This window comes from Lentzea sp., assembly GCF_035525475.1.
GTDB lineage: Bacteria > Actinomycetota > Actinomycetes > Mycobacteriales > Pseudonocardiaceae > Lentzea.
The window spans coordinates 1-57,671 of the sequence record NZ_DATLEC010000023.1; the positions used below are offsets into that span (position 1 = coordinate 1).

A 57,671-nucleotide genomic window follows, 5' to 3' on the forward strand; every position below is an offset into this window, starting at 1 on the left:
GACGAGGGCCGTGAGGCGCGCCTGTGGTGATCACCTTCAGGACGACGCCACCGTGCTCTGCTTCGACTGGCATGGGTTCGGCCGCACCGAACGCCATGCGGACACCGGTGCCGACACCGAGTCCGCCTCGCCCGCCTCGCGACCGAGTGGTCCATCTGCTCAAACGGGTGAACACCGCGGTGCGGACCAGCACGTGACGCGGGAGTGAGACCTTCCGACGCTCGCCGTGCGGGTCTGGATGAGGCTCGCCATCGTTCCGGGCGACGTCATCGGGTGATCTGAGAAAGCGGGAGACGGGGGCGGCGTGGCGGCCAATGCCTCTGGTGCCCCCGGCAGGGCTACGCGCAGACGGTCCCAGCCACCTGCGGGGGTCCGGGGGCTCGGCCCCGGAAAATGCCCGAAGGCGACCCGGTTCGCGCTTTCCGCGAACACGAATCGCCTTCGACTTCGGTGCCCCCGGCAGGATTCGAACCTGCGCTCCCGCCTCCGGAGGGCGGTGCTCTATCCCCTGAGCTACGGGGGCCGTAGCTACGTGGAAGATCCTAGCGCATCCGCGCCACGCAACCGCACACCCACCCCTGGAACGGCATTCGTGCTGGCAGCGGAGCTTTGTCCCCCGTGAGAGCTACCGGAGACTGTCCACTGCGCGGTGATGATCGAGGTCTGCGGAATCCATAGCGTTTGCGGTGTCCAGGAAACACCACAGCCCCGCTGGGAGACCCCGATGTTCCGCCACCTCAAGACGTCCGCCGTGATCGCCCTGTTCGCCACCGTCGCCTCCGGCGGGGCCGCGATGGCCGGCCAAAGTTCGCCCGACACCACGGTCAACGTCGGCGGCAAGTCGGTCCACGTCTCCTGCTCCGGTGTGCAGCAGAAGCACAGGCCGGTCGTCGTCCTGATGGCGGGCCTCGGGGACGGGACGGACCGGATCGCGGGGTTGCAGGAGGCGTTGGGCAAGGAGAACCGGGTGTGCTCCTACGACCGCCTCGGTGAGGGGCGCAGCGACCAGCCCGACGGGCCCCAGACCATGGACAGCACCGGCGTGGTGCTGACCAGGGTGATCAGGGAGGTGTCCGGCGGCAGGCCTGTCGTGCTGGCCGGTCACTCGCTGGGCGGGCTGATCGCCGCTCGCTACGCGCCGAAGCACCGGGACCTGGTCAAGGGGGTCGTGCTGATGGACGCCACCTCGCCGACGATGAGCGCCGATCTCCAGCGGGCGATTCCCGAGAGCGCCACCGGGTTCGGGGCCGAGTTGCGGGCTCAGTCGCTGGCCGTGTTCCGCGGGGAGAACCCGGAGCGGCTCGTGATCGGGGACGGGCCGGTGCGGTCCGCGGGGGACGTTCCCGTCGAGGTCGTCCAGCACGGGCAGCCCTACCTCGCGGAGGTGCCGGAGTACGGGGCCGCCCTGGAGCAGGCGTGGGGGCAGGGGCAGCGTGCGTGGCTCGGGTTGTCCTGCCGTGCGGCGCTGCGCACTGCTGCCGGTAGCGGCCACTACATCTACCTCGACGAGCCCCAGGTCGCCGTGCAGGCGGTGCGGCGGGTGGTTGCCCAGGCGTCACGCAGGTAGTCCAGGGCGTGGCCTCCGTCACGAGAACGGCTGATCGGGAATACATCGGATTGCACTCATGCGCATGTCGCTATATGTTCCGAAGCATGGGTCACGGCCATGGACACGGATCGGCGTCGGCGAGCGGGCGGCACGCCGGCAAGTTGTGGGTCGCGTTCGGCATCGGCGCGGTCTTCATGGTGGTCGAGTTCGTAGTCGGGTTCGCTACGTCGTCGCTCGCGTTGATCTCGGACGCGGCGCACATGCTCACCGACGTGCTGGGCGTGGGGATGGCTCTCGCCGCGATCTTCATCGCGACAAGGGCCAAGGCCGGGAAGAACCGCACGTTCGGCTTCTACCGGGCCGAGGTGCTCGCCGCGCTGGCCAACGCGGTGCTGTTGTTCGGTGTGGCGGGGTACGTCATCTACGAGGCCGTGGGCCGGTTCCAGGACCCGCCCGGCGTGGCGGGGTGGCCCGTGCTGATCGCGGCGGGGCTGGGACTCGCGGCCAACCTCGTCAGCTTCAGCGTCCTCAGGGAGGGCGCGAAGGACAGCATCAACGTCCGGGGCGCCTACCTCGAGGTGCTGGCCGACCTCATCGGGTCCGTCGGCGTGCTCGTCTCGGCTCTGGTGACCATCACGACGGGCTGGAAGTACGCCGACCCGATCATGGGTGTGCTGATCGGCATCTGGGTGCTGCCGCGGACGTACGGCCTGGCGAAGAACGCGCTGCACATCCTGTTCCAGCACGCGCCGGAGCGGTTGGACGTCACCGAGATGCAGAAGAGCCTGACCCAGATCCCCGGTGTCACCGAGGCGCACGACCTGCACGTGTGGACGCTCACCAGCGGCATGGAGGTGGCTTCCGCTCACCTCACGACCGCCGGCGACGCCGACCACGAGGGCGTGCTCAAGGCCGCGCAGGCGTTGCTGGCGACCAAGTACCACATCGAGCACGCCACCCTGCAGGTCGAGGGCGGCTCGTCAGCGCAGCGGTGCCGGGAGCTTTCCTGGTGATGCGGGGAGGTCCCGGAGGTCGTCCTTCGTGGACGGGGTCCCTGTTCGTGACGGAACGGCCTCGGGGCGAGGGTGGGGAACCGCTACCCAGACACGGCCTCGTTCGAACGGCACCACAACAGCCTCCCCGTCACCGCAGCATGAACCGCCAAGATCTCATCGGAGTATGTCCGACGGGGATAGATCCTTTCAGGTGAATGAGAAAAGCCGCGCTCCGTGACGGAACGCGGCTTCTCAGATCATGCGGGTGTGGCTAGAGCCCCGAGCACTGTCCTGCCTTCGGGCCCTTCACGTCGTTCGCGAAGCCGTTGTTGACCGGCGCCGGGTCGTTGCCGGTGCAGGACAACGGGCCGCCGACCGCGGAGAACGCCACGACCGACCTGGTCCTGTTCGACGTCAGCGACACCGGGCCGCCGACCGCGGTGTTCTCCACCGCGACCTCCGAAGAGGCGCCGTGCACCGTCACCGGGCCGTTCACCCGAGTGCCCACGAGCACCACGGACGCCGCGTCCGCCGCCGACAGCGGGCCCTTGATCTCGCCGCCGAAGACGTACAGCGTGGCGCCGCGTGCGACGGTCACCGGACCGCTGATCGTCGCACCGTCCACATAGGTCACGCCCTTGACCTGCAGCGGGCCGTTGACCGTGCCCGTCACCGTGGTGGTGGGGGCCGGCAGCGGCTTCGACAGCAGCTCGAACTCCGCGAGCGCGACGTCGCCGGAGAACTCCAGGCGGTAGAAGTTGTAGCGGCCCGGCGAGGCGATCTTGAACGACCGCGTGTACTGCTGCCACTGGAAGTTCTCGCCGGAGCGCTTGTCGACGGTCGCCCACGTCTTGCCGTCGTAGGAGCCCTTCAGCTCCCACGCCGAGGGCGAGGTGCCCGTGCGGGCGTTCGTCAGCGGGTAGAACTCCGCCTTCTCCTTGGCGTCCGCCGCCTTGAAGTCGAACGACTTCACCACCGCGGAGGTCGACGAGTCGTTGTCGACCAGCGCGGCGTCGGCGACACCGGCCGAGACGTCGCGCAGCGGCGTCGGGACCGCGTCGCCCTTGGTGATCGACTCCGGCACGTCGTCGGCGCCGGTGCCCCACTTCGACGGCTTCGGGCCCATGTCGAAGTCGATCGTGCCACCGGCCGCGAGCACGTCGTGCGGCAGCGACGTCTTGTTCCACGCCTTGCCGTTGACCTTCACGCCCTGCACGTAGATGTTCTTCGCGCTGTTCTTGGGCGCGTTGACGACGAGCTTCTTGCCGTTCTCCAGCTTGACGGTCGCCTTGGTGAACAGCGGTGAGCCGATCGCGTAGGCCGGCTTGCCCATCTGCAGCGGGTAGAAGCCCAGCGCCGAGAACAGGTACCACGCGGACATCTCGCCGTTGTCCTCGTCACCGGCGTAGCCCTGGCCCTGCTCGGAGCCCACGTACAGGCGCGACAGGATCTCGCGCACCTTCTCCTGGGTGCCGGAGGGCTTGCCCGCGTAGTTGTACATGTAGGCGATGTGGTGCGACGGCTGGTTGGAGTGGCCGTACTGGCCCATCCGCACGTCCCGCGCCTCGACCATCTCGTGGATCACGCCGCCGTAGCCGCCGGGGAACTTCGCGGTCTCCGGCAGGGTGAAGAACGAGTCGAGCTTCTGGGCGAGCTTGTCCCGTCCGCCGTACAGGTTCGCGAGACCCTGCCCGTCGTGCGGCACCGTGAACGCCATGTTCCAGCCGTTGGTCTCGGTGTAGTCGTAACGCCATTCCTGCGGGTTGTACTTCGCCGGGTCCTCGACGCGCCACGAGCCGTCGATGTTGCGTCCCTGGAAGAAGTCGATCCGCTTGTCGAACGTCAGCACGTAGTTCTGGGCGCGGTTGAGGTAGTACTCGTACTCCTCGGCGTACCGCTTCTCGCCCGTCTTCTCGTGCAGCGCCTTCGCCATCGACGCGATGCCGAAGTCGTTGAGGTAACCCTCGATCGCCCACGACCAGGCCTCGTCGAACTGGTCGTTGGCGGTGTAGCCGAGGAAGATCGACCGGTCCATGCCCTTGCGGCCGACCGCGCTGTTCGGCGGCACCACCGCGGCGTTCTTCACCGCGGCGTCGTAGGCGGCCTTGATGTCGAAGTTGCTGACACCCTTCAGGTACGCGTCCGCGAACGCCACGTCGGAGCTCGTGCCGGTCATCAGGTCCGCGTAGCCGGGCGAGGACCACCGCGAGATCCAGCCGCCGTCCTTGTACTGCTGGACGAAGCCCTCCGCCATCTCGCCCGCCTGGGACGGGGTGAAGAAGCTGTAGGCGGGCCAGGTCGTGCGGTAGGTGTCCCAGAACCCGTTGTTGACGTAGATCTTGCCGTCGACGATCTTCGCGCCGGTCTGCGTCGGCGTGTTCTGGCCGGTCGCGGGCGACACGGGGGACGCGTACTTCTCCTTGCCGCCGACCTTCTCGAAGCCGGAGTTCGGGTACAGGTAGAGCCGGTACATGTTGGAGTACATGGTGATCAGCTGGTCCTCGGACGCGCCCTCGACCGAGATGATGCCGAGCACCTCGTCCCACGCCGCCTGCGCGCGGTCGCGCACCGAGTCGAACGTGTCGGAGGCGCTGACCTCCTGCTCCAGGTTCGACTTCGCCTGGTCGACCGAGATGAACGAGGTGGCGAGCCGCAGCTGGACGGTCTTGTCCGCGAACGAGAAGTAGCCACCGACGTTGTCGCGGCCGGCACCGGTGAGCTTGCCGCTCGCGGTCACCGGCTTGTCGACCTTGCCGTAGACGAACATGCGCGTCGTGCCTGCCGACCCGGCCCGCACGTCGGAGTAGCCGCTGACGACACCATTGGCCGCGTCCAGCGTCAGGCCGCCGGCGTTGCTCACGTTGTCGAACACGACGTTCTTCTGCGCCTCGTCGTTGAACGTGAACCGGAACACCGCCGCGTGGTCCGTCGGCGCGATCTCGGTCTTGATGCCGTTCTCGAACGTCACGCCGTAGTAGTGCGCCTTCGCGACCTCGTTGTCGTGCTTGAACGGCAACGCCCGCAGCGCGCGGTCCTGGGTGGGCGCCTTGTCGGACGGCATCACCTGGAACGTCTGCCGGTCACCCATCCACGGGCTCGGCTCGTGCGACGCCGTGAAGGCCTGCAGCGTCGGCAGGTTGTCGTCGTTGTTGCGCTGCTGGTACTCGTAGAGCCAGCTGGTGGAACCCGCGTTCGTCATCGGGGTCCAGAAGTTGAAGCCGTGCGGCACCGCGGTCGCCGGGAAGTTGTTGCCCCGCGAGAACGAGCCGTTCGAGTTCGTGCCACGCGTGGTCAGCACGTAGTCCGACGGCTTGGCGTACTGCTTGGTGACGACGTCGCCGATCCGGACGTCGTCGAGCCAGCCACCGAACTCCGTCGGCCCCTTCGGACCGTCGTAGGCGACCAGGACCCGCTTGATCGTCTTGCCGGCCGCGACGGCGCCGATCGTGGACGCCACCTTGTTCCACTGGTTGGTGTAGAGGAACTTGCCCGCGCCCTGACCCTGCGGTGACACCACCGCTCCGTGCTGGTCGACGGCCTTGAGGTCGCTCAGGTACGTGCCGTCGGAGAACGCCAGGTCGACCGACGCGTACGTGCTCGGGTAGTCGAGGTTGTCGGTGACGAAGTTCGGGAAGATCATGTACGACAGCTCGGTCGACGACTTGACCGGGATGTCGGCGTCGAAGACCTTGTTGTAGCTGTAGCCGCGGCCCTCGGCGGTGTGCCTGCCCTGGTAGCGGAACGCCCGCACACCGGTCCAGCCGACGCGCGCCTTCGCCGCGTAGCCGCCCGTGGGGCCGTTGCCGACGACGCTGCGCATGTTCGCCGGCGCCGGCGCGTTGCTGCCGTCGGAGAGCTGCACCTCCGCGAGCTGGATGATGTTCGGCGAGCCGTTGTTGCGGGTGATGTCGATCTTGTAGAACGGGTAGGCGCCGGGGTTCGCCACGTCGAACACCAGCGTCTGGAAAGGCTCGGCGGTGAACGACACGTCGGTGCGGGTGTCGAGCACGGTCCAGTCGGTGCCGTTGGCGGAACCCTGGAGCGTCCAGTCCTTCGGGTTGCGCTCGGGCGCGTCGTTGGCGGACGTGAGGGCGTACTTCCTGACCGCCTGCTCCCCGCCGAACTGGAACGACGCCCATCCGGTGTTCGCGAACACCAGCCACTTCGTGGTGATGGTGCCGTCGACGAGGTTCTCCTTCACCTCGTTCGAGTCCGCGTTCTCACCGTTGGCCTTGACCGCCAGCACCTTGTCGGAGACGTTGCCGGGGATGCCGGAGCCGTCGGACCCGACCACGCCGGAGGACTTCGGGTTGCCGGCCGCGTCGGTCTCGACGGTGTTCGACCACGACGGTTGCGGTTGACCGTCCTCAAAGGACGACGAAAAGCCCACGCCTTGCTCCTCTGGTGCGGCGGCCGCGTAGCCGTTGGTGACGCCGCACACCAGTGTCGCAGTGATCGCGACGCTCAACAGAGTTCTGGTCCGTCTCTTCCCCAGTTGCCTCATCGCAACCCTTCCGCCGCCAAGCCTGCCCCTTTTGGGAGGGAGCGTTTCTGCACGTGACATCGTTGTCAAGGGACAGGACGGGAATTGTCGCGCAACCTGTCCTTTCAACAGTTGCGCGCTGACCCGGTCGATCAAGATCTAGACTTGGCAGGTGACCGACCGCAAGCCGCCAGAGGTGGGCACACCAGCGGGCATGCGCGTGCTGAACCAACGCGCTGTGCTGGACCGGTTGCGCCGTCTGGGTGCCGCCACCCGCCCTCAGGTCGCCAAGGACACCGGCTTGTCCAAGCCGACGGTCGGACAGGCTCTGGCCGACCTCGAACGCCACGGCCTGGTGCGCCCGACGGGCCGCACGACCACGGGTCCCGGCCGGTCGGCGGTGGTCTACGAGCCGAACCCGGCCGCCGGCCACGTGCTGGGCGTCGACATCGGGCGTGAGCGGATCCGCGTCGCCCTGGCCGACCTGGGCGGTGCCGTGGTGGCCCGCGTGGACGAGCGCAACCGCTGCCGGTCGGCCGTCACCCTCGTGCGCACGGTGACGGACCTGGCGTCGCGCACCGTGGCGGACGCGGGGATCGCGCTGACCGACGTCGTGGTGAAGGTGATCGGCAGCCCCGGCGTGATCGACCAGCGGTCACGGGTCGTGCGGCACGCGCCGAACCTGCCGGGCTGGGAGTCCGCCGGCGTGCTCGACGGGCTGGAGTCGTCGCTCGGGCCGGTGGTGGTCGTGGAGAACGACGCGAACCTGGCCGCGCTCGGGGAGCACGTGTACGGCGCGGCCAGGGACGTCCGCGTGTTCGTGTGCGCGACGGTCGGCACCGGCGTCGGCATGGGCATCGTGGTGGACGGCAAGCTGTTCCGCGGCGCGCACGGGGCCGCGGGCGAGGTCGGCTTCCTGCCGTTCGGCAGGTCCGGTTCGGACGTCCACCGTGGACAGTTCGAGGAGGCGGCAGCGGCGGAATCCGTTGTGGCGCTGGCACGGGAGCACGGACTGGCGGCGCGCTCGGCTCGTGACGTCTTCCGTCTCGCGCGTGCGGGCGATGCGGCGGCGGTCGAGGTCGTGGAGCTGGAAGCGGAACGGCTCGCGTTCCTCGTCGCCTCGGTCGCCGCGGTGATCGACCCCGGGCTCGTCGTGCTGGGCGGGGGGATCGGGTCGAACGTCGACCTGCTGCTCGAACCGCTGGAGACCGCGCTGCGCACGATGACCCCGCTGGCGCCCCGCGTCGTGGCGGGCTCGCTCGGCGACGGCGCGGTGCTCTCCGGAGCCATCGCGATGGGCTTGGAGGCGGCCCGTGAATTGGTCTTCGAAGTTACTCTCTGAAGGTAGTCAAGTGATCTCTGCCTGGTAGTTCACTCAATTGTCGTAACTGTTAACAGTGTTTTGTGGCTTAGCGTTACCACACCTCCTCCTGGAGGGTTGTGTCCTTCCGTTGCAAGGGGAGTCGGTAGAGGGGTGCGGGGGACGTAGCCCTCTACCGGCCACATGCACTGGGCAGGTGCCGCGCACGCACACCATCAGCCTGCCCAGTGCAGCAACGCAAGCGGCGCTAGCGCGGAGTGGGGCGGTGGACGTTGGTCGCCGCCGACGCGCGGTGGGCCGAGTCCGCGATCCAGGGACCGGGAGTGGACGAGTCGACGACGCCGTCCTCCAGCCAGGTGAAGCCGCCGTCCAGGACCTGCTTGGCCAGCAGCTGGTCGCTGTCGTCGGTGTTCTTCCAGAGCTTGTCGAACAGCTCGTCGACCCGGATGCGCGCCTGCTTGGCGAACGCGTCGGCCAGCAGTCGGGAGTTCGGGTTGTCGTCCTGCGCGGCCCGCACGCACGCGGCGCTGATCGCGAACAGCTCGGCGCCGATGTCCACGATCCGGCTCAGGAACCGCTGCTTGCGCTCCATCTTCCCCTGCCACCGCGACATCGCGTAGAACGTCTGCCGCGCCAGCTTGCGCGCTGACCGCTCGACGAACCGCAGGTGCCTGGCCAGCGGCCCGAACTCCGCGTAGCCGGCCGGGCTCTGGCCCTTGCCGACGACGAGGGTCGGGAACCACTTCGCGTAGAACCCGCCCGCCCTGGCCGCGGCCTTCACCTTGGCCTGGCGGTCGGCGTCGGGGTCGATGATGTCGCCGGCGACGCTGAGGTGGGCGTCGACGGCCTCGCGGGCGATCAGCAGGTGCATGATCTCGGTGGAGCCCTCGAAGATGCGGTTGATGCGGAGGTCGCGCAGGACCTGCTCGGCCGCGATGCCGCGTTCGCCGCGCGCCGCCTGGCTCTCCGCCGTCTCGTAGCCGCGCCCGCCGCGGATCTGGACCAGCTCGTCGGCGACCAGCCAGGCCTTCTCGCTCGCGTAGAGCTTGGCCAGCGCGGCCTCGATGCGGATGTCGTGGCTGCCGGCGTCCGCGAGCTCGGAGCTCAGGTCCAGCACGGCCTCCAGCGCGTAGGCGGTCGCCGCGATGTAGGCGATCTTGCCCGCGACGGCCTCGTGCCTGCCCACCGGCAGACCCCACTGGACGCGCGCGCCCGACCACTCGCGGGCGATCTTGAGGCACCACTTGGCGCTGCCCGCGCAGAGGGCGGGGAGGCTCAGGCGGCCGGTGTTCAGGGTCGCCAGGGCGATCTTGAGGCCGGCGCCCTCCCTGCCGATGACGTTCTTCTTCGGGACGCGGACGTCGTGGAACCTCGTCACGCCGTTCTCCAGGCCGCGCAGGCCCATGAACGCGTTGCGGTTCTCGACCGTGATGCCCTCGGCGCCCGCCTCCACGACGAACGCGGTGATGCCCCGGTCCGGGACCTGCGCCATGACCACCAGCAGGTCGGCCACCACCCCGTTGGTGGTCCAGAGCTTCACGCCGTTGAGCACGTAGTCGTCGCCGTCGGGGACGGCGGTGGTGCCGAGGCGGGCGGGGTCCGAGCCGACGTCCGGCTCGGTCAGGAGGAACGCGGTGATCTCACCCTTGGCGCAGCGGGGGAGGAACTCCTTCTTCTGCTCCTCGTTGCCGAACATCGCCACCGGCTGGGGGACGCCGATGGACTGGTGGGCGGAGAGCATCGCGCCGATGGCGGGGCTGGCGCTGCCGACCAGCATCAGGGCCTTGTTGTAGTAGACCTGGGTCAGGCCGATGCCGCCGTACTCGGGCTTGATCTTCATGCCGAACGCGCCGAGGTCCTTGAGGCCCTTCAGGACGTCGTCCGGGATCTGCGCGTCCCTCTCGATCGTCGCGTTGTCGATCCGGGACTCGGTGAACTCGCGCAGCTTCGCGAGGAACTCCTCGCCGCGCCGGTGGTCCTCCGCGCTGCCCGTGGGGTGGGGGTGGATGAGGTCGAGGCGGAAGTGACCGAGGAAGAGCTCCTTGCCGAAGCTCGGTCGCTGCCACCGTGTTTCCCGTGCCTGTTCGGCGACCTGCCGGGCCGCGCGCTCGTCGACGGTCATGGTTACCTCCGAGTAGGGGTGTGACCCACGTTACTCAGGGGTAGGCGGATGTCCACCGGTTCGCGGCGCAGGAAGCGAAAGGGCCGCCCCCACGTGGGGACGGCCCTCGGCGTCGGGCGGACACCGGCTACGGCAGCGGGGCGGCTCCGCGCTTCGCCAGGTAGTCCTTCATCAGCTCTGTCTCGGAGGCCTGCGACTTCAGCATGTTCTGGGCCAGCGTTCGCACGAACGCCTGGCCCGCCCGCGTCGAGGCGTACTCGGCCATCGGCGCACCGCCCATGTGGTGGCGGAGCATCAGCTGCAGGAAGTAGACGTCGAAGTCACGGCCCTGCGGCATCGTGCGGAGCTTGGTGAGCTCGTCGGTCACGGCCATGCCGGGCATCAGGGGCTTGCCGGCCTCGGGGGTCGTGGCGCCGTGGCCGTGGAGGCCCGAGTCGTTCATCCAGGACATGTAGATGCCCGAGACGTTCTGCTCGTGCTCGTTCCACATCATCAGCCAGCCCTTCATGCGGCCGACCTGCTCCAGCTGGGTGGAGGCGATGTCGAACGCGAGCTGGCGGACCTCGGCGTCGGTCGAGCGGTCCCTGGCGAGGTTGGCCATCTGGATGCCCTGCAGGTGGTGCTGGGACATGTCCTGGCAGAAGCCCACGTCCACCGGACCGGAGGCCGGAACGGCGGACGACGAGGTCGAACCGGGGAGCTTGACCAGCAGGCCCACCGCCGCGCCGAGCAGGAGCACCGCCAGCACGGCGGCGCCGATGACGAGGACGCGGGCGACCCCGGAGGGCCGCCCGGTCTCGTCGGAAGGAGACGACATCAGCTCGACGGGGGCGTCGAGACCGAGCCCGACGACGGCGGCGTGCTGGTGTTCGGCTGGCCCTCGGTCACGGAGTCGTCCTTGCCGCCGTCCATCGGCACGGCGTCGGCGCCCGGCTTCTCGGCCACGAACGGCGCCGGGTTCGACAGGAACTGCGCGTTCTCGCAGGACGCGCCGACCTCGGGGTAGGAGTTCGGGTTGCGCAGCAGCGAGGAGATGAACTGGTCGACGCGCTCGTCGTCGGCGTTGTCGACCTTCAGCTGGTGGCCCCAGGACTGCAGGGAGACCGGCTTGTCGAGGCCGGGGAACGGCGACAGCATCATGTACGGGATGCCCTCGACCTTGGCCTTGAGCTTCGCGAGAGCGTCGTCCTTGACCTGGTCGGGGTTGTAGGCGATCCAGACCGCGCCGTGCTCCAGGCCGTGGACCATGTTCTCGGTGCGGACGGCCTTGTCGTAGACGACGCCGGTGCAGTCGGCCCACTGGGCGTCGTGCGGGCCGCCGAACGCGGGGGTCTGGTCGTAGGCGACGCGCTGGGTCGGCTCGACGTGGCGGGAGCCCTTGTACTCCTTGATCACGATACCCGCGAGCTGTGTCGACGGGTCCTTGTTCGTGTCGGAGGGCTTCCACTTGGCCAGGGCGGCCTCTTTGACGTTGTTCGCGTGGATCTGCGAGTACGCATACCCGAAAACGCCGCCCGCTAGGCCGAGCACTGCGATCACCGCGATGATCGTGCCCCACGGCTTCGGCTTGCTCGCCACCACCGAGGAACGGGCTGCGGCCACGCTGTTGCGTGTGGCCTTCGTCTTCTTGCCGCTGGTCATGTCCGCCTCAGATGTCGTCCTGGTCAACCGGCGCCAGTGTAGGGACATCGTGTCTGGTCGCTGTCAGCGCAGGGCGATACCACGTGCGCGTTAACACTTGCCGTCTCACCCTCCGAGACCCGGCAACCCGGTCGAGACCTGCGACAACGCTTCTCTAAACTCATGCGTCGTGACCCCTGAAGCGCTCGCCGATCTCGTCCGGACCACGGTTGCGCGGTTGCTCGCCGACCGTCGTCTGGACACCGCCGCTCTCCCCGAGCAGGTGACGGTCGAGCGACCCAGGAACCCCGAGCACGGCGACTACGCCACGACCGTCGCGCTCCAGCTCGCCAAGAAGGTCGGCGTCCAGCCCCGCGAGTTCGCCACGTGGCTCGCCGAGGCCCTGCTGACCGAGGACGCCATCGCGAAGGCCGACGTCGCGGGACCGGGCTTCCTGAACCTCACCATCGCCACCGAGGCCCAGGGAGCGATCGTTCGCGCGGCCCTGGAGGACGGCTACGGCACCGGCTCCGAGCTGGCAGGGAAGCGGATCAACCTGGAGTTCGTCTCCGCGAACCCGACCGGCCCGATCCACCTCGGTGGCGCCCGCTGGGCGGCGGTCGGCGACGCGCTCGGCAGGGTCCTGCGTGCCCGTGGCGCCGAGGTCACCCGCGAGTACTACTTCAACGACGCGGGCGCGCAGATCGACAGGTTCGTCCGGTCCCTCATCGCCGCCGCGAAGGGCGAGCCCGCCCCCGAGGACGGCTACTCGGGCACGTACGTGAGCGACATCGCCGCCGAGGTGCTGCGCCGCGAGCCGGGAGCGCTGAGCGACCCCGAGACCGTGCGCAGGGTCGGCGTCGGCCTGATGTTCGACGAGATCAAGCGGACCCTGCACGACTTCGGCACCGACTTCGACGTCTACTTCCACGAGGACTCGCTGCACCGGAGCGGCCGCGTGGACGAGGCCGTCGCGAAGCTCAAGGCCAACGGCTCGCTGTACCCCAAGGACGGCGCCTGGTGGCTGCGGTCCACCGACTTCGGCGACGACAAGGACCGCGTCGTCATCAAGAGCGACGGCGACCCCGCCTACATCGCGGGCGACATCGCCTACCTCGTCGACAAGCGCGGCCGCGGCTTCGACCTGTGCATCTACATGCTCGGGGCGGACCACCACGGCTACGTCGCGAGGCTCAAGGCCGCGGCGGCCGCGCTGGGCGACGACCCGGCCGTCGTCGAGGTGCTGATCGGCCAGCTCGTCAACCTCGTGAGCGACGGCCAGCCGGTGCGGATGAGCAAACGCGCGGGCACCGTCATCACGATGGAGGACCTGGTCGACGCGGTCGGCGTGGACGCCGCCCGGTTCGCGATGATCCGCTCGTCGGTCGACTCCAGCCTCGACATCGACCTCGACCTGCTGCGCAAGCACAACAGCGAGAACCCCGTCTACTACGTGCAGTACGCGCACGCGCGCACGTCGTCGATCCAGCGCAACGCCGCGGACTTCGGCATGACGCCCGGTGAGGACTACGCGCTGCTCACCCACGAGCGCGAAGGCGACCTCATCCGCACCATCGGTGAGTTCCCGCGAGTGGTGGCCACCGCCGCCGAGCTGCGGGAACCGCACCGCGTCGCCCGCTACCTAGAGGAGCTGGCGGGCACGTACCACCGCTTTCAGGACAACAAGGAGTGCCGCGTGCTCCCACGCGGCGACGAGGAGACGACTCCGTTGCACCAGGTCAGGCTTCAGCTCGTCAACGCCACCAGGCGCGTCTTCGCCGCGGGCCTCGGCCTGCTCGGCGTGACCGCCCCGGAGCGCATGTGATGCGCGCGCACCCGGCCGGACCCCGGCACGCCGACGTCGTGGTCCCCGGCACCACCGCCGGCGACCGCCCCTCCACCGCGGAGCAGCTCGACCACCTCCACTCGAACGTGTGGCCGCGCAACGCTTCCCGGAACGCCTCCGGTGTCGTGGAACTGGCCGGTGTGGACGTTCGCGCGCTGGCAGAGCAGTACGGCACCCCGCTGTTCGTCATGGACGAGCAGGACTTCCGCGCGCGCTGCCGCGAGCACGCCGAGGCGTTCGGCGACCCGACGCTCGTGCACTACGCGTCCAAGGCCTTCCTGAGCGTGCAGGTGGCGAAGTGGGTGGCCGAGGAAGGCCTCTCGATCGACGTCTGCAGCGGCGGCGAGCTGGCGATCGCGCTGCGGGCGGACTTCCCCGCCGAGCGGATCGCGTTGCACGGCAATAACAAGAGCGTCCCCGAACTGATCGCGGCCGTCGAGGCCGGCGTGGGTGGGATCGTCGTCGACTCGTTCCACGAGATCGTCCGGCTCGACCAGATCGCGCGCGAACGCGGTGTGGTGCAGCAGGTGCTGATCCGCGTGACGGTCGGCGTCGAGGCGCACACGCACGAGTTCATCGCGACCGCGCACGAGGACCAGAAGTTCGGCTTCTCGCTGTCCTCCGGCGACGCCGCGGAAGCCGTGCGCCGCGTGGTCAAGGCGACCGGGCTCGAGCTCGTCGGCCTGCACAGCCACATCGGCTCGCAGATCTTCGACGCGTCCGGCTTCGAGGTCGCGGCCCGCCGCGTGATCGGCCTCCTCGCGGACATCCGCGAGGAGCACGGCGAGGTGCCGTCGCTGAACGTCGTCGACCTCGGCGGCGGTCTCGGCATCGCGTACTCGCCGGACGACGACCCGCCCCCGCCCGCCGAGCTGGCGCGGCAGCTGCACAACATCGTGCAGAAGGAGTGCGAGCACAACGGCCTGCGCATGCCTCGCATCGCGGTCGAGCCCGGCCGCGCGATCGTCGGCCCCGGCACGGTCACCGTGTACGAGGTCGGCACCATCAAGGACATCGAGCTGGACGGCGGCGCGCGCCGCCGTTACGTCAGCGTCGACGGCGGCATGAGCGACAACATCCGCACGGCGCTCTACGACGCCGTCTACGACTGCAAGCTCGTCTCGCGGGCCGCCGAGCCGGAGTCGCGGGCCGTGCTGTGCCGCGTCGTCGGCAAGCACTGCGAGTCCGGCGACATCGTGGTGCGCGACTGCTGGCTCCCGGACGACCTCGCGCCGGGCGACCTGGTGGCGGTCGCTGCGACCGGGGCCTACTGCTACTCGATGGCGAGCGGGTACAACCGACTTCCGAGGCCCGCGCTCGCCGCGGTGACCGACGGAGAGGCGCGGCTCCTGCTGCGTCGCGAGACCGAGGACGATCTGTTCCGTCTGGAGGTATAGGCAGTGTCAGTCAAAGAGACGGGCCCCGTGGAGCCCATTCGCGTCGCGTTGCTCGGGTGCGGCACGGTGGGCACGGAGGTAGTCCGGCTGCTGACGGACCAGGCCGAGGACCTCACCCAGCGCATCGGCGCGCCGGTTGAGCTCGCGGGCATCGCCGTGCGCAGGCCGAACAAGCACCGCGAGGTGCCGGAACACCTGTTGACCACGGACGCCGAGGCGCTCGTGAAGTCCGGCGACGTCGACGTGATCGTCGAGGTCATCGGCGGCATCGACCCCGCGCGCGGTCTGCTGCTCGAAGGGCTGCGCAACGGCAAGTCCGTCGTGACGGCCAACAAGGCGCTGCTCGCCGAGCACGGTCCCGACCTCTTCGAGGCCGCGGACGCGTCCGGCGCCGACCTGTACTTCGAGGCCGCCGTCGCCGGCGCGATCCCGTTGCTGCGCCCGCTGCGGGAGTCCCTCGCGGGCGACCGGATCACGCGCGTCATGGGCATCGTGAACGGCACGACGAACTTCATCCTGTCCGCGATGGACGCCACGGGCGCCGGCTACGCCGAGACGCTCGAGGAGGCCTCGCGCCTGGGGTACGCCGAGGCCGACCCGACCGCGGACGTCGACGGGTTCGACGCCGCGTCGAAGGCCGCGATCCTCGCCTCCCTCGCGTTCCACACGCGCGTGACGGCGTCGGACGTGTACCGCGAGGGCATCCGCGCGGTGTCCGCGGCGGACATCGCGGCGGCGAAGGGCCTGGGCCGCACGGTGAAGCTGCTCGCGATCTGCGAGCGCGTCGTCAGCCCGTCCGGCCAGGAGTCAGTCGCCGTTCGAGTCCACCCGGCCATGATCCCCCGGACGCATCCGCTGGCGAGCGTCAACGGTGCGTTCAACGCGGTGTTCGTCGAGGCAGACGCGGCGGGGGAGATGATGTTCTACGGGCAGGGCGCCGGTGGCGCCCCCACGGCGAGCGCGGTGCTCGGCGACCTGGTCGCCGTGGCGCGCAACAAGGTCGCGGGCGGACGTGGTCCGCGCGAGTCGGCCTACGCCGCGCTTCCCGCGCAGCCCATGGGCTACACGCCCACCCGCTACCACATCAGCCTCGACGTGGCGGACAAGGCCGGTGTCCTCTCGCAGGTCGCCGCGGTGTTCGCCGAGCACGACGTGAGCATCGCCGCCGTGCGCCAGGAAGGCCGGGTCGAGGACGCCAGCCTGGTGATCGTCACGCACGCGGCGACCGACGCCGCGCTGCGGTCCACTGTGGACAAGATCGGTGGCCTCCCCGTGGTGCGGGACGTCGTCAGCGTCATGAGGGTGGAGGGCGAAGAGTGAGCGCATCTGGAGCAGGCTGGCCCGGTCTCATCAACGCTTACCGGGACCGCATCGAGATCCCGGAGGGCGCCGAGGTCGTGACGCTGCACGAGGGCGGCACGCCGCTGGTGCACGCGAAGCGCCTCTCGGCCGCCACCGGATCCGACGTCTGGGTCAAGGTCGAGGGCGCGAACCCGACCGGCTCGTTCAAGGACCGCGGCATGACCGTGGCGATGACGTACGCGCTCGCGTCCGGTCTCAAGGCGGTCATCTGCGCCTCCACCGGCAACACGTCGGCCTCCGCCGCGGCCTACGCGGCCAAGGCGGGCCTGACGGCGGCCGTGCTGGTGCCCAGCGGCAAGATCGCGATGGGCAAGCTCGCGCAGGCCGTCATGCACGGCGCGAAGATCCTGCAGATCGACGGCAACTTCGACGACTGCCTGGAACTCGCCTCGAAGACCGCCGCCGAGTACCCGGTCACGCTGGTGAACTCGGTCAACCCGGTGCGGCTCGTCGGCCAGCAGACCGCCGCGTGGGAGGTCTGCGACGTGCTCGGGCAGGCGCCGGACGTGCACTGCCTGCCGGTCGGCAACGCGGGCAACATCACCGCGTACTGGAAGGGCTACACGTCGTACGACCAGGGCCTGCCCCGCATGTTCGGGTTCCAGGCCGCGGGCGCCGCGCCGCTCGTCAGCGGTGAGCCGGTGCCGAACCCGGAGACCATCGCGACCGCGATCCGGATCGGGTCGCCCGCGTCGTGGAGGGGCGCCGTCACCGCGCGCGACTCCTCCGGCGGCCTGATCGACGCCGTCACCGACGAGCAGATCCTGGCCGCGTACCGGCTGCTGGCGTCGTCCGAGGGCATCTTCGTGGAGCCCGCGTCGGCCGCGTCCATCGCCGGTCTGCTGATGACCGCCGAGGACGGCAGGCTGCCCAAGGGCTCGACGGTCGTCTGCACGGTCACCGGTCACGGTTTGAAGGACCCCGACACCGCGTTGCTCGGCACGACCGAGGTCGAGCCGGTCCCGGTCGACCCCGGCGCCGTCGCCCACGCGCTGGAGCTGGCGTGAGGTTCCTCGTCTCCGTCCCCGCGTCGACCGCGAACCTCGGTTCGGGGTTCGACGCGCTGGGCATGGCCCTCGGGATGTACGACGACGTCGAGGTGGCCTCCGCCGACCGGGGCCACCTCTCGATCACCGTCGACGGTGCCGGAGCCGGCGACGTCCCGCTCGACGAGACCCATCTCGTCGTGCGGGCCGTCCGCGCCGCCGGTTACGCGGGCGGACTGGCGCTGAGGTGCCGCAACACCATTCCGCACGCACGAGGGCTGGGCTCGTCGGCCGCCGCGATCGTGGCGGGTGTCGCAGCGGGATTCACCCTGACGGGTCGCGAGTGGGACACGGACGCGTTGCAAATCGCCGCCGAGTTCGAAGGTCACGCGGACAACGTCGCCGCTTCCCTCTTCGGCGGCGTGGTCGTCGCGTGGTCCGAAGGGGAGCGCTACCGGTCTGTCCGGATGGACGCCGACGCACGCGTGCGACCGGTCGTGCTGATCCCGTCGCAGGAGTCGTCCACCAAGACGACGCGCGGCCTGCTTCCGGCCGAGGTACCGCACGCCGACGCCGCGCACGCCGCGGGACGGGCCGCCCTGGCCGTGCACGCGCTGACGTCCGATCCGTCCGTTCTCCTTGCCGCTACTGAGGACCGCCTCCACCAGGACTACCGCGAGCCCGCGTGGCCCGACACCGTCCGGGTGATCAACGATCTCCGCAAGCTCGGGGTTCCCGCCTGCGTGTCCGGAGCGGGACCCACCGTGATCGCGTTCGGCGATCTTCCTCCCGAGGTCGACGTGCACGGCTTCGACGTGCGGAGACTCGACGTCGACAAGGCCGGCGTGCGTGTTCGGCCATTGGACTGACACGCCCGACCCCGGTTGTTGCATGGTGGAGGAGCGGCGTCTACCCTCGGGGGCGATCAGTCACCGCGCGCACGGGCGCCGGTGTCGCGCCCGGACATTCGTTCCGGGTCGCAATCCTTTTGTGCTCCGGCTCTGTGCCGTGCGGGCGGGGCGGACGCAAAAGAGGCACCCGATCGCCGTGTGACCTGACAAAAGTCCCGTGCTTGCCGGAAGCGGTGTGTGCTTCCGTCTTCATCGGACTGACCGCCGTTCCCCAGTTGAAGCGGGAAGGCGGGTCCGCTGGGCCGCGTAGGAGGCGGGGCCTGGTCAGGAAGGACATGTGTGAGCAACACCGATTTGCTGAGCAGCGACGTCGCAGCTGCATCTGGTTCTGGAGCCGAGGAGAACGCTCTGTCCACCCCTTCGAACGGCACGACGCCGCGCCGACGCGCGGGTCTGTCCGGCATGGTCCTCGCTGAGCTCCGTGAGCTCGCCGGCACGCTGGGCATCACCGGAACCGCAGGCCTGCGCAAGGGCGACCTGATCGCGGCCATCAAGGAGAAGCAGGGCTCCGGCGCCCCCGCGAAAGCGGAGAAGCCCGCGAAGGCCGAGAAGGCCGCCGCGAAGGCCGAGGCCCCTGCCGAGCCCCCTGTGGCGAAAGTGGTCGAGAAGACTGCCGAAAAGCCTGTTCAGCAGCAGCTCGACGTAGCGGAGAAGCCCGCTGCCGCTGCTCCCGCCGACACCGGCTCCGCTGGTGAGGAGGGCGGCCGCCGGGGCAACCGCCGCCGCCGTTCCGGCCGTGGTGGCGGCAACGCCGAGGCGGGCGAGGCCCAGCAGCCCGAGCAGCGCACCGAACAGCGTCCCGAGCAGCGGTCCGAGCGGCCTGAGCGGGGCGAACGCCCCGAGCGCGCCGAACGTCCTGACCGCGGTGAGCGTCCTGACCGCGGTGAGCGTGCTGACCGCGGTGAGCGTTCCGAGCGCGGTGAGCGTTCCGACCGGGGCGACCGTTCCGACCGGGGCGAGCGCTCCGACCGGGGTGACCGTTCCGACCGGGGTGAGCGGGGCGGCCGTGACCGCAACCGCGATCGCGGCGAGCGCTCCGACCGCGGTGACCGCAACGACCGCCAGGGCGGCAACCAGCAGGGCGACGAGGACGGAGACGGCCGTCGCGGCCGCTTCCGCGACCGCCGCCGCCGCGGTGGCCGCAACGAGGGCATCGAGCGCCAGGACCGCGAGACCGAGGTGCGCGACGACGACGTCCTGCTCCCCGTCGCGGGCATCCTGGACGTGCTGGAGAACTACGCGTTCGTCCGCACGTCCGGCTACCTGGCGGGCTCGAACGACGTCTACGTGTCGTTGTCGCTGGTCCGCAAGTACGGCCTGCGCCGCGGTGACGCCATCACCGGCGCCGTCCGCCAGCCGCGCGAGGGCGAGCAGCAGCGCCAGAAGTTCAACCCGCTGGTCCGCGTCGACAAGATCAACGGCCTGGACCCGGACGAGGCGCGCAACCGCCCGGACTTCACGAAGCTGACGCCGCTCTACCCGAACGAGCGTCTGCGCCTCGAGACCGAGCCGCACATCCTCACCACCCGCGTCATCGACCTGGTGATGCCGATCGGCAAGGGCCAGCGCGCCCTGGTCGTGTCGCCACCCAAGGCCGGCAAGACCTCGGTTCTGCAGTCGATCGCCAACGCGATCACGAAGAACAACCCCGAGTGCCACCTGATGGTCGTGCTCGTGGACGAGCGTCCGGAAGAGGTCACCGACATGCAGCGCTCGGTGAAGGGCGAGGTCATCGCCTCGACCTTCGACCGGCCGCCGTCGGACCACACGACCATCTCCGAGCTGGCCATCGAGCGGGCGAAGCGCCTGGTCGAGATGGGCCACGACGTGGTGGTCCTGCTGGACTCGATCACCCGCCTGGGCCGCGCCTACAACCTGGCAGCCCCGGCCTCCGGCCGAATCCTGTCCGGTGGTGTCGACTCGACGGCGCTGTACCCGCCGAAGCGCTTCCTGGGCGCCGCCCGCAACATCGAGGGCGGCGGCTCGCTGACCGTCATCGCGACGGCGCTGGTGGAGACCGGTTCTGCCGGCGACTCGGTGATCTTCGAGGAGTTCAAGGGCACCGGCAACGCCGAGCTCAAGCTCGACCGCAAGATCGCCGACAAGCGGACCTTCCCGGCCGTGGACGTCGACAGCTCCGGCACCCGCAAGGAAGAGCTGCTGCTCTCGCCGGACGAGATGGCGGTCACGCACAAGCTCCGCCGCGTGCTCCACGCCCTGGACGGTCAGCAGGCCATCGACCTGCTGCTCGACCGCCTCCGCAAGTCCCGCACCAACATCGAGTTCCTGATGCAGGTGGCGAAGACGACGCCCGGCGCCGAGCAGGACTGACCGCCCGCGTGAGTTTCACGTGAAATCGCCCCCGCTGCAGGTCAGCGGGGGCTTTTTCGTGCCTGTTCACTCGGATGCCGAGGCCAGCCGCAACGCTGGGAAGCCCAGGGCCGATGACCGCCGCGAACCGGTGCAGCCAATCGCTATCGACGCGAAGCGGCGATGACCACCGCAGCGTCGTCCGGGTCTGCACGACCACGCTGGAACCGCAACCAGTCGGACTCAACGGCAGTCGGACTCAACGGCAGTCGGACTCAACGGCAGTCGGACTCAGCGACAGTCGGAAGCCGACCGCTTCTCATCCGTCTGCACCAGGCACCGAAAAACCAGCCCAAGCAGCACCGGCACCCCCACCACGGCCGTGACCAGCGCAGGAACCTCCGCCGCGCCCACAACCACCCCAAACCCGAGCACCACGGCGAGGTAGGGCCACCGCAGCCAAACACGCTGCCAGGACCGCGTCCACCGAACCCCGTCGGACATGGCGGCCGCCACCGCCACGCCGGCACCGGACACCACCGGGGACAGGCCCACGGTGGTCCAGGAAGCGGTGATCAGCCCTGCCGACCCCATCAGGCCGAACACGGCTGCGGCGAACAGGAACGGCACCGAGAGCCACATCGCGAGGCTCATCGGGCGTTCGGCGGCGCAGAACACGGCACATAGTCTGATGGACGGCCACCAACAACATGGAGTCGTATCCAGCCAAACGGTCGCACCTTGCGCCAAACGGCGTATCGCGGCGGATGAGCGGTTGTGACGTCAACCACGCCTACGGCTGCGGTGGCCCCTGAGGAACAACCGCGTGCATGCCCGTGTTGAACGGTCTGGCAAACTAAACGGTCGAGTCCGGCTCCGGTTCACCCGTTCACCAACAGGGACCCGGCGGCCTTCCTTGAAAGGGACAAGATCTTGAAGACTGGAATTCACCCGGAGTACACCACCACCGAGGTGTCGTGCAGCTGTGGCAACAGCTTCACCACCCGCAGCACCACCTCGGCGTCCGAGGTCCGCGTCGAGATGTGCTCGAACTGCCACCCGTTCTACACGGGCAAGCAGCGCATCCTGGACACCGGCGGTCGCGTCGCGCGCTTCGAGGCGCGGTACGGCAAGCGCAACAAGTAGCTGCTTCCACGGCGCCTGATCCCGGCAACCACGCCGGGGTCAGGCGCCGTTTGCCGTCTTTGCAGACCACCCAGAGGAGCCGAAGACCGTGTCGCAGTCGCTGGACAGCCTGCTCGCCGAGTACGACGAGCTCGAGAAGACGCTCGCTGACCCCAGCGTGCACGCTGACCAGGCGGGGGCGCGCAAGCTCGGCAAGCGGTACGCCCAGCTCGGTCCGATCGTGCAGACGGCCAGGGAGATCGAGCAGGCGAAGAGCGACATCGGGGCGGCGAAGGAGCTCGCGGCCGAGGACAGGTCGTTCCAGAGCGAGGTCGAGCAGATGGAGGAGCAGCTCTTCGAGCTCGAGGAGAAGCTCTCCGAGCTGTTGCTGCCGCGTGACCCGCACGACGGGGACGACGTGGTGCTGGAGATCAAGTCCGGTGAGGGCGGCGAGGAGTCCGCGCTGTTCGCCGGCGACCTGCTGCGCATGTACACGCGGTACGCCGAGCGTCACGGGTGGAAGGTCGAGATGCTCGACGGCACCGACTCCGACCTGGGCGGGTTCAAGGACGTCACGGTGTCCATCAAGACCAAGAGCGCCACGCCCGACGGGGTGTGGAGCCGGCTGAAGTGGGAGGGCGGCGTGCACCGCGTGCAGCGCGTGCCCGTCACCGAGTCGCAGGGGCGCATCCACACCTCCGCCGCGGGTGTCCTCGTCTTCCCGGAGGCCGAGGAGACCGCCGAGGTCGAGATCGACGAGAAGGACCTGCGCATCGACGTCTACCGGTCGTCCGGCAAGGGCGGCCAGTCGGTCAACACCACCGACTCCGCGGTCCGCATCACCCACCTGCCGACCGGCATCGTCACCTCCTGCCAGAACGAGCGCAGCCAGCTGCAGAACAAGGCCCGCGCCATGCAGGTCCTCCAGAGCCGCCTCGTGGCGCTCGCCGAGGAGCAGAAGGCGCAGGAGCAGTCGGACGCCCGGCGCACGCAGATCCGCACCGTGGACAGGAGTGAACGGGTGCGGACCTACAACTTCCCCGAATCACGCATCTCCGATCACCGGGTCGGGTACAAAGCGCATAACCTGGACGCGGTGCTGGACGGCGACCTCGACGCCGTGGTGGACGCGCTGGCCGCCGCTGACCGGGCGGAACGGCTCGCAGGCGGGTAATCCGACGTGAGAGGGGCGCGTTGTGGCCGAGATCCTGGTGAAACCTCAGAGCGCGCCCTTGGACCATCCAGTCGACGTCCAGGTCGCGGGCCTGAAGCCGGGCCAGTCGATCACGGTCCAGCTGTCCACCGGCGACCGCGCCTCCCGCGCCGTCTTCGAAGCCGATGACCGCGGTCTCGTCGACCTGACGAGGCACGCGCCGCTCGAGGGCGGCTATCGCGGCGTCGACCCGATGGGGTTGTTCTGGTCGCTCGAACGCACCGGCGGCAAGGCCGGGCCCACTGTGCTCTCGGTCGGGGGAGTCGGTGACCGCGTGCTCGAGCGCCTCACCCTCCCCGAGGGCGTGGAGCGCCAGGAGGTCCGGGAGAACGGGCTGGTGGGCACGCTCTTCGCCCCCGAGGACGACGGTGGCGAGCTGCCGGGCGTGATCGTGCTCAGCGGCTCCGAGGGCGGCATCCACGAGGCTGACGCGGCGTTGCTGGCCGCGCACGGGTTCGTGACGTTCGCGCTGGGCTACTTCGGCATGAAGGGCCTGCCGGAGAACCTGGTGGACATCCCGCTGGAGTACTTCGGCAAGGCCATCGACTACCTGTCGGAGCGGGCGGGGGAGATCGGTGTCCTCGGCGGCTCGCGCGGCGGTGAGCTGGCGTTGCTGATCGGCTCCACGTTCTCGCAGGTCAAGGCGGTTGTCAGCGTGGTGGGCAGCGGTGTGGTGACGCAGGCCATCGGGCCCGGCGCGAACCTGCTGCAGAAGCTCTCCTACGAGGCGGCGTCGTGGACGCTCAAGGGCGAGCCGCTGCCGTACCTGCCCTACCACGTGGGCGACGAGCTGCGGTCGAAGATCGTCAACGGCGAACCGGTGCCGCTGCGGCTCGCGTTCGACCTGACCGACGGCATCCCGGAGGCCGCCGAGATCCCCGTCGAGAGGATCTCCGGGGGTGTGTTGCTCATCTCGTCCGGCCAGGACGACAGCTGGCCGGGCGCGGAGCTGAGCGAGGTCGCCCTGCGGCGGCTGAAGGACCACGGCCACCGGTTCCCGCACGAGCACGTCGTGTATCCCGAGGCAGGACACCTGATCGCGGGCCCGCCGCACCGTCCGGCCACCGACGTGACCTATCCGGGGCCTGGTGTCACCTTCTCGGGTGGTGGTGTTCCGCACGCCACGGCGCACGCGCAGGCGGACGCCTGGAAACGGACGGTTGAGTTCTTGCAGGAGCAGCTCGGGACCTAGGGTGTGCTTATGAGCGCACACTTTGATGTCGTCGTCGTGGGTGCGGGTCCCGGCGGGTACGTCGCCGCGATCCGTGCGGCTCAGCTCGGGCTGAAGACCGCCATCGTCGAGGAGAAGTACTGGGGCGGCGTCTGCCTGAACGTCGGCTGCATCCCGTCGAAGGCACTGCTGCGCAACGCCGAGCTGGCGCACCTCTTCACGCACGAGCAGAAGACGTTCGGCATCAAGGTCGACGGCACCGTCAGCTTCGACTACAGCGCGGCGTGGCAGCGCAGCCGCAAGGTCGCGGACGGGCGCGTCAAGGGCGTGCACTTCCTCATGAAGAAGAACGGCATCACCGAGTACAACGGGTGGGCCAGCTTCACCGACGACCACACGCTGACCGTCGGGGACGAGACGATCACCTTCGGCCACGCGATCATCGCCGTGGGCGCCACGACCCGGATGCTGCCCAACACGCAGAAGTCCGACCGCGTCGTGACCTACGAAGAGCAGATCATGACCGAGGACCTGCCCGAGTCGATCATCATCGCCGGAGCGGGCGCCATCGGCGTCGAGTTCGCCTACGTGATGCACAACTACGGCGTGAAGGTCACCATCGTCGAGTTCCTCGACCGGATGGTGCCGCTGGAGGACGAGGAGGTCTCCGCGGAGCTCCTCAAGCGCTACAAGAAGCTGGGAGTCGACGTGCGCGTCGGCACCCGCGTCGAGTCGATCGACGAGTCGGGCCCGAAGGTCCGCGTCACCGTGTCGAAGAACGGCGCGGAGGAGGTCCTCGAGGCCGACAAGGTCATGCAGGCCATCGGTTTCGTGCCGCGCGTCGAGGGCTACGGCCTCGAGAACACCGGCGTGAAGCTGACCGAGCGCGGCGCGATCGACATCGACGGCCGCGGCCGCACGTCCGTCCCGCACATCTTCGCCATCGGCGACGTCACCGCGAAGCTGATGCTCGCGCACACCGCCGAGTCGATGGGCATCATCGCCTCCGAGACCATCGCGGGTGCCGAGACGATGGAGCTCGACTACGTGATGATCCCGCGGGCGACGTTCTGCCAGCCGCAGATCGCGTCCTTCGGCTACACCGAGAAGCAGGCCCGCGAGAAGGGCTTCGACGTCCAGGTCTCGAAGTTCCCGTTCACGGCCAACGGCAAGGCGCACGGCCTCGCCGAGCCCGGCGGGTTCGTGAAGCTGATCAGCGACGGCAAGCACGGCGAGCTGCTCGGCGGCCACATCATCGGCCCCGAGGCGACCGAGCTGCTGCCCGAGCTCACGCTGGCGCAGCAGTGGGACCTCACCGTCCACGAGGTCGCGCGCAACGTCCACGCGCACCCGACGCTGAGCGAGGCCGTCAAGGAAGCGGTGCACGGCCTGGCCGGGCACATGATCAACTTCTGAGGTCCGCCCTGATGATGAACCGGCAGCCGCTCCGCCTCGCCGTCTCCGAGGCGGCCAAGATCCTCGCCGACGCGGGGGTCGACAGCCCGCGCGTCGACGCGGAGTACCTGGCCGCGCACGTGCTCGGCGTGGAACGGGGCCGGCTGCCGCTCATCCCGCTGGTCGACCCGCCGGTGATCGACCAGCTGCACAAGCTCGTGCGGACGCGCGCCTCGCGCATCCCGTTGCAGCACATCCTCGGCTGGGCCCCGATGGGCGCCATCACGGTCGAGGTCGGGCCCGGCGTGTTCGTGCCGCGGCCCGAGACCGAGCTGCTGATGGAGTGGGGCCTGAAGGCTCTCGCCGGCGTCACCTCGCCCGTCGTCGTGGACCTGTGCACGGGAACGGGCGCGCTGGCGTTGTCGATCGCCCATGCCAGGCCCGACGCGGTGGTGCACGCGGTGGAGATCGACCCGCAGGCGCTGTCGTGGACGCGCCGCAACGCCGACGCGCGGGTCGCCGCCGGTGACACGCCGATCCGGCTGCACTTCGGCGACGCCACCGACCCGTCGCTGCTGTCCGATCTGGACGGTCAGGTGGACCTGGTGGTGTGCAACCCGCCCTACGTGCCGGAGGGAACCCCCGTGCAGCCCGAGGTGGGCGAGCACGACCCGCACCGCGCGGTGTTCTCCGGCGAGGACGGGCTGGACGTGATCCGGCACGTGGTGTCGGCGGCCGCGCGGTGGCTCGAACCCGGTGGTGCCGTGGGGATCGAGCACGACGACACGCAGGGCGAGTCCGTGCCGGCGCTGCTGTCCGCGCGCCGGGTGCTCACGGACGTCGCCGACCACACCGACCTGGCGGGACGGCCGCGGTTCGCGACGGCCCGCAGGGTCGCTCCCTAGAACAGCGCGTCGAAGGCCTTCGCCAGGTCCCTCATCTGCTCGCCGAGACCCCGGTCCGCCAGCCCCTCCATCAGGTGGTCCGTGACGTCCCTGCTGGGCCTGGGTTTCCGCGCCTCGATCCTCAGGTCGTCCACCGCCTCGATGGTCGACGTCGGCGCCTTGCCGTCGTCGAGGTCCTCGCGCAGCTCGTCGAGGAGCCGCAGCACGGCGGCGACGTCCTGGATGCGTCCGATGTGGACGCCGCTGGTCCTGGCGCGTTCACTCATGAGCGCTCCTCCGGATTGCCGCGTGCGGCACGAGCGCGATGATCACGGCCGCGGGTCCTGCGCCGCTGCTCTCCCGCTCGTACCCTTCGCAGGAGCGCCTGCTGGAGGTGCTGGCGGCGCCGAGCCCTTCCGTGAACTCGAAGAGCACGAAGGTAAGCGCCATCGCGCCGGCGACCGAGCCGAGCCCGAGCGGCCGCCGCACGTGCGGCGACGAGCCCGGTCCGGTTCTCCCGCCGGCCGGTCGCACCCCGGTCGCGGCGACCGGCAGCCACCGCGCGAGCGGCATCGCGCTCGCGGCGAAGAGCGGAACCGGCGCCCGCGACACCGCGCCGCGCGAGCGCGGATTCGGTCCGGCGGCCTCCGCGAGGTACTCGCGCACGGTCGAATCCGCGAACTCCTCGTCTCGGTGAGCGGCTCCGCAGGGGAAGCGGGTGGTGTCGTCGCGCAACTCCGGAGATTCTTTTCCTTTCGTCGCGGCGAGAGTTGACATTGTCCTGTCCACTTTCTGTCATTGAATTGAGCACCAGGTGTTTGCGCTGGTCAGGGACGGGATGAGACAACGGGCTTACGTGTATTCCATTCTGTCGGTGGCACGATAGTGGTGTCGGATCGGAATGGGTGCCGGGTGGAGTTGTCAAATCCTGGTCAATAACGCGACGTTCAACCGCCGTGGGGCCGAATGGACGTAGGTTCGCCCCGGGGAGGGCACGCGGTCACGCGCTTCGAGGAACCGCCGCCTCGCGCGTGACCGCGTGTACGCCCGTTCGAGGGTGCGTCGCCCCCTCGCGAGTCCCTTAAGGCAGGCCTTGCGCCACCCGGTCGGGACGGCTGACTAGGCTCAGCGAGGTGAGCACGGTCTACGACTGCAGCGAACCGGACAATCGCGCGGCGGGACTTGCCGCTGCCGCCGGCGCGGTGCGCAGCGGGCGCCTCGTCGTCCTGCCCACCGACACCGTCTACGGGATCGGCTGCGACGCGTTCGACGCCGAAGCCGTCCGGAGTCTTCTCGACGCCAAGGGGCGCGGTCCCGACATGCCCGTGCCGGTGCTGGTCGGCTCCTGGACCACCATCGACGGGCTGGTCCTCAGCGTCCCGCGGCAGGCGCGGGCCCTCATCGAGGCGTTCTGGCCCGGCGGGCTGAGCATCGTGCTGCCGCACGCGCCGAGCCTGGCGTGGGACCTGGGGCAGACGCGCGGCACCGTCATGTTGCGCATGCCGTTGCACCCGGTGGCGCTCGAGTTGCTGCGCGACGTCGGCCCGATGGCCGTGTCCAGCGCCAACCGGACCGGGCACGCGCCCGCGGCCAGCGCGCGGGAGGCCCTCGACCAGCTCGGCGACGCCGTGCCCGTGTACCTGGACGGCGGGTTGAGCGGCGAGAACATCGCCTCGACCATCGTCGACCTCACCGGGCCCGACGCGCTGATCCTGCGCGAGGGCGCGGTCAGCAAGGCACAGGTCGACGAGGTGCTCGGCATCGAGGTGGACGTCGCGCGGTAGTGCGCGGCTGCCAGAATTGATCATGGCGCCGCGGGTACCGTGGCGAGCACCCCGAACAACCCCCGATTGATTGGTAGGCCCGTGGGGCCCGCATCCTCGTTCGTCCTTCCCGTGCGCGAGTACCTGCTCGTCGCGCTGATCGCCGCCGTCGTGACGTTCCTGCTCGTAGGCCTGGTGCGCGCCATGGCGTTCCGGCTCGGGGCAGTGGCCTATCCGCGGCAGCGCGACGTGCACGTGCAGCCGATGCCGCGCATGGGTGGTGTCGCCATCTACGGCGGCGTGCTGTGCGGCATGTTCGTGGCGCACCAGCTGCCGGTGCTGCGGGCGGCGTTCGACTTCTCGAACGACCCGTGGGGCGTCATCGTCGCGGGCGGCGTCATCGTGCTCGTGGGCGCGATCGACGACAGGTTCGAGCTCGACTCGCTCACCAAGCTCGCGGGTCAGGTCACGGCGGCGGGCATCCTGGTGCTGTTCGGTCTGCAGTGGATGATCGCGTGGGTGCCGTGGGACGGCGGCGCGACCATCTCGCTGGACCAGAACCAGGGCGCGCTGCTGACCGTGCTGCTCGCGGTCACCATGATCAACGCGATGAACTTCGTCGACGGCCTGGACGGCCTGGCCGCCGGCATCGGCCTCATCGCCGCCGCGGCCACGTGCGCGTTCTCCATCGGACTGCTGGTCGAACGCCAGGGCGCCGTCGAGGCCTACCCGCCCGCGCTGATCGCCGCCGCGCTCGCCGGCGCCTGCCTGGGCTTCCTGCCGCACAACTTCAACCCGGCGCGCATCTTCATGGGCGACTCGGGCTCCATGCTCATCGGCCTCATGCTCGCGGCCGCCACGACCAGCGCCTCCGGCAAGATCAACCAGGCCACCGGCAGCGCCGCGGACCTGCTCGGTCTGCTCTCGCCGCTGATCGTCGTCGCCGCCGTGCTGTTCGTGCCGCTGCTCGACCTGCTGATGGCGATCATCCGCCGCACCCGGCGCGGCGAGAGCCCGTTCTCGCCGGACAAGATGCACCTGCACCACCGGCTGCTGGAGATCGGGCACTCGCAGCGCAGGGCGGTGCTGCTCATCTACCTGTGGGCCGGCGTGCTGGCGTTCGGCGCGGTGGCGCTGACGTTGTTCGACCCGATCATCGTGGCGACCTGCTTCGTCATCGGGCTGATCGTGACGTTCGTGGTGTCGGTGATCCCCCGGCTGAGGGAAGCCCGCAAGTCCTGAATTGCCGCCCGGCGTTGTTTGGATCCGCTTAACCGCCGTTAACCCAGGGCTGCCTGCGAGCGCCGAGTGGCGAGTTCCTACACTTCGGGACATGAGCGACGCGGACAAGGCCGTCACGCACGAGCTGACCGTCCAGCGGCTCGCCGGGGAAATGTTCCGCGCGGCGGCCTGGGCCGCACTCGGCACGTTCGTCCTCGGCGTCGTCGTGTCAACGGTGATCTGGGGGACCGCTGGTCTCGCCGGGTCATTGATCGGCGGTGCGATCGCGATCGTGTCGAGCCTCGCCACGCTGTTGTTGATGCGCAAGACCGCGGCGCTCGACCCGATGTTCGTGATGGTCGCCGCTCTCGGCGGATTCATGGGCAAGCTGATCGTGCTGCTGCTCGCGGTGGTGCTGCTGCGCGGCCAGGACTGGCTCGAACCCAAGGCACTGGGAATCACCCTGGTGGCGACGTTGCTCGTGACGTCGTTCTTGGAGGCCAGAGCGTCCAGGCGCAGCCGTAGCCAGATGGTCGTCCCCGCCTCAGAAGGCGCCTAGACCTGCTGATATGGTCCGCGCAGACCAGGGACACCCGATATCAGGGGTGCCTCTGGTAGTCGCTTGCGAACCGTAAGGTACGTTAAGTCCAGATCGTGACGATTCCCCCGGCGGAGTGAACGCCGGCCGGGAGAACCGGAAGGAACACAGTGACCAAGTTGCTGGCTTCGGGGAGTGAGTTCGTCGCTCCCGGTGTGAAGGACTTCTTCCTCCCGCCGATCTTCGGCTCGGTCACGAAGCCGATGGTCCTGCTGGTGCTCTCGATCGTGATCATCGGTGTCTTCTTCGTCGCGGCCACCCGCAACCTGAAGCTGATCCCGGGCAAGTTCCAGTTCGCCGCCGAGTCGCTTTACGACTTCGGGCGCAACAACATCGCCAGGGAGCAGATCGGGGCGAAGGACTTCAGGCCCTTCATCCCGCTGATCCTCACGATCTTCACCTTCGTCCTGGTGAACAACCTGTTCGGGCTCATCCCGATCGTCCAGTTCCCGACGATGTCGCACATCGGCTTCCCGCTCGCCGTTTCGTTGTTCGTCGTTTACCCGGTGTACCACTTCGTCGGGTTCAAGCGGCACGGCTTCGTGGGTTACTTGAAGCACCAGACGGTTCCGCCGGGCGCACCGTGGTTCGTGCTCCCGCTGCTGATTCCGATCGAGTTCTTCCAGAAGTTCATCCTGAACCCGCTCACGCTCGCGATCCGAGTTTTCGCGGCAATGTTCGCGGGGCACCTCCTGCTGCTGGTGTTCACCCTGGCTGGTGAGTTCCTGCTGCTGAACGGCGGGCTGACCGTCATCGTGGCGCCGGTGTCCTTCGCCTTCGCCATCGCGCTGACCTTCCTGGAGGCACTGATCATGTGCCTGCAGGCCTACATCTTCGCGCTGCTGTCTGCCAGCTACATCGGCATGGCGCTGGCAGAAGAGCACTGAGAAACAGCAAAAGCCTCCGATCCGCGAACTCTCTCGCGGACCGAGTTGGAAAGGGAACAGCAACAGTGAGCGCTCTCCAGATCGCCCAGGACGCCGCCAACATCAACCCGGGTCTTGCGGCCATCGGTTACGGCCTCGCCGCCATCGGCCCCGGCATCGGCGTCGGTCTGATCTTCTCCTCGGTCATCAGCGGCACCGCCCGCCAGCCGGAGGCCCGCGGCGTGCTGCTCGGCCTCGCGTGGACCACCTTCGCCATCGTCGAGGTCCTCGCGCTGATCGGCTTCGTCGTGTACTTCATCGCGACTGCCTGACCGAATCCTGATCGCGTTAGGAGAAACCGTGATGGACACCCTCATCCTGGCTGCTGCGGAGGAGGGACCGGTCAACCCGGTCCTCCCGCACACCTCGGAGATCATCCTCGGTCTCGTCGCGTTCCTGCTCCTCTTCTTCGTCATCAAGAAGTTCGTGTCGCCGCGCTTCGAGGCGCTGTACGCGGAGCGGACGGCCAAGATCGAGGGTGGCATCGAGAAGGCGGAGCAGGCCCAGGCCGAAGCTCAGCGCACTCTCGAGCAGTACAAGGAGCAGCTGGCCGAGGCTCGCGCCGAGGCCGCGCGCATCCGCGACGACGCGCGGGCCGAGGGTCTGCAGATCGTCGAGGAGCTGCGTGAGCAGGCGCAGGCCGAGTCCGCGCGCATCGTCGCGCAGGGCCAGCACCAGCTCGACGCCCAGCGCGCCCAGATCGTCGCGGAACTGCGCGCCGACCTCGGCCGCACCGCTGTCGAGCTGGCGAGCAAGGTCGTGGGCGAGTCCCTCGAGGACGAGTCCCGCCGCCGCGGCACCGTCGACCGCTTCCTCAACGAGCTGGACGCCGTCGCGGCGCCGGCGAGCAAGTAGAGGCAGCCGATGACGTTGCATGCCGCAAGTCGTGAAGCTCTGGCAGCCGCGGAACTGCGGCTGCTGGAGCTGGCCGACGCCACCACGTCGACGGAGGACCTGGCCAAGCTCGGCGGGGAGCTCTTCGCCGTGCTCGACCTGCTGGCCGGGCAGCGCTCGCTGCGCGGCGCGCTGGCGGACGCCTCGTCCGAGGCCGCCGGTCGTGAGCAGCTGCTCCGCGGTCTGTTCGCCGGCAAGGTGAGCGACGCGACCCTGCAGGTGCTCACCGCCGTCGTGACCTCGCGCTGGTCCAGCCCGCGCGAGCTCGTCGACGGTGTCGAGTCGCTCGCCCGCACCGCGCTGCTGGTGCGTGCCGAGCGCGACGGCCAGCTCGACTCGACCGAGGACGAGCTCTTCCGCCTCGGCCGCATCGTCGCTGGTTCGAACGAGCTCGAGCTGCTGCTGGCGGACCCCGCCGGTGACGCCTCCGGCAAGGTCGCGCTGGTCGGCTCCCTCATCGAGGGAAAGGTCAGCCCGGTCACCAAGACGCTGGTGGACCAGCTGGTGCGCAACCCGCGTGGGGTGCGTGTGGCGGACGGGCTCTCCGAGCTCGCCGACCTGGCGGCCAAGCGCCGTCAGCGTTCCGTCGCGCACGTCCGGTCCGCGGTGGCGCTGACCGCGGAGCAGGTCGACCGCTTGACCGCGACGCTGACCACGATCTACTCGCGCCCGATCGCCCTGCACGTGGAGGTCGACCCCTCTCTGGGCGGCGGCCTCTCGATCAAGATCGGCGACGAGATCATCGACGGAAGCATCGCCGGCCGGTTGGCGGCACTGCGCCGCAATCTCGCCAGCTAGCCCCCGAGCCCTTTCCCAAGAACGAAGAAGTGAGAGCAGGAACGACATGGCGGAGCTGACGATCTCGTCGGACGAGATCCGCAGTGCGATCGAGAAGTACGTCTCGAGCTACTCCCCGGAGGTCAGCCGGGAAGAGGTCGGTACCGTCTCCGAGACCTACGACGGCATCGCCATCGTCGAGGGCCTTCCGGGCACGATGACCAACGAGCTGCTCGAGTTCCCCGGCGGCGTCCTCGGCGTCGCGCTGAACCTCGAGGTCCGCAACATCGGTGCGGTCATCCTCGGTGACTTCGACAAGATCGAAGAGGGCCAGGAGGTCCGCCGGACGGGCAAGGTCCTGTCCGTGCCGGTCGGCGACGGCTTCCTCGGTCGTGTCGTCAACCCGCTGGGTCAGCCGATCGACGGTCTCGGCGACATCGTCGCGGACGACACCCGCGCCCTGGAGCTGCAGGCCGCGTCCGTGCTGCAGCGCCAGCCGGTGTCCGAGCCGATGCAGACCGGCATCAAGGCCATCGACGCGATGACCCCGATCGGCCGCGGTCAGCGCCAGCTGATCATCGGCGACCGCAAGACCGGCAAGACCGCGGTCTGCATCGACACGATCATCAACCAGAAGAAGGCCTGGGAGTCGGGCGACCCCCAGCAGCAGGTCCGCTGCGTGTACGTCGCCATCGGCCAGAAGGGCTCCACCATCGCGGGCGTCAAGACCGCGCTGGAGGAGGCGGGCGCACTCGAGTACACGACGATCGTCGCCGCCCCCGCTTCTGACTCCGCCGGCTTCAAGTGGCTGGCGCCGTACACCGGCTCCTCCATCGGCCAGCACTGGATGTACCAGGGCAAGCACGTCCTGATCATCTTCGACGACCTGACCAAGCAGGCGGAGGCGTACCGCGCGATCTCGCTGCTGCTGCGCCGCCCGCCGGGCCGCGAGGCCTACCCCGGCGACGTCTTCTACTTGCACTCGCGTCTCCTCGAGCGTTGCGCGAAGCTCTCGGACGACCTCGGCGGCGGTTCGATGACGGGTCTCCCGATCATCGAGACCAAGGCGAACGACGTGTCGGCGTACATCCCGACCAACGTCATCTCCATCACCGACGGTCAGTGCTTCCTCGAGTCCGACCTCTTCAACGCCGGTGTCCGCCCGGCCGTCAACGTGGGTATCTCCGTCTCCCGCGTCGGTGGTGCCGCGCAGATCAAGGCGATGAAGGACGTCGCGGGCTCGCTGCGCCTCGACCTGTCGCAGTTCCGCGAGCTGGAGGCCTTCTCCGCGTTCGCGTCCGACCTCGACGCCGCGTCGCGCGCCCAGCTGGACCGCGGTGCTCGTCTGGTCGAGCTGCTCAAGCAGGGCCAGTACTCGCCGGTCCCCGTCGAGGAGCAGGTCGTCGAGATCTTCGCCGCGACCAAGGGCCACCTGGACGACGTCCCCGTCGGTGACATCCGCCGGTTCGTCGCCGACTTCAAGGACTCGCTGCGCCGCAACCACGCGGACGTGCTGAGCAGCATCGTCGAGACCAAGAAGTTCCCCGAGGACTCGCAGAAGCGCGTTGCCGCCGCCGTCGCCGAGTTCAAGAAGCAGTTCACCGCTTCGGACGGCACGACGATCGTCAACGAGGCGCCCGAGAAGGCGATGGACGCCGACAAGGTCGCCCAGGAATCGGTGAAGCTCCACAAGCCCGAGCCCACCAAGAAGTGATCTGAGCCATGGGCGCACAGATTCGGGAGCTCCGCCAGCGGATCCGAACGGTCAACTCGACCAAGAAGATCACGAAGGCCTACGAGCTCATCGCCACGTCTCGCCTCGCCAAGGCGCAGACCAGGGTCGCGGCCTCGCGTCCCTACGCGGACGAGATCACGAACGTGCTCTCCGCGTTGGCCGAGGCCTCGGCGAACCTCGACCACCCGCTGCTGACGGAACGCAAGAACCCGAAGCGCGCCGCTGTCCTGGTCGTGACCAGTGACAAGGGCATGTGCGGTGGCTACAACGCCAACGTGCTCAAGGCGGCCGAGCAGCTGATCGAGCTGCTCAGGTCCGAGGGCAAGGAGCCGGTGCTGTACGCGACCGGCCGCAAGGCGATCGGGTACTACAACTTCCGCCGCCGCGAGGTCACCGCCTCGTGGAGCGGGTTCTCGCAGACCCCGCACTACGTCAACGCCGTCGAGGCGGGTGACGCGCTGGTGGAGGCGTTCCTGGAGGGCACGGAGAACGGTGCGCAGGGCGTGGACGAGATCCACGTCGTGTACACGGAGTTCAAGTCCATGCTCAGCCAGACGCCGACCGCCAGGCGGATCGCGCCGATGGACGTCGAGTACACCGGTGAGACCCCCAAGGGGCCGCGCGCGGTGTACGACTTCGAGCCCAGCGCGCAGGCGCTGCTCGGTGCGATGCTGCCCAAGTACGTCAAGACCCGGCTGTTCTCCGCGTTGCTGGAGGCGGCGGCGTCGGAGTCGGCGGCACGCCGCACGGCCATGAAGGCAGCGACGGACAACGCGACGGAGCTCGTCCGCAACCTCAGCCGGGCAGCGAACTCGGCCCGTCAGGCCCAGATCACCCAGGAGATCAGCGAGATCGTCGGTGGCGCCTCCGCGCTTACCGGTGGCGCAGGAAGTGATGACTGACATGAGTGTTACTGCCACCACCACCCGCACCGGTCGTGTGGTCCGGGTGATCGGTGCGGTCGTCGACGTGGAGTTCCCGCGTGGCGCCGTGCCGGAGCTGTTCAACGCCTGCCACGCGGAGATCACCTTCGAGGCCGTCGCCAAGACGCTGACCCTCGAGGTCGCGCAGCACCTCGGCGACAACCTGGTCCGCTGCATCTCGATGCAGCCGACCGACGGTCTCGTCCGCGGCACGACCGTGACCGACACCGGTGCCGCGATCTCGGTGCCGGTCGGCGACGTCGTCAAGGGCCACGTCTTCAACGCCCTCGGTGACTGCCTCGACGTGCCCGGCCTCGGCCGCGACGGCGAGCAGTGGGGCATCCACCGCAAGGCGCCCGCCTTCGACCAGCTCGAGGGCAAGACCGAGATCCTCGAGACCGGCATCAAGGTCATCGACCTGCTCACCCCGTACGTCAAGGGCGGCAAGATCGGCCTGTTCGGCGGTGCGGGTGTCGGCAAGACCGTGCTCATCCAGGAGATGATCACCCGTATCGCGCGTGAGTTCTCCGGTACGTCCGTGTTCGCGGGCGTCGGCGAGCGCACCCGTGAGGGCACCGACCTCCTCCTGGAGATGGAGGAGATGGGCGTTCTCGGCGACACCGCCCTGGTGTTCGGTCAGATGGACGAGCCGCCCGGCACGCGTATGCGCGTCGCGCTGTCCGCTCTCACGATGGCGGAGTACTTCCGCGACGTGCAGAACCAGGACGTGCTGCTCTTCATCGACAACATCTTCCGGTTCACCCAGGCCGGTTCCGAGGTGTCGACCCTGCTGGGCCGCATGCCTTCGGCCGTGGGTTACCAGCCGACGCTGGCCGACGAGATGGGTGAGCTCCAGGAGCGCATCACCTCGACGCGTGGCCGGTCGATCACGTCGCTGCAGGCCATCTACGTGCCCGCGGACGACTACACCGACCCCGCTCCGGCGACCACCTTCGCCCACCTGGACGCGACGACGGAGCTTTCCCGTCCGATCTCCCAGAAGGGCATCTACCCGGCCGTCGACCCGCTGTCGTCGTCGTCTCGAATCCTCGAGCCGTCGATCGTCGGCGAGGAGCACTACCGGGTCGCCCAGGAGGTGAAGAGGATCCTGCAGAAGTACAAGGAGCTGCAGGACATCATCGCCATCCTCGGTATGGACGAGCTCTCCGAGGAGGACAAGGTCCTCGTCGGTCGCGCGCGTCGTCTCGAGCGCTTCCTCGGCCAGAACTTCATCGTGGCCGAGAAGTTCACGGGTCAGCCCGGTTCGTTCGTGCCGATCAAGGACACGATCGAGGCGTTCGACCGCGTGTGCAAGGGCGAGTTCGACCACTACCCGGAGCAGGCGTTCTTCTCCTGCGGCGGGTTGGACGACGTCGAGGCCAACGCCAAGAAGCTGGCTGGTAACTAAGTCCGGTTCTTCCTTCTGGGCCGTCTCTCCTTTGTGGAGGGGCGGCCCTTTTGGGTTCAGCGCAGGGGTCACCCTTGCCGAGTGGGTCGCGTTCCGGCGTGGTCCCGCGGGCAGTGTCGACGCCTGGTTGGTCATCGCCGCTTCGCGTCGATAGCGATTGGGGTACACCGCTTCCCAGCTGTTCACAGGGCTGTCCGGCTCGCTTCGCATCGCCCTTGGGCGTGCCCGGCAGGTACGCGCCTGGGCGTTTTCCCGCTTGGCCTTTCCGTTCAGTGGAAACCGGTCTCCCGTTCGTCGGTGCTCTCGCCGCACGATGCAGGGCAACTCAGCCTGTGCCTCGACGAGGAGGAGAGTGCGCGTGAACAAGTGGGTGCTGCCCCTGTGCTGGACTGCCGTCCTGCTCGACGGGTTCGACCTGGTGGTGCTCGGCACGGTGATTCCCGTGCTGTTGCAGGAGAAGCTGCTCACCACCGCGTCGGCCAGCGCTGTGTCCACGGCCGGGTTGGTCGGGATGATGCTGGGGGCCTTGGTCATCGGGACCGTCACCGATGTTGTCGGACGGCGCAAGGTGATGATCTTTGCCGTTGCCGGGTTCTCCGTGTTCACGTTGGCCTGTGCTTTTGCCCAGGATTCCACGACGTTCGGTGTGTTGCGGTTCTTGGCGGGGCTGGGGCTCGGCGGGTGCCTGCCCACTGCCATCGCGTTGGTGAACGAGGCTCGGCCTCAGCAGGGTGGGCGGGCCACCACGCTGATCATGACCGGGTATCACGTCGGGGCTGTCATCACGGCGTTGCTGGGGATCGTGCTGATTCCTGAGTTGGGGTGGCGGGCCCTGTTCGTGGCTGGGGCTGTGCCGGCGTTGGTGCTGATTCCGTTGATGGCCAAGTACTTGCCGGAGACCGCCGTGCGGAAGGCGCCTGCGTTGGAGGCGGTCGGGTCGTTGTTCAAGCCTGGGCTGCGGAAGGCGACTGTGGCCTTCTGGGGGGCGTCGTTCATGGGGCTGTTGCTCGTGTACGGGTTGAACACGTGGCTGCCGCAGATCATGCGCAGTGCCGGGTATGAGCTCGGGACGGCTCTGGCGTTGTTGCTGACGTTGAACATCGGTGCGGTTGCCGGGCTTCTCGTCGCGGGTGCTGTCGCCGACCGGGTTGGGATCAGGCCTGCGGCCATCGGGTGGTTCGCTGCGGCTGTGGTGTTCTTGGCGTTGCTCAGCATCAAGTTGCCTGGTGTTGGTGTGTACGTGGCCGTGTTCTTGGCTGGGTGCTTCGTGTTCAGCGCGCAGGTGTTGGTGTACGCGTATGCAGGGCGGGTCTACGAGGAGAACCGGGCCACCGGGATCGGGTGGGCCGCTGGTGTCGGGCGGTTGGGGGCCATCAGTGGGCCGTTGCTCGGTGGGGCCTTGTTGACGGCTGGGCTGGCGCATCCCTGGGGGTTCTACGCCTTCGCCGTTGTGGCGGCGCTCGGGGCCGTGGCCGTTGGCCTGGTCGGGCTGCGGGCGAAAACGGTCGTGTCGCGCGCTGGGTGATGGCATGGTCGGGTCATGTCCCGACATGCGCCTCACGCCGACCCGGGGTCCCCTGACCTCCGCTCGCCAGGGCGGTACCTGTGGTGGCTGGTGCTGATGCAGCGCCGGCGGGTGCTTGCCGGGGCCTGGTGGGGGTCGTTGTGGATGTGCGGGCTGGTCGTGCCTCCCTATCTCATCTCCAAGGCCATTGAGGACGGTGTGCGGGGCGGGGACCGTGCCGCGCTGGTGTGGTGGTGTGCCTCGCTGGTCGTCGTCGTGGGGTTGCTGGCGTTGATCGGCGTTGCGCGGCACCGCACGATGACGTTGGTGCGCACTGATGCCGCGTTGCGGACGGCTCAGGTCGTGGTTGAGCACGTCACGCGGCTTGGTGGGGTGGTGCGGCGGCGGTTGTCCGCCGGTGAGCTGACGTACCTGCAGAACGGGGACACGCAGCGCATCGCGCACGCGCTCACCAGTACTGGGCCGGGAGTGGGGGCGGTGGTCGCCTACGCGGTCACGGCGGTGTTGCTGGTGCGGATCTCGCCGCTCGTCGCTGTGGTCGTGTTGCTGGGTGTGCCGGTGATGGCGGTGGTGACCGCGCCCGTGTTGCGGCGGCTGCACGTCGTGGAGGCCGGGTACCGGCAGAGCCAGGGCGAGCTGAGCTCGCGGGCAGGGGACGTCGTGGCCGGGTTGAAGGTGCTGTCCGGGATCGGGGGCAAGCCGGCGTTCGAGGAGCGGTTCCGGGTCAAGTCGCGGGAGGTGCTGCGCGACGGGTACCGGGTGTCGGTGTGGCTCAGCTGGATGCAGGTGCTGTGGGGGCTGCCGACGCTGTTCCTCGGTGTCGTCACGTGGATCGTGGCGCGGATGGCGGTGAGCGGCGCCATCACCGTCGAGGAGATGGTCGCGGTCTACCTGTACGTCGGGACGTTGATCGTGCCGGTCAGCTTCTTCGTCGAGGGTGCGGACACCATTCCGCGCGCGTTGGTGTCGGCCGGGCGGGTGGTGGACCTGCTGAGGTTGCGGCCGGAGGAGAAGGACGGTGGCGCCGAGGCCTTCGACGTGAAGACCGGTGTGCTGACGGTGGTGGTCTCCTCGAACGCGACGGCGGCACGGGAGGCCGTGGAACGGCTGCCGGGGCGGGTTGTCGTGGCGGACAACGACGACTACCTGTTCCCCGGCCCTGTGCGCGAGGCGGTGTCGGTGGGGGAGCACGACGACGCCGAGTTGGAGCGGGCGTTCTGGGCGGCCGCCGCCGCGGACGTCGTGGAGGCGTTGCCGGACGGGCTCGACTCGCACCTGGAGTCGCGGGGGCGCAACGTCTCCGGAGGTCAGAGGCAACGGCTGAGGCTCGTCAGGGCGTTGCTCAGCGATCCTGAGGTGCTGGTGCTCGTGGAGCCGACGTCCGCGCTCGACGCGGTGACGGAAGCCGCGGTGGCCCGGCGGGTCAAGGAGGCCCGGTGCGGGCGGACGACCGTCGTCGTGTCCTCGTCACCGTTGTGGGCGGGGCAGGCCGACCAGACCGTGTGCCTGGGGGAGGACCGGTGACCCGGCTGCCCATCGCGGACCGGCGCGAGGTGCGGCGGGCGGCCGTGCGGCTGCTGCGCGGTGAACGACGTGCGCTCGTGCTGGTCCTGGTGCTCACCTCGCTGGCGGCGTTGACCGGGCTGGTCGGGCCGTACCTGATCGGCAAGATCGTCGGTGGCGTCGAGGCCGGCACCCTGACCCTGTCCACTGTGGACCTGTTCGCGCTCGGCGTGCTCGGCTCGGCGGTCGTGCACCTGCTGCTGGTGCGGTACAGCGGTTTGCAGACGATCCGGCTCGGGGAACGGTTCCTGGCCTCGTTGCGCGAGGAGGCCGTGTCGCGGTCGCTGGCGTTGCCGGCGCGGGTGGTGGACCGGCTGAGCACCGGCGACCTGCTCACCCGCGTCACCAGCGACGTCGGTGTCGTCGGGCAGGCGATGCGGGACAGCGTGCCGGAGGTGTTCACCGGCGTGGTGAACCTCCTGGTCGTGTTCGCGGCGACGTTCCTGCTCGACCCGGTGCTCGGCGTGGCGGCGCTGGCCGGGATGCCGGTCGTCGCCTGGGTCCTGCGCTGGTACCTCGCACGGGCGCGTGACGCGTACCTGGCGGAGAGCCAGGCGAACGGCGACGTCGCCGAGATCACCGCGGCCGTCGGCGAGGGCAGCCGGACGATCCAGGCGTACGGGCTGCGCGACCGGTTGGTGGGCACCGCGCACACCTCGATCGCGCGGCTGTACGAGAGGCGGCTGCAAACCTTGCGGCTGAGGAATGTGCTGTTCCCGGTCATCAACTTCGTCAGCATGGTGCCGACAGCCTTGGTGTTGCTGGCCGGTGGCCTCTTCTACGCGACCGACGACGTTCAGATCGAGGTCGTCGTCACCGGCAGCCTGTACGTGTGGCGGCTGGTCGAACCGTTGGAACGCATCATGATGTGGGTCGAGTTCCTGCAACGCGGCAGCGCGTCGTTCGCGCGGGTCGAGGGGATCGGCGCCGACGTCGAGCCCGCGCCGGCTGTGCGCGAGCCGGAGAACGACCTCATCGAGGTGCGAGGGGTGCGATACTCCTATGTGGACGGTCACGAGGTGCTGCACGGCGTCGATCTGGTGGTGCAGCCGGGAGAACGGCTCGCTGTCGTCGGCGTGTCCGGCGCGGGCAAGTCGACGCTGGGCAGGCTGATCGCGGGCGTCGACCGGCCCGCGGAGGGGTCTGTGCACGTCGGCGGCGTGCCGGTGGCGGACCTCGCGGCCGCGGGCGAGCAGCGGATCGTCCTCGTCACGCAGGAACACCACGTGTTCATCGGCACGCTGCGGGAGAACCTCGCGCTCGCCGTCCCGGACGCCTCGGACGACCGGCTCGCCGAGGCGTTGCGGACCGTGGACGCGCGGTGGTTCGACGAACTGCCCGACGGCCTCGGCACGCTGCTCGGTGCGGGCGGTCTGGAGCTCGATCCCGCGCAGGCACAACAACTGGCGCTCGCACGGGTCGAGGTCGCCGATCCGCACACGCTGGTGCTGGACGAGGCGACGTCCTCGCTGGATCCCGCCACGGCCAGGCATGCCGAGCGCGCGATCGCGGCCGTGCGGGGGAGTCGCACGGTGATCGCGATCGCGCACCGGCTGCAGACCGCGCGCGACGCCGACCGGATCGCGGTCATGGACGCGGGTCGTGTCGTGGAGCTGGGATCCCACGACGATCTCGTTGCCAGGAACGGCACCTACGCGACGCTCTGGCGTTCGTGGCACGGTGACTAGGGCAGAGGCACCACCTTGGAGGTGGCCATGTACCGCACCGTCACCTCCTTCGTGCCGACCGGGGCGAGCCACGCGTACGGACGTTCCTGCGGGCCGATGAACCCCAGGAAGTCGGCGACGATCGTGCCTTGCCCGTCCGGCAGCGGCATCACCACGGGCTCGCCCCGCAGGGTCTTGCCGCCGGCCAGGGGCGCGCTGAACTCGCCGCTCGACTGGTAGAGCGCGCCGTACGCCTCGCCGTCCGACTCGAAGACCTGGGCGTAGCGGCCGTCGGGCAGCCACGCGCAGACGCTCCACTCGCCGATCGTGTCCCAGCGCACCGCGTAGTCCAGCAGTGCCAGCCGCCGCAGGTCCTGTTCCGGCGACGGGGCCCGATCCGGGGCCCACCGCGCCCGGGAGGGGGTGTCCGTCGCGCACTGCCTGCTGCTCCAGCCGTTGCCGGGGTGGTGCACGTACGGGGTGTTCGGCCGCTGATCGCCCATGGCGCGCAGCGGTTCCCGCGTGAAGTCGTCGGGTGCCGGAGGCGAGTCGCCGCGGACGAAGACCGGCCGGCCGGACTGCGCGGCGCTGACCACCGCGACCCCACCGGGCCCCGTCTCGGCCCGCTGCCAGGTGCGCGTGAGGCGGTTGCCGGGACCGCGCACCGGGTTCACCGACCAGAACACCTGGCTGCCCAGGCCCAGCACCACGTGGGTCGACCTCTCCTTCCCCAGCTGGAACAGCCCGACCTCCTGGCCGTAGTCGACTTCGCGTTGCACCACGTTGCCCTCGAAGACGATGCCCACCACCGTGTGCACCTCCGGGGCGCCGTTCAGCCGCACCGCCTGCGCGACCAGCGCCGCCGGGCCGCTGGGCGTGTTGGCGGCCCAGAAGACGTTCGCGGGGGCGGTCGAGCCGGTCGGGTGCTCCGTCCAGCTCCACGCCTGCCGCTCCCCGTTGTTCCAGGTGGCCAACGCCTGCGAGACGAAGTCGGAGTCGTCAGCGAGGTCCCCGGTCGGTGCGGCGGTCAGCCGGGCGTCATCCGGGCCCGGTGGTTCGACGGGATGGCGCATCACCACCACTCCTGTCGCCACGCCCGCCAGCAGCGCCACCGCCGCCGTCATCGTCACGAGCTTGCGCGTGTGCCGTCGTCGTGCCCCGTGCATGACATCCCCCACGAATCCCGGCCGCACGTCCAGGTCCTCGGTCGCGGCCTCCATCGCCTGCTTCAGCTCCACGTCACCACCTGCTCACCCATCAGCTCCCGCATGCGAGCGAGCCCTCGCGCGGTCTGGCTCTTCACCGTGCCGATGCCGCAGCCCAGTGCACGGGCGGTGTCGGCCTCGCTCAGGTCGTCGAAGAACCTGAGCACCAGAACGGCGCGCATCCTCTCCGGCAACCGCGCCAACGCGCGGACCACGCTGTCCGCGTCCACGACCTGCTGTTCATGTCCTCGCGTGGACGGCGTCTCCGCGTGGTCCATCGGTGCCTCCGGCTTGCGGGAACGCCTCCGCCAGCGGTTCGCCGCCGCGTTCGCCAGCGCGGCGCGCGCGTAGGCTTCCGGCGAGGTCCTGATGCGGCGCCACTTGCCGTACATGTTCATGAGAACGTCCTGCAGAATGTCCTCAGCGGCGCCTCTGTCGCCGCCGCACAGCAGGTAGGCGGTGCGCAGCAGGCTCTGCGAACGCAACGCCACGAAGTCCTCGAAGTCCCGCATGTCCCCCCTTCGGCGGCTGTCGAAGGTACTGACACCGGGCGGGGCACCAAGGTTGTCAGGCGACCGTTTAGACTCAGTTCGACTCCAGACGACGAGGGAGATACGCGTGGCCGAGATGACCGTTGAACTGGTCGCCGTTGAACGCCGCCTGTGGTCCGGTAAGGCCACTTCCGTTTCGGCGCAGACGACCGAGGGCGAGATCGGCATCCTGCCCGGTCACGAGCCCGTTCTCGGCCAGCTGGTCGAGGGTGGCGTGGTGCGCATCCGCACGACCGACGGTGGCCTTGTCACCGCCGCCGTGCACGGTGGCTTCCTGTCCGTGACCGGCACCGGCGTGTCGATTCTCGCCGAGGACGCCGACCTCGCGGACGAGATCGACGTGAACGCGGCGCGATCGGCGCTGCAGGACGCGGATGACGAAGAACGCGCACGTGCCACAGCGCGTGTGCGGGCCGTGGAACAGTCGGCCTGAGACCGGGCGCGAGGACCCAGCCGTGGGGATCACCGAGATTGCCGGACTGATCCTTGTCCTGGCGGTGATCGGCCTCGTCTACTTCGCGTGGCGCCGCGTCCGGCTGCTGCGGGAAGGCGGGGTGCACGTCGCCCTGCGCAGCAAGTTCGACGACCGCGGCCGGGGCTGGCACCTCGGGGTGGGGCACTACCGGGGTGACTCGTTCGCCTGGTTCCGGGTGTTGTCGCTCGGGTCGGGGCCGGACGAGCTGATCTCGCGGGACGGGCTGGAGATCGACGCCCGCCGTGAGCCGACCGGGCCCGAGGCCTATGCCATGCCCGTCGGGGCGATCGTGTTGCGGTGCCGGTCGGGGTCCGGTGAGGTGGAGATCGCCATGGGGCCGGATGCTTTGACCGGCTTCTTGTCCTGGTTGGAGTCTTCTCCGCCTGGGCGGTCGATTCCCTGGGCTTCTTGATTTTGGTCCTTGGGGCGCGTTTCTCCGTTTGGGGGCGCGCCCTTTGGCTTTTGCCGGGTTCCCGCAAAGGGGTCACCGGCCGTGCTCGTGGTCGCCTTGCGCAGGCAGTGTCGACGAGCGGGCGTTCCCCGCGCCGCACCCGGGTCTTCACGGCGCGGCGCGGGTGCGCTGTCGTCGGTCAGGCGTTCTCTCCTGGCTGCCAGAGCACGTCGCCGTCCGGGTTCGCCACTCGCGCCAGGATGAAGAGCAGGTCCGAGAGGCGGTTCAGGTACTTCGCCGTCAGGACGTTGGTGCGTTCGGCCTCGGCCTCGATGAGCGACCACGCTCGTCGTTCCGCTCGGCGGGCGATCGTGCGGGCCTGGTGCAGCAGGGCTGCGCCTGGCGTGCCGCCGTTCAGGATGAACGAGTCCAGTTTGCCCAGGCGTTCGTTGAACGTGTCGCAGTAGCCCTCCAGGCGGTCCACGTAGGCCTGGGTCACTCGCAGCGGGGGGTACTTCGGGTCCGGCACGATCGGCGTGCAGAGGTCTGCTCCTACGTCGAACAGGTCGTTCTGCACCTTCCGCACCACGTCGTGGACGTCCGGGGCCAGCTGACCGAGGGCCAGGGCCACGCCCAGGGAGGCGTTGGTCTCGTCCACGTCCGCGTACGCCTCGATGCGGGGGTCCGTCTTCTGGACGCGGGAGAAGTCGCCGAGTCCGGTCGTGCCGTCGTCGCCCACCCGCGTGTAGATCTTCGTGAGATGCACCGCCATGACCGGCACTCTATGGCCGTCCGTAGGATTGCCGCGTGAGCGAGCATTTCCGGGTACACGGTGGCGCACGTCTGGTCGGCGAAGTCGATGTCGTCGGCGCCAAGAACAGCGTCCTGAAGTTGATGGCGGCCGCCCTGCTCGCCGAGGGCACCACGACCATCACCAACTGCCCGGACATCCTCGACGTGCCGTTGATGGCGGACGCGTTGCGCAGTCTCGGGTGTGAGGTCGAGCTCGACGGTGACGTGGCGAGGATCACGACTCCCGCCCAGCTCAGCTATCGTGCCGACTCCGAGGCGATGGGCAAGCTGCGGGCCAGCATCTGCGTGCTGGGGCCGTTGGTCGGGCGGTGCAAGCGTGCCGTGGTGGCGTTGCCGGGTGGTGACGCGATCGGGTCGCGGCCGCTGGACATGCACCAGAGCGGGCTCGAGAAGCTCGGGGCCACGACGTCCATCGAGCACGGCTGCATCGTCGCCGAGGCCGAGGGGCTGCACGGCGCGCAGATCTGGCTCGACTTCCCCAGCATGGGCGCCACCGAGAACATCCTCATGGCGGCCGTGCTGGCCGATGGCACGACGGTCATCGACAACGCCGCTCGTGAGCCGGAGATCGTCGACCTCTGCCTGATGCTGACCCAGATGGGCGCGAAGGTGGAGGGTGCGGGCACGTCCACGTTGACCGTGCACGGCGTCACCGAGCTCAAGCCGACCGAGCACCGCGTCATCGGCGACAGGATCGTCGGTGCCACGTGGGGGTTCGCCGCCGCCATGACGCGCGGCGACGTGCGCGTGCGCGGTGTGAACCCGCACCACCTCGACCTGGTGCTGGAGAAGCTGCGGATGGCGGGCGCCGAGGTGACCGTCTACGAGGGTGAGGACGAGGGCTTCCGCGTCGTCATGGAGGGCCGGCCCAAAGCCGTCGACTTCGTGACGCTGCCGTACCCCGGCTTCGCCACGGACAACCAGCCTTTCGCGATCGCGCTGTCCACGGTCTCCGAGGGCACCGCGATGATCACCGAGAACCTGTTCGAGGCGCGGTTCCGGTTCATCGACGAGATGATCCGGCTCGGTGCCGACGCGCGCACGGACGGCCACCACGCGGTGATCCGCGGTGTGGAACGGCTGTCGAGCGCGCCGGTGTGGGCGTCGGACATCCGTGCCGGTGCGGGACTCGTCCTCGCCGGTCTGTGCGCGGACGGGGCGACCGAGGTCTACGAGATCTTCCACATCGAGCGCGGGTACCCGGGCTTCGTGGAGAACCTCCGCAAGCTGGGTGCCGACGTGGAGCGCGTGACCGGTTAGGTCCTGAGCACGAGCCGCGCGTTCGCGACGTCCGCCGGGAAGACCATCACCCGGTACGGAGCGTGTCGCGAGCGCGTGGCGCGCACCCCGTTCGCCTTCAGCTTCTGCACGAGGACGATCGCCGCCTCTTCCGTCGGGACGAGCGCGACCTCGCTCAGCAACCCGAAGTCCGTGCCGTCGAGATCCGGCACGGCCCGTCTGTCGTTGCCGGCGAAGTACCTCAACACCAGTGCCAGCAAGCCGAGCGCGCCGAAGACGACCGCGGTCTGGTAGAAGCCCGTCACCTCCTCATCATGCTCTTTTTGGTCTCGATTCAGTGAGCAAGCGCACGCGCGACGACAGTTACCGGCCAGTACGCTCCGAGGAACCGACGTTGTGGGAGGTGCTGTGCCGTACCCAGCTGACCGTGAACGCGACCGCCCCTGGGTGATGCGCACGTACGCGGGTCACTCCTCGGCAGCGGCTTCCAACGCGCTCTACCGCCGGAACCTCGCGAAGGGCCAGACGGGCCTGTCCGTCGCGTTCGACCTGCCCACGCAGACCGGCTACGACCCCGACGACGAGCTCGCGAAGGGCGAGGTCGGCAAGGTCGGCGTGCCGGTCAGCCACATCGGCGACATGCGGCAGCTCTTCGACCAGATCCCGCTCGGCACCGCCAACACGTCGATGACGATCAACGCGACGGCCATGTGGCTGCTCGCGCTCTACGTCACCGTGGCCGAGGAGCAGGGCGCGGACCCGTCGGCGCTCGCGGGCACGACGCAGAACGACATCATCAAGGAGTACCTGTCCCGCGGCACGTACGTGTTCCCGCCGGGGCCGTCGCTGCGGCTGATCACCGACATGGTCGCGTGGACCGTGTCGAACGTGCCGAAGTGGAACCCGATCAACATCTGCAGCTACCACCTCCAGGAGGTCGGCGCGACGCCGGCGCAGGAGGTCGCGTACGCGATGTGCACGGCGATCGCCGTCCTGGACTCGGTGCGCGACTCCGGTCAGGTGCCGCAGGAGAAGTTCGGTGACGTCGTCGCCCGCATCTCCTTCTTCGTGAACGCCGGTGTGCGGTTCATCGAGGAGATGTGCAAGATGCGCGCGTTCGCCCAGCTCTGGGACGAGATCACGCGCGAGCGCTACGGCGTCGAGAACCCGAAGCACCGCCGCTTCCGCTACGGCGTGCAGGTCAACTCGCTGGGGCTGACCGAGGCACAGCCGGAGAACAACGTCCAGCGGATCGTGCTGGAGATGCTCGCGGTGTCGTTGTCCCGCAACGCCCGTGCGCGTGCGATCCAGCTGCCCGCGTGGAACGAGGCCCTCGGCCTGCCGCGTCCGTGGGACCAGCAGTGGGCGTTGCGCATGCAGCAGGTGCTCGCCTTCGAGACGGACCTGCTGGAGTACGAGGACATCTTCGACGGCTCGCCCGTCATCGAGGCGAAGGTGGACGAGATCCTCGCCGGTGCGCGCGAGGAGATCGACCGCGTGCAGGCGATGGGCGGCGCTGTCGCGGCCGTCGAGTCCGGCTACATGAAGTCGCGGCTGGTGTCGTCGCTCGCCGACCGGCGTCGTCGCGTCGAGTCGGGCGAGGAGGTCGTCGTCGGCGTCAACAGGTTCGACACCACCGAGCCGTCGCCGTTGCAGGCGGAGGGCGCGAACGCGATCGAGACCATCGACCCGATCGTCGAGATGCACGCCGTCGAGGCGATCCAGCAGTGGCGTGCCTCGCGCGACAACGCCGCGGTCGAGGCATCCCTGGACGCGTTGCGCGAGGCCGCGAAGACCGACCGGAACCTCGTCGAGGTGACGCTGGCGTGTGCGCGTGCCGGGGTGACGACCGGTGAGTGGTCGCAGGCGTTGCGTGAGACGTTCGGCGAATACCGTGCGCCGACCGGTGTTTCCGGCGCCTCGGCGTCGGGTGAGGCCGGTTCGGAGATCGCGCGCGTGCGCGACCGGGTGCGCGCGACCGGCGAGGAGATCGGTGAACGGCTGCGCATGCTGGTCGGCAAGCCGGGTCTCGACGGGCACTCCAACGGCGCCGAGCAGGTCGCCGTGCGGGCTCGCGACGTCGGCTTCGAGGTCGTCTACCAGGGCATCCGCCTGACGCCGTCGCAGATCGTGTCCGCCGCCGTGCAGGAGGACGTCCACGTCGTCGGGCTCTCGATCCTGTCCGGGTCGCACCTCGAGGTCGTGCCCGCGGTGGTCGAGGGGTTGCGCGCGGCCGGTGCCGGGGACATCCCGGTGATCGTCGGCGGCATCATCCCGCCGGACGACGCCAGGAAGCTGCGCGAGCGCGGCGTGGCGCGGGTGTTCACGCCCAAGGACTACGAGCTGACCGAGATCATGGACGAGATCGTCACCGTGATCCGCGAGGTGCGCGCTTCGTCGTAGGGCCTTAGATTCGCGGGATGGTTGACGTCGCGCGGGACGGGTCCGTCGTCCGGATCACGATGAATCGGGTTGCCCGGCGCAACGCGTTGTCCGCCGAGCACCTGACAGAGCTGCTGGACGCGTTCCGCGAGGCCGGTTCGTCCGACGCGGCCGGCATCGTGCTGGCGGCCGAGGGGCCGGTTTTCTCCGCAGGACACGACTTCGCGGACGTGCACGCGCGTGACGAAGAGGGCGTGCGGCTGCTGCTGGAGCTGTGCACGGTGCTGATGAAGACCATCCAGGCCGTGCCGCAGGTGGTGGTCGCCCGTGTCCAGGGGCTCGCGACCGCGGCGGGGTGTCAGCTGGTGGCGTCGTGCGACCTCGCGGTGGCGGCGGACACGGCAGGGTTCTCGTTGCCCGGCGGCAAAGCCGGGTGGTTCTGCCACACGCCCGCAGTGCCGGTGGCCAGGTCGATCGGGCGCAAGCGGTTGATGGAGCTGGTGCTCACCGGCGACGTGATCGACGCGGCGACGGCGGTGGAGTGGGGCCTGATCAACCGCGCGGTGCCCGCGGACTCGTTGGACGCCGAGGTCGATGAGCTGCTGGCACGGGCCACGCGGGGAAGCCGGGCGTCGAAGGCCATCGGCAAGCGGACGATCTACGCGCAGCTCGACCGGCCGGAGGCCGACGCGTACGAGATCGCGCTGAACGTCATGGCCGAGACCTCGCAGTCCCCGTCAGCCAAAGAGGGACGGGCGTCGTTCCTGGAGAAGCGGCCTCCCGTGTGGCCCGACTAGTCGCGAGCAGCTTCAGCGCGTCCGCGTTCGGGCCCGGTTCGGCCTGGTAGACCACCAGGAACTGGCCGGGCGCCTCGCGCACGTCGAACGAGTGGTAGCGCAGCTTGATCGGACCGACCGCGGGATGCACGAACTCCTTGGCGTCCTGGGTCTTCCCGCGCACCTCGTGGTTCTCCCACAGTTCCTTGAACACGGAGTTCTGGCTGAGCTCCGCGATCATCTGCCGCAGGCGCGCGGAACTCGGGTCGGCCGTCAGCCGCAGGTTGCCGACCGTGCTCTGCGCGACCCACTTCCAGCGCGGGTAGAAACTCGCGGCCGCGGGGTCGAGGAACGCCATCCTGGCCAGGTTGTCGGCGGGGGCGAACGGCTCGTACAGGGCGTCGGCCAGCGCGTTGGTGGCGAGCAGGTCGAGGTAGGAGCTCATCACGAACGCCGGCATGTCGTGCATGCCGCTGATGAGCTGCCGCAGCTCAGGGCTGACCTGGTCGGTCGTGTGGCCCTCGTCCGCGACGACCCCGGCGAGGCGGTGCAGATGGGCGCGGGCGTCGGTGTCGAGCCGCAGCGCACGGCTGAGCGCGTCGAGGACCTGCGCCGACGGGTTGGTCTCGCGGCCCTGTTCCAGGCGGGCGTAGTAGTCGGCGCTCACGCCGGCGAGCACCGCGACCTCTTCCCGCCGCAGGCCTTTGACCTTGCGCTGGGTGTGGCTCGGCAGCCCCGCGTCTTCCGGGTTGACGCGGGCGCGGTGTGCTTTCAGGAACTCGCCGAGCATGGTTCCGAGGATATTCGGGGTCCGCGCGGTCTGCCTGGGTGTGTCGCACCTAGGGAGAAGGTGTCCTGGTCGAGGTGCTTCGGCGCGCCGATCGTGGTGGCCATGAGCAAAGTAGTGGTGATCAGCGGAGCTTCCAGCGGTATCGGCGAGGCCACGGCCCGTGTCCTGGCCGCGGCGGGACACCAGGTGTTCCTCGGTGCGCGGCGGGAGGACCGGCTGGCGGCGCTGGCGTCCGAGATCGGAGCCGGCTACGCGCCGCTGGACGTGACCTCCCGCGAGTCCTTCCAGTCCTTCGTGGATGCGGCGGCCGATCGGTACGGCCGGGTCGACGTGCTGGTGAACAACGCGGGCGTGATGCCGTTGTCCCTCATGTCCTCGCTGAAGGTCGACGAGTGGGACCGCATGGTGGACGTGAACATCAAGGGCGTGCTGAACGGCATCGCGGCTGTGCTGCCCCGGTTCGTCGGTGGTGGGCACGTCGTGAACGTCGCGTCGATCGGCGCGCACGTGGTCACACCGACGGCCGCTGTGTACTGCGCGACGAAGTACGCGGTGCGGGCGCTGTCCGAGGGACTGCGCCAGGAACGCGACGACCTGCGGGTCACCGTGATCTCGCCCGGCGTGACGGAGTCCGAGCTGGCCGGCACCATCACCGAGGACTTCGCGGCGTCGTTCATCGAGGAGTACCGCAAGGTCGCGCTGCCCGCGGCGGCGATCGGTGACGCCATCGCGTACGCGATCTCGCAGCCCGAGTCCGTCGACGTCAACGAGATCGTGGTGCGGCCGGTGGCGACGCGCTAGGCGCCGGTCGTCGAGCCCGGCCGGAGGATCATCAGCACGGTCACGGTCGCCCAGAGCAGGTTGAACACGCCCGTGTACATGGCGAGGTGCTGGATGTCCTTGGTCTTCAACGCCTTCTCCTGGCCGGGAATGACCTTCAGTGCCAGCACGAACGCGGCGGCGGTGGTGAGCGCGATCGACACGACCACCCAGGGGTGGCCGGTCACGCCCATCACGCCGGCCGTCGCGAACCCGAACACCGGCACCGAGATGCCGATCAGCGCGTAGACGCGGCAGATCCGGTGCAGCAGCTCGGGGTTGCCGCCGTCCCTCACGGCTTTCGGGAACATGCTCGCGGCGACCGTGACCGGGCCGATGGCGATGATGGCGGCCAGGACGTGCAGGGAGAGGAACAGCTTGCTCACACCGCGCTCCAGACCGTGCCGTCGAACAACACCACTTGGGTTTCCACTTCACCTGCTCCTCGCTTCGGTGATCACAACCGTAGGAGCTGAGGCGGTGCGTGAGAACTGGCTGGAATGCCATGTTCCAACGGATTCTCGCCAGCTACCGTGGTGGACGTGCACGAGGTGGCAGTGGTGGCGATGGACAGCGTGGTCCCGTTCGACTTCGCGACGCCGGTCGACGCGTTCAACTGGGCCGGCCGGTACCGGGTGCGGGTCTGCGGTCCGAAGAGGACTGTCGACGCGGGCTGTTTCGAGATCAAGGTGCGGCACGGCTTGGAGTTGTTGTCCGAAGTGGACACCATCGTCCTGCCCGGCCACGACCCGGACATGGTCGTGCCCAAGCCGTTGGTCGAGGCTTTGAGGCAGGCCGCGGCGAGAGGCGCGCGGATCGCGTCGATCTGCACGGGCGCGTTCGTGTTCGCGGCGACCGGCCTGCTGGACGGACTGCGCGTGACCACGCACTGGCTGGGCGCCGGGGAGCTGGCCGAGCGGTTTCCCGCCCTGGAGGTCGACCCGGACGTGCTCTACGTCGACAACGGCCAGTTCCTGACCTCCGCCGGCGCCGCGGCGGGCCTGGACCTGTGCCTGCACATGATCCGGCGCGACCACGGCTCCGCGGTGGCGGCCGACGCGGCCCGGTTCGCCGTGATGCCCCTGGAGAGGGAGGGCGGACAGGCGCAGTTCATCGTGACGCCACCCGTGGCGCCCCAGGGTGCGGAGCTCGAACCGCTGCTGCTGTGGATGGAGGCCAACGCGCCGCGGGACCTGACCCTGGAAGACCTCGCGCGGCAGGCCGGGATGAGCACGCGGACGCTGAACCGGCGCTTCCGCGAGCAGACGGGCACGACACCGCTGCAGTGGCTGCACCGGGCGAGGGTCCGCCAGGCGCAGCACCTGCTGGAGACGACGAGGGAGCCGGTCGAGCTGATCGCGAGCAGGGTCGGGTTCGGCTCGGCCACGGCGTTCCGCGACAGGTTCAAGCGGATCGCCGGGACCTCACCGCAGAGCTACCGGGCGGCTTTCCAGGGTTAGGGCTGGGAGTGCTCGTGCAGCAGCAGGAGCGTGTAGGCGGCGATCGACTGGGCGTCGGTGATCTCGCCCTTCGCGATCATCGTCTCGAAGTCGGCGCGCGGGAACCACGCCGACCGCATGTCCTGCTCCTCGTGCTCCCGCTCGTGGAAGCCCTCCGTGAGCTGGGTCGCCAGGAACACGCGGCCGCGCTGCGACGTCATGCCGGGCGCGACGTCGAGCAGACCGAGCTCGATCATCTTCCCGGCGCGCAGCCCGGTCTCCTCGCGGAGCTCGCGGCCGGCCAGCTCCAGCGGGTCCGTGTCGGCGCGGTCCGGCGCGGTGCCCTGGGGGAACTCCCAGCGGCGCAGGCCGAGCGGGTAGCGGAACTGCTCGACGAGGCGGAGGCGCTCGCCGTCGAGCGGGATGACCAGCGCGTAGTCGGGCTTGTCGACCACGCCGTAGATGCCCTCAGTGCCATCCGCGCGGCGGATCGGGTCTTCCCTGACGGTCATCCACTGGTTTGCGTACACCTGACGGGTGCCGAGGCTTTCCACGGCACGGACCGTACCTAACGCCCGGATCGTGGACACACCCCGTAGCCTGTCGCGGTGCGTCTCGTCATCGCTCGTTGCCAGGTCGACTACGTAGGCCGACTCACCGCCCATCTGCCCATGGCCCAGCGCCTGCTGCTCATCAAGGCCGACGGTTCGGTGTCGATCCACTCCGACGACCGCGCCTACAAGCCGCTGAACTGGATGAGCCCGCCCTGCTGGCTGATCGAGGACCCGGACATCTGGACGGTGCAGAACAAGGCGGGGGAGAAGCTGATCATCACCCTCGACGAGGTGATGCACGACTCCAAGCACGAGCTCGGCCCGGAACCCGGCCTGCAGAAGGACGGCGTCGAAGCCGACCTGCAGAAGCTGCTCGCCGCGCACGTCACCACCCTCGGCGAGGGCTGGTCGCTGGTGCGCCGCGAGTTCCCGACCCCCATCGGCCCGGTCGACCTGATGTGCCGCGACGCCTCCGGCGTGTCCGTCGCCGTCGAGATCAAGCGACGCGGTGACATCGACGGGGTCGAGCAGCTGACCCGGTACCTGGAACTGCTGAACCGCGACCCGCTGCTCGCTCCGGTGCGGGGCGTGTTCGCGGCGCAGCAGATCAAGCCGCAGGCCCGCGTGCTGGCCGAGGACCGCGGGATCCGGTGCGTGGTGCTGGACTACGACGCGTTGCGCGGGATCGAGCCGGACGAGTTCCGCCTGTTCTGATCCACTCCGACACACGACGAACCCCGCACCGGTGGTGCGGGGTTCGTCGCTTTCCGGCCGGATCCGTCCGTCCGCCTTCCATCGGGCGACCCGGCTCACTCCGTGGTTTCGTGATCACGAACACGGGGTAAGACGGGACGCACCCGGAGTAACGTCGCCTCCTGGTCGGTAATGTTCGACTTTGTTCGACTTTGGAGGTGGGCGGTGTCGGTGTCGGTGGTGGCCGAGGCGGACCTGCGGCTGGACGCGGGACCGATCGACTACGCGTTGCTGGTCATCTACTTCATGGTGGTTCTCGGCATCGGCGTGATGGCACGACGATCCGTCTCCTCCAGCCTCGACTTCCTGCTGTCCGGGCGGTCGCTGCCGGCGTGGGTCACCGGGCTCGCGTTCATCAGCGCGAACCTCGGCGCGCTCGAGCTCATGGGCATGACGGCCAACGGCGCGCAGTACGGCATGGCGACCGTGCACTACTACTGGATCGGCGCCATCCCCGCGATGGTGTTCCTCGGTCTGGTGATGATGCCGTTCTACTACGGCTCGAAAGTGCGCAGTGTCCCCGAGTTCATGCGCCGCCGGTTCGGCAAGCCCGCCCACCTCGTCAACGCCATCAGCTTCGCCGTCGCGCAGATCCTGATCGCGGGCATCAACCTGTTCGCGCTCGCGGTGATCATCGACGCGCTGCTCGGGTGGCCGTTGCCCGTGTCGATCGTGGTCGCGGCGCTCGTGGTGCTCGCGTACACGACGCTGGGCGGTCTGTCCGCCGCCATCTACAACGAGGTGCTGCAGTTCTTCGTCATCGTGGCCGCGTTGGCGCCGTTGACGATCGTCGGACTGATCAAGGTCGGCGGCTGGCAGGGCCTGGTCGAGAAGGTCACGGACCAGGAACAGCTGAGCGCGTGGCCCGCCACGGAACTCACCGGCATCAACAACCCGGTGTGGAGTGTCATCGGACTCGTGTTCGGTCTTGGGTTCGTGTTGTCGTTCGGCTACTGGACGACGAACTTCGCCGAGGTGCAGCGCGCGATGAGCGCCAAGTCGATGTCGGCGGCCAAGCGCACGCCGATCATCGGCGCGTACCCGAAGGCGCTGATCCCGGCGATCATCATCATCCCCGGCATGATCGCCGCGGTGATCGTGCCGGAGATGGCGCAGCTCAAGGCCGGTGACACGAGCAGCGGCATCGACTTCAACAACGTGCTGCCGCTGCTGATGCGCGACCTGCTGCCCAACGGCATCCTCGGCATCGCGATCACGGGTCTGCTGGCCAGCTTCATGGCCGGTGTGGCGGCGAACGTCAGCTCGTTCAACACGGTCTTCACGTACGACCTGTGGCAGGACTACGTGAAGAAGGACCGGCCAGACGAGTACTACCTGCGCATCGGACGTCTGGCGACGGTCGGCGCGTGTGTGCTCGCGATCGGCACGGCGTTCATCGCCGCGGCGCTCGGCGGGTCCAACATCATGGACTACATCCAGGCGCTGTTCTCGTTCTTCAACGCGCCGCTGTTCGCGACGTTCATCCTGGGCATGTTCTGGAAGCGGATGACGCCGACCGCCGGCTGGGTCGGCCTGCTCGCGGGTACGTTCACCGCGATCTTCATCTACGTGATCTCGGAGCCGTCGTTCGGCATCGAGCTGCTGGACCTGCCCGGCCAGGGCGCGAGCTTCCTGGGCGCGGGCCTGGCGTTCGTGGTCGACATCGTCGTGAGCGTCGCGGTCACGGCGGTCACGCGGCCGAAGCCGGACAGCGAGCTCGTCGGGCTGGTCTACAGCCTGACGCCCAAGGCGGACAGGGCTCACGGCACCACCGGTGAGGACGCCGGCTGGTACCGCTCGCCCGCCCTGCTCGGCGGCGGCGTGCTCGCGCTGACGACCGTTCTCTACTTCATCTTCGGCTGAGGGAGGCCGCCATGAGGCTGTTCGACCTGCGACTGATCATCGCTTTCCTCTTCGGCCTGTACGGCGTCGTACTGGTCGTCATCGGTCTCGGTTTCACGACCGACGACGACCTGAAGAAGGCCGAAGGGGTCAACATCAACCTGTGGGCCGGCATCGCGATGGCCGCGCTGGCGGTGGTCTTCGCCGCCTGGGCGACGCTGCGGCCTCAGTTCGCGGACACGGACAAGCAGCCGCTCAAGGAGCTATGACTGCGGACGACCAGGGTAAACAGGGTTGAAGGCCTCGATCGTCCACGCGTCGAGCCAGGTGAATGCGCGGCGGATTCGGTTTCGCACGTCTCTCCTTCTGTCGGGGTCTTCACCCTGTATGACGTCTCGATCTTCTGAATCGTTCCCGTAGCTGTGGGTGACATGTGCCACGGGGCAACCCGGGGTACCGGCCACACACGCGCGGAAAGGTCGCTACCGTGCACGTCGTGCCTCGTTTTCGTGCCACCGCCGTGGTCGCCGCCGCTGCGTTGCTGATGGCCGGCTGCGCCACCGGGCCGGGTCTTGCCAAGACCAACTCGCCTCGCCGGACCGTGCAGGCGGGCGCCGAGGTGAACCCGACCGAGCCGTCGACGACCACCAGGCAGTCCGCGCAGGCGGGCAAGCCGGTCGACCCGGCGTTCGCGTCGGAGCGGCTGCGGCTGGTCAACCCGTGCGCGTTGATCGACAAAGAGCTCCTGCAGACGGTCGGCACGCCGTCGAGGTACACGAGCAGCAACTACACGCGGTGCTCCAACTACATGAAGGACAAGGCGGGCAAGTCGCTCGGCATCACGCTGGACATCGGCTACTCGCTGACGTCCTCGGACGTGAAGAACGCGACCAAGACCCTCGCCGGGCTCAAGAGCGGTGAGCAGAAGCTGAGCTCGTCGTGCTTCGTCACGGTCGTGACGCAGGAGAGCCCGGCGCAGGCCGTGCGGATCCAGGTCACGACGGGGTCGGCCGGCGACGCGGCCGAGCCGTGCGAGCCGGGCCGCAAGGTGCTCGAGGGCGCGGTCCGCAAGCTCAAGGGCAACCCGCAGAAGTACACCCCGACCAAGGGCTCGCCGGTCGAGGTCGACCCGTGCGCGATCGTGGACAAGGCGACGCTCGCGCCCGTGCTCGGCGCCTCGCCGCGCGCCCTGCCGTTCGGTCTGCACCAGTGCTCGTGGTCGGGCCAGAGCGCGCAGATGCAGATCGACGTCAAGACGGCGCGCATCCCGAAGGACGGCAAGTTCGACACCAAGTCCGTCGAGGTCGACCTCGGGGGCGGCGTGAAGGGCTACCAGGCGTTCAAGGACACCTCGTACCCGAGTTGCGAGCTGGTCGTCGTGCGCACCAAGGACTCCAGCGACGCCGGTGAGGTCGTGGAGTTCATCGTGAGCGGGTCGAAGGAGAAGGAGTTCGACCGCTGCCAGGCGGCGCAGACCTTCGCCAAGGCGGTCCTGCCCAGCCTGCCCGCCACGTGAGTGTGACGCGGCGGGGGGCCGCACCGGGCCGGGCGGGGGCTGAAAGTTGCCCGGCTACGCGTTAGTGTCGAGGTTACTGGCGAGTACCGGAGGAGCACCATGACGCAGACCGCTTCGGACAGCGCGCTGTCGGCCGATGGCGAGCAGCGGCGGTTCGCCTCACTGGACCCGCGCACGGGTGAGGTCGTCGCGCACCACCCGATCCACACCGCGGCCGAGGTCGAGGACGCCGTGTCGTCGGCGCGCGAGGCCGCCGCGTGGTGGGCGGGGCTCGGGTTCGAGGGACGCAAGACCAAGCTCGACGCGTGGCGCAAGATCCTGTCCCAGCGCACCGACGAGTTCATCTCGCTGATCAGCTCGGAGACCGGCAAGCCCGCCGACGACGCGCGCGTCGAGATCGCGCTGGTGATGGACCACCTGCACTGGGCCTCGCGGC

The 57,671-nt window shown here is 69.1% G+C and carries 53 protein-coding genes and 1 tRNA gene (1 of these 54 running past the window's edge); 39 read left to right on the forward strand and 15 right to left on the reverse strand.

The genetic code is table 11. The features are described from left to right. Nucleotides 1–451 precede the first annotated feature (451 nt). Nucleotides 452–523 (reverse strand) — tRNA-Arg (locus VM306_RS02460). Nucleotides 524–724: 201 nt separating this feature from the next. Between VM306_RS02460 and VM306_RS02465 the strand changes: the two genes are divergently transcribed. Continuing rightward, nucleotides 725–1,567: an alpha/beta fold hydrolase gene (locus VM306_RS02465; protein WP_325510548.1), complete on the forward strand. Its 843-nt coding sequence runs from the start codon at nt 725–727 to the stop codon at nt 1,565–1,567. A gap of 86 nt (nt 1,568–1,653) precedes the next feature. After that, nucleotides 1,654–2,562 (forward strand): cation diffusion facilitator family transporter, encoded by a 909-nt coding sequence (locus VM306_RS02470; protein WP_325510549.1) that lies wholly within the window; start codon nt 1,654–1,656, stop codon nt 2,560–2,562. Nucleotides 2,563–2,815: 253 nt separating this feature from the next. Here VM306_RS02470 and VM306_RS02475 read toward each other — a convergent pair whose 3' ends face one another. After that, nucleotides 2,816–7,048, reverse strand: a complete 4,233-nt coding sequence (locus VM306_RS02475; RefSeq protein WP_325510550.1) for a GH92 family glycosyl hydrolase — start codon at nt 7,046–7,048, stop codon at nt 2,816–2,818. 193 nt (nt 7,049–7,241) lie between these two features. On the opposite strand from VM306_RS02475, the gene VM306_RS02480 reads away from it, so the two are divergent. Then, complete coding sequence (locus VM306_RS02480) at nt 7,242–8,369, forward strand: ROK family transcriptional regulator (RefSeq protein ID WP_414672321.1); 1,128 nt, start codon at nt 7,242–7,244, stop codon at nt 8,367–8,369. 226 nt (nt 8,370–8,595) lie between these two features. Here VM306_RS02480 and VM306_RS02485 read toward each other — a convergent pair whose 3' ends face one another. The 3 genes from VM306_RS02485 to VM306_RS02495 all read right to left on the reverse strand — a co-directional run bounded on the left by VM306_RS02485 (nt 8,596) and on the right by VM306_RS02495 (nt 12,111). Continuing rightward, complete coding sequence (locus VM306_RS02485; RefSeq protein WP_325510552.1) at nt 8,596–10,470, reverse strand: acyl-CoA dehydrogenase family protein; 1,875 nt, start codon at nt 10,468–10,470, stop codon at nt 8,596–8,598. Nucleotides 10,471–10,597: 127 nt separating this feature from the next. Beyond that, entirely contained in the window at nt 10,598–11,287 is a 690-nt protein-coding gene (locus VM306_RS02490; RefSeq protein ID WP_325510553.1) for a DUF305 domain-containing protein, read from the reverse strand. Continuing rightward, entirely contained in the window at nt 11,287–12,111 is an 825-nt protein-coding gene (locus VM306_RS02495; RefSeq protein WP_325510623.1) for a DUF3105 domain-containing protein, read from the reverse strand. Before VM306_RS02495 ends, VM306_RS02490 begins: the two co-directional genes overlap by 1 nt. Before the next feature lie 169 nt (nt 12,112–12,280). Here VM306_RS02495 and argS point away from each other — a divergent pair, with 169 nt between their 5' ends. From argS to rho, 6 genes are all read left to right on the forward strand, one after another. Then, nucleotides 12,281–13,915, forward strand: a complete 1,635-nt coding sequence (gene argS, locus VM306_RS02500; protein WP_325510554.1) for an arginine--tRNA ligase — start codon at nt 12,281–12,283, stop codon at nt 13,913–13,915. Further along, a complete protein-coding gene (gene lysA / locus VM306_RS02505) occupies nt 13,915–15,333 on the forward strand; it encodes a diaminopimelate decarboxylase (protein ID WP_325510555.1) in 1,419 nt (472 codons plus the stop codon). Before argS ends, lysA begins: the two co-directional genes overlap by 1 nt. Before the next feature lie 27 nt (nt 15,334–15,360). After that, nucleotides 15,361–16,653, forward strand: coding sequence for a homoserine dehydrogenase (locus VM306_RS02510; protein WP_325510556.1), 1,293 nt, complete (start codon nt 15,361–15,363; stop codon nt 16,651–16,653). Further along, on the forward strand, nt 16,650–17,702 hold the full coding sequence (gene thrC, locus VM306_RS02515; RefSeq protein WP_325510557.1) for a threonine synthase: 1,053 nt from the start codon (nt 16,650–16,652) through the stop codon (nt 17,700–17,702). The genes VM306_RS02510 and thrC overlap by 4 nt, the downstream gene beginning before the upstream one ends. Continuing rightward, nucleotides 17,699–18,550 (forward strand): homoserine kinase, encoded by an 852-nt coding sequence (gene thrB / locus VM306_RS02520; RefSeq protein WP_325510558.1) that lies wholly within the window; start codon nt 17,699–17,701, stop codon nt 18,548–18,550. Before thrC ends, thrB begins: the two co-directional genes overlap by 4 nt. Before the next feature lie 321 nt (nt 18,551–18,871). Continuing rightward, entirely contained in the window at nt 18,872–20,923 is a 2,052-nt protein-coding gene (gene rho, locus VM306_RS02525; protein WP_325510559.1) for a transcription termination factor Rho, read from the forward strand. Between the two features lie 270 nt (nt 20,924–21,193). On the opposite strand, the gene VM306_RS02530 is transcribed toward rho, so the two are convergent. Next, nucleotides 21,194–21,580 (reverse strand): hypothetical protein, encoded by a 387-nt coding sequence (locus tag VM306_RS02530; protein ID WP_325510560.1) that lies wholly within the window; start codon nt 21,578–21,580, stop codon nt 21,194–21,196. 255 nt (nt 21,581–21,835) lie between these two features. Here VM306_RS02530 and rpmE point away from each other — a divergent pair, with 255 nt between their 5' ends. The 5 genes from rpmE to prmC all read left to right on the forward strand — a co-directional run bounded on the left by rpmE (nt 21,836) and on the right by prmC (nt 26,711). Continuing rightward, entirely contained in the window at nt 21,836–22,048 is a 213-nt protein-coding gene (rpmE, locus tag VM306_RS02535; RefSeq protein ID WP_325510561.1) for a 50S ribosomal protein L31, read from the forward strand. An 88-nt stretch (nt 22,049–22,136) separates the two neighbouring features. After that, a complete protein-coding gene (gene prfA, locus VM306_RS02540) occupies nt 22,137–23,201 on the forward strand; it encodes a peptide chain release factor 1 (RefSeq protein ID WP_325510562.1) in 1,065 nt (354 codons plus the stop codon). 58 nt (nt 23,202–23,259) lie between these two features. Next, complete coding sequence (locus VM306_RS02545) at nt 23,260–24,432, forward strand: acyl-CoA thioesterase/bile acid-CoA:amino acid N-acyltransferase family protein (RefSeq protein ID WP_325510563.1); 1,173 nt, start codon at nt 23,260–23,262, stop codon at nt 24,430–24,432. A 9-nt stretch (nt 24,433–24,441) separates the two neighbouring features. Beyond that, nucleotides 24,442–25,827, forward strand: a complete 1,386-nt coding sequence (gene lpdA, locus VM306_RS02550; protein WP_325510564.1) for a dihydrolipoyl dehydrogenase — start codon at nt 24,442–24,444, stop codon at nt 25,825–25,827. Nucleotides 25,828–25,841: 14 nt separating this feature from the next. Continuing rightward, on the forward strand, nt 25,842–26,711 hold the full coding sequence (gene prmC, locus VM306_RS02555) for a peptide chain release factor N(5)-glutamine methyltransferase (RefSeq protein WP_325510624.1): 870 nt from the start codon (nt 25,842–25,844) through the stop codon (nt 26,709–26,711). Here the strand turns inward: prmC and VM306_RS02560 are convergent. Further along, nucleotides 26,708–26,977 carry a hypothetical protein gene (locus VM306_RS02560; protein ID WP_325510565.1) on the reverse strand — a complete coding sequence of 90 codons (270 nt, stop codon included), beginning with the start codon at nt 26,975–26,977 and terminating at the stop codon, nt 26,708–26,710. The genes prmC and VM306_RS02560 overlap by 4 nt on opposite strands. Next, nucleotides 26,970–27,425, reverse strand: coding sequence for a hypothetical protein (locus tag VM306_RS02565; RefSeq protein ID WP_325510566.1), 456 nt, complete (start codon nt 27,423–27,425; stop codon nt 26,970–26,972). The genes VM306_RS02560 and VM306_RS02565 overlap by 8 nt, the downstream gene beginning before the upstream one ends. A gap of 398 nt (nt 27,426–27,823) precedes the next feature. On the opposite strand from VM306_RS02565, the gene VM306_RS02570 reads away from it, so the two are divergent. From VM306_RS02570 to VM306_RS02630, 13 genes are all read left to right on the forward strand, one after another. Then, complete coding sequence (locus VM306_RS02570; protein WP_325510567.1) at nt 27,824–28,474, forward strand: L-threonylcarbamoyladenylate synthase; 651 nt, start codon at nt 27,824–27,826, stop codon at nt 28,472–28,474. A gap of 81 nt (nt 28,475–28,555) precedes the next feature. Continuing rightward, on the forward strand, nt 28,556–29,695 hold the full coding sequence (locus VM306_RS02575; RefSeq protein ID WP_325510568.1) for an MraY family glycosyltransferase: 1,140 nt from the start codon (nt 28,556–28,558) through the stop codon (nt 29,693–29,695). A 91-nt stretch (nt 29,696–29,786) separates the two neighbouring features. Next, a complete protein-coding gene (locus VM306_RS02580) occupies nt 29,787–30,233 on the forward strand; it encodes a hypothetical protein (protein ID WP_325510569.1) in 447 nt (148 codons plus the stop codon). A gap of 149 nt (nt 30,234–30,382) precedes the next feature. Next, entirely contained in the window at nt 30,383–31,159 is a 777-nt protein-coding gene (gene atpB / locus VM306_RS02585; RefSeq protein ID WP_325510570.1) for a F0F1 ATP synthase subunit A, read from the forward strand. Between the two features lie 65 nt (nt 31,160–31,224). After that, on the forward strand, nt 31,225–31,470 hold the full coding sequence (locus VM306_RS02590; protein ID WP_325510571.1) for an ATP F0F1 synthase subunit C: 246 nt from the start codon (nt 31,225–31,227) through the stop codon (nt 31,468–31,470). 31 nt (nt 31,471–31,501) lie between these two features. Continuing rightward, nucleotides 31,502–32,053 carry a F0F1 ATP synthase subunit B gene (locus VM306_RS02595; RefSeq protein WP_325510572.1) on the forward strand — a complete coding sequence of 184 codons (552 nt, stop codon included), beginning with the start codon at nt 31,502–31,504 and terminating at the stop codon, nt 32,051–32,053. 9 nt (nt 32,054–32,062) lie between these two features. Further along, on the forward strand, nt 32,063–32,890 hold the full coding sequence (locus VM306_RS02600) for a F0F1 ATP synthase subunit delta (RefSeq protein ID WP_325510573.1): 828 nt from the start codon (nt 32,063–32,065) through the stop codon (nt 32,888–32,890). A gap of 46 nt (nt 32,891–32,936) precedes the next feature. Next, nucleotides 32,937–34,583, forward strand: a complete 1,647-nt coding sequence (gene atpA, locus VM306_RS02605; protein WP_325510574.1) for a F0F1 ATP synthase subunit alpha — start codon at nt 32,937–32,939, stop codon at nt 34,581–34,583. Between the two features lie 8 nt (nt 34,584–34,591). Beyond that, nucleotides 34,592–35,506: a F0F1 ATP synthase subunit gamma gene (locus VM306_RS02610; protein ID WP_325510575.1), complete on the forward strand. Its 915-nt coding sequence runs from the start codon at nt 34,592–34,594 to the stop codon at nt 35,504–35,506. Continuing rightward, complete coding sequence (gene atpD / locus VM306_RS02615; protein ID WP_325510576.1) at nt 35,499–36,935, forward strand: F0F1 ATP synthase subunit beta; 1,437 nt, start codon at nt 35,499–35,501, stop codon at nt 36,933–36,935. Before VM306_RS02610 ends, atpD begins: the two co-directional genes overlap by 8 nt. Nucleotides 36,936–37,293: 358 nt before the next feature. Beyond that, nucleotides 37,294–38,460: an aromatic acid/H+ symport family MFS transporter gene (locus VM306_RS02620; RefSeq protein ID WP_325510577.1), complete on the forward strand. Its 1,167-nt coding sequence runs from the start codon at nt 37,294–37,296 to the stop codon at nt 38,458–38,460. A 15-nt stretch (nt 38,461–38,475) separates the two neighbouring features. Next, nucleotides 38,476–39,984 (forward strand): ABC transporter ATP-binding protein, encoded by a 1,509-nt coding sequence (locus VM306_RS02625; RefSeq protein WP_325510578.1) that lies wholly within the window; start codon nt 38,476–38,478, stop codon nt 39,982–39,984. Continuing rightward, nucleotides 39,981–41,711 (forward strand): ABC transporter ATP-binding protein, encoded by a 1,731-nt coding sequence (locus VM306_RS02630; RefSeq protein WP_325510579.1) that lies wholly within the window; start codon nt 39,981–39,983, stop codon nt 41,709–41,711. The genes VM306_RS02625 and VM306_RS02630 overlap by 4 nt, the downstream gene beginning before the upstream one ends. Here the strand turns inward: VM306_RS02630 and VM306_RS02635 are convergent. Together VM306_RS02635 and VM306_RS02640 are read right to left on the reverse strand one after the other, a co-directional pair. Continuing rightward, nucleotides 41,708–42,928 carry a hypothetical protein gene (locus VM306_RS02635; RefSeq protein WP_325510580.1) on the reverse strand — a complete coding sequence of 407 codons (1,221 nt, stop codon included), beginning with the start codon at nt 42,926–42,928 and terminating at the stop codon, nt 41,708–41,710. The two genes, VM306_RS02630 and VM306_RS02635, sit on opposite strands and share 4 nt — an antisense overlap. Beyond that, complete coding sequence (locus VM306_RS02640) at nt 42,919–43,407, reverse strand: SigE family RNA polymerase sigma factor (RefSeq protein ID WP_325510581.1); 489 nt, start codon at nt 43,405–43,407, stop codon at nt 42,919–42,921. The genes VM306_RS02635 and VM306_RS02640 overlap by 10 nt, the downstream gene beginning before the upstream one ends. Nucleotides 43,408–43,522: 115 nt before the next feature. Between VM306_RS02640 and VM306_RS02645 the strand changes: the two genes are divergently transcribed. Both VM306_RS02645 and VM306_RS02650 read left to right on the forward strand, forming a co-directional pair. Next, nucleotides 43,523–43,879 carry a F0F1 ATP synthase subunit epsilon gene (locus VM306_RS02645; protein WP_325510625.1) on the forward strand — a complete coding sequence of 119 codons (357 nt, stop codon included), beginning with the start codon at nt 43,523–43,525 and terminating at the stop codon, nt 43,877–43,879. A gap of 22 nt (nt 43,880–43,901) precedes the next feature. Beyond that, on the forward strand, nt 43,902–44,333 hold the full coding sequence (locus tag VM306_RS02650; protein ID WP_325510582.1) for a DUF2550 domain-containing protein: 432 nt from the start codon (nt 43,902–43,904) through the stop codon (nt 44,331–44,333). Nucleotides 44,334–44,511: 178 nt separating this feature from the next. Here VM306_RS02650 and VM306_RS02655 read toward each other — a convergent pair whose 3' ends face one another. Beyond that, nucleotides 44,512–45,084, reverse strand: coding sequence for a cob(I)yrinic acid a,c-diamide adenosyltransferase (locus tag VM306_RS02655; RefSeq protein ID WP_325510583.1), 573 nt, complete (start codon nt 45,082–45,084; stop codon nt 44,512–44,514). A gap of 35 nt (nt 45,085–45,119) precedes the next feature. Here VM306_RS02655 and murA point away from each other — a divergent pair, with 35 nt between their 5' ends. Then, nucleotides 45,120–46,385, forward strand: coding sequence for a UDP-N-acetylglucosamine 1-carboxyvinyltransferase (gene murA / locus VM306_RS02660; protein WP_325510584.1), 1,266 nt, complete (start codon nt 45,120–45,122; stop codon nt 46,383–46,385). Here the strand turns inward: murA and VM306_RS02665 are convergent. After that, nucleotides 46,382–46,669, reverse strand: coding sequence for a hypothetical protein (locus VM306_RS02665; RefSeq protein WP_325510585.1), 288 nt, complete (start codon nt 46,667–46,669; stop codon nt 46,382–46,384). The genes murA and VM306_RS02665 overlap by 4 nt on opposite strands. Nucleotides 46,670–46,772: 103 nt before the next feature. Here VM306_RS02665 and VM306_RS02670 point away from each other — a divergent pair, with 103 nt between their 5' ends. Beyond that, nucleotides 46,773–48,767, forward strand: coding sequence for a protein meaA (locus VM306_RS02670; protein WP_325510586.1), 1,995 nt, complete (start codon nt 46,773–46,775; stop codon nt 48,765–48,767). A 17-nt stretch (nt 48,768–48,784) separates the two neighbouring features. After that, entirely contained in the window at nt 48,785–49,543 is a 759-nt protein-coding gene (locus VM306_RS02675) for an enoyl-CoA hydratase-related protein (protein ID WP_325510587.1), read from the forward strand. On the opposite strand, the gene VM306_RS02680 is transcribed toward VM306_RS02675, so the two are convergent. Then, nucleotides 49,458–50,312, reverse strand: a complete 855-nt coding sequence (locus VM306_RS02680) for a helix-turn-helix transcriptional regulator (protein ID WP_325510588.1) — start codon at nt 50,310–50,312, stop codon at nt 49,458–49,460. The genes VM306_RS02675 and VM306_RS02680 overlap by 86 nt on opposite strands. Before the next feature lie 102 nt (nt 50,313–50,414). On the opposite strand from VM306_RS02680, the gene VM306_RS02685 reads away from it, so the two are divergent. After that, nucleotides 50,415–51,113, forward strand: a complete 699-nt coding sequence (locus VM306_RS02685; RefSeq protein WP_325510589.1) for an SDR family oxidoreductase — start codon at nt 50,415–50,417, stop codon at nt 51,111–51,113. On the opposite strand, the gene VM306_RS02690 is transcribed toward VM306_RS02685, so the two are convergent. Further along, on the reverse strand, nt 51,110–51,517 hold the full coding sequence (locus VM306_RS02690; RefSeq protein ID WP_325510590.1) for a hypothetical protein: 408 nt from the start codon (nt 51,515–51,517) through the stop codon (nt 51,110–51,112). The two genes, VM306_RS02685 and VM306_RS02690, sit on opposite strands and share 4 nt — an antisense overlap. A 156-nt stretch (nt 51,518–51,673) precedes the next feature. Between VM306_RS02690 and VM306_RS02695 the strand changes: the two genes are divergently transcribed. Further along, nucleotides 51,674–52,591 carry a GlxA family transcriptional regulator gene (locus VM306_RS02695; protein WP_325510591.1) on the forward strand — a complete coding sequence of 306 codons (918 nt, stop codon included), beginning with the start codon at nt 51,674–51,676 and terminating at the stop codon, nt 52,589–52,591. On the opposite strand, the gene VM306_RS02700 is transcribed toward VM306_RS02695, so the two are convergent. Further along, nucleotides 52,588–53,124 (reverse strand): NUDIX hydrolase, encoded by a 537-nt coding sequence (locus tag VM306_RS02700; protein WP_325510592.1) that lies wholly within the window; start codon nt 53,122–53,124, stop codon nt 52,588–52,590. The genes VM306_RS02695 and VM306_RS02700 overlap by 4 nt on opposite strands. Before the next feature lie 54 nt (nt 53,125–53,178). Between VM306_RS02700 and nucS the strand changes: the two genes are divergently transcribed. The 5 genes from nucS to VM306_RS02725 all read left to right on the forward strand — a co-directional run. Then, nucleotides 53,179–53,838, forward strand: a complete 660-nt coding sequence (gene nucS / locus VM306_RS02705; RefSeq protein ID WP_325510593.1) for an endonuclease NucS — start codon at nt 53,179–53,181, stop codon at nt 53,836–53,838. A 210-nt stretch (nt 53,839–54,048) separates the two neighbouring features. After that, entirely contained in the window at nt 54,049–55,740 is a 1,692-nt protein-coding gene (locus tag VM306_RS02710; RefSeq protein WP_325510626.1) for a sodium:solute symporter family protein, read from the forward strand. Between the two features lie 11 nt (nt 55,741–55,751). After that, a complete protein-coding gene (locus VM306_RS02715) occupies nt 55,752–55,988 on the forward strand; it encodes a hypothetical protein (RefSeq protein WP_325510594.1) in 237 nt (78 codons plus the stop codon). Between the two features lie 227 nt (nt 55,989–56,215). Beyond that, on the forward strand, nt 56,216–57,235 hold the full coding sequence (locus VM306_RS02720) for a DUF3558 family protein (protein WP_325510595.1): 1,020 nt from the start codon (nt 56,216–56,218) through the stop codon (nt 57,233–57,235). Between the two features lie 99 nt (nt 57,236–57,334). Next, a protein-coding gene (locus VM306_RS02725; protein WP_325510596.1) for an aldehyde dehydrogenase family protein crosses the window boundary here: on the forward strand, nt 57,335–57,671 show its 5' end (the start). It continues 1,169 nt past the right edge of the window; the window shows 337 of its 1,506 coding nt (coding positions 1–337); it begins with the start codon at nt 57,335–57,337; its stop codon lies off the right edge, out of view.

Excerpts from the sequence above, each read along its gene's own strand:
- VM306_RS02465 (WP_325510548.1), top strand. The coding sequence starts at position 725 with ATGTTCCGCCACCTCAAGACGTCCGCCGTGATCGCCCTGTTCGCCACC.
- VM306_RS02470 (WP_325510549.1), top strand. The coding sequence starts at position 1,654 with ATGGGTCACGGCCATGGACACGGATCGGCGTCGGCGAGCGGGCGGCAC.
- VM306_RS02475 (WP_325510550.1), bottom strand. The coding sequence starts at position 7,048 with ATGAGGCAACTGGGGAAGAGACGGACCAGAACTCTGTTGAGCGTCGCG.
- VM306_RS02480 (WP_414672321.1), top strand. The coding sequence starts at position 7,242 with ATGCGCGTGCTGAACCAACGCGCTGTGCTGGACCGGTTGCGCCGTCTG.
- VM306_RS02485 (WP_325510552.1), bottom strand. The coding sequence starts at position 10,470 with ATGACCGTCGACGAGCGCGCGGCCCGGCAGGTCGCCGAACAGGCACGG.
- VM306_RS02490 (WP_325510553.1), bottom strand. The coding sequence starts at position 11,287 with ATGTCGTCTCCTTCCGACGAGACCGGGCGGCCCTCCGGGGTCGCCCGC.
- VM306_RS02495 (WP_325510623.1), bottom strand. The coding sequence starts at position 12,111 with ATGACCAGCGGCAAGAAGACGAAGGCCACACGCAACAGCGTGGCCGCA.
- lysA (WP_325510555.1), top strand. The coding sequence starts at position 13,915 with ATGCGCGCGCACCCGGCCGGACCCCGGCACGCCGACGTCGTGGTCCCC.
- lpdA (WP_325510564.1), top strand. The coding sequence starts at position 24,442 with ATGAGCGCACACTTTGATGTCGTCGTCGTGGGTGCGGGTCCCGGCGGG.
- prmC (WP_325510624.1), top strand. The coding sequence starts at position 25,842 with ATGAACCGGCAGCCGCTCCGCCTCGCCGTCTCCGAGGCGGCCAAGATC.
- VM306_RS02560 (WP_325510565.1), bottom strand. The coding sequence starts at position 26,977 with ATGAGTGAACGCGCCAGGACCAGCGGCGTCCACATCGGACGCATCCAG.
- VM306_RS02580 (WP_325510569.1), top strand. The coding sequence starts at position 29,787 with ATGAGCGACGCGGACAAGGCCGTCACGCACGAGCTGACCGTCCAGCGG.
- VM306_RS02595 (WP_325510572.1), top strand. The coding sequence starts at position 31,502 with ATGGACACCCTCATCCTGGCTGCTGCGGAGGAGGGACCGGTCAACCCG.
- VM306_RS02600 (WP_325510573.1), top strand. The coding sequence starts at position 32,063 with ATGACGTTGCATGCCGCAAGTCGTGAAGCTCTGGCAGCCGCGGAACTG.
- atpA (WP_325510574.1), top strand. The coding sequence starts at position 32,937 with ATGGCGGAGCTGACGATCTCGTCGGACGAGATCCGCAGTGCGATCGAG.
- VM306_RS02610 (WP_325510575.1), top strand. The coding sequence starts at position 34,592 with ATGGGCGCACAGATTCGGGAGCTCCGCCAGCGGATCCGAACGGTCAAC.
- atpD (WP_325510576.1), top strand. The coding sequence starts at position 35,499 with ATGACTGACATGAGTGTTACTGCCACCACCACCCGCACCGGTCGTGTG.
- VM306_RS02625 (WP_325510578.1), top strand. The coding sequence starts at position 38,476 with ATGTCCCGACATGCGCCTCACGCCGACCCGGGGTCCCCTGACCTCCGC.
- VM306_RS02640 (WP_325510581.1), bottom strand. The coding sequence starts at position 43,407 with ATGCGGGACTTCGAGGACTTCGTGGCGTTGCGTTCGCAGAGCCTGCTG.
- VM306_RS02645 (WP_325510625.1), top strand. The coding sequence starts at position 43,523 with ATGACCGTTGAACTGGTCGCCGTTGAACGCCGCCTGTGGTCCGGTAAG.
- VM306_RS02655 (WP_325510583.1), bottom strand. The coding sequence starts at position 45,084 with ATGGCGGTGCATCTCACGAAGATCTACACGCGGGTGGGCGACGACGGC.
- VM306_RS02675 (WP_325510587.1), top strand. The coding sequence starts at position 48,785 with ATGGTTGACGTCGCGCGGGACGGGTCCGTCGTCCGGATCACGATGAAT.
- VM306_RS02680 (WP_325510588.1), bottom strand. The coding sequence starts at position 50,312 with ATGCTCGGCGAGTTCCTGAAAGCACACCGCGCCCGCGTCAACCCGGAA.
- VM306_RS02685 (WP_325510589.1), top strand. The coding sequence starts at position 50,415 with ATGAGCAAAGTAGTGGTGATCAGCGGAGCTTCCAGCGGTATCGGCGAG.
- VM306_RS02715 (WP_325510594.1), top strand. The coding sequence starts at position 55,752 with ATGAGGCTGTTCGACCTGCGACTGATCATCGCTTTCCTCTTCGGCCTG.